This window comes from Mesorhizobium sp. WSM4871 (genome assembly GCF_055811295.1).
Genome location: NZ_JBVVPU010000008.1, coordinates 166,024 through 220,470 on the forward strand (window position 1 = coordinate 166,024; position 54,447 = coordinate 220,470).

A 54,447-nucleotide genomic window follows, 5' to 3' on the forward strand; every position below is an offset into this window, starting at 1 on the left:
CGATCGCGGCGCCTACGACCAGAAGGACGCCGAAGGCTTCATCCGCCTCAATGCGCTCCGGCTGAGGACGCTGGCGGCGCGCAATCGCAAGGGCTGAAATCGGAACGGCGCATGGCCGCGTTACCGGATCCCGTAAAGCTAAACGGTTCGAGAAACCCGGCGAAGACGCCGGGTTTTATTTGGTGTTTCTAATATAACGGAAGTTAATCACCTCAATGGAGTTTTGTTGACCTTTAGACGATTTCATCTAAGTTCCCTCTGCGGAACGGGGGACTTTCTACAATGAAAAATGGACTTTTTATTTTGCTTGCAGCGGCCGCCGCCTTGACGATGTGCCAGTCGTCAGAGGCAAGCGCGAAACGCAACCCGAACGCGGACTTGAGCGGATGTATCGCCTCCGTCAACGCATGGAGCATCACGCTCAAGCACGATATCGCTTCTTTCATGGGCGTCTCGCAGAAGCGCATGCCGGCCCTGTTCTGCCAGCGTCTTGCCGAAGGGGTGCGCACCGGACGCATCAGCTACTCCGACATAAACAGCCTGCAGCTAGACCAGCCGACCGAAATCTGGATGGTCATTAAAGGCAAGTCAAAGGCGGCTACGCAAACCCCGGCGCCTCGGAACTCCAAGTTCCGTACCTGCAACGGTATTGACGGCACCTTCCAGATCCCCAGTTCCCGGAAATGCCCGTTGAGCGGCTACGCGCATTATTAAGGAGTGGCGATGAGATCGAACTTGATCTTACCGAGTGATTGGGTTTGACCTTGCTCCATCAACAAGAAAGCCCGACACATGGCCGGGCCCTCCATTAATTAATCTGGATAACTTCATCAGTCGGCATCGATCGCCGTGGCGATGCGGGCGATGGCCTGTTGATAGACGCTCGCCGAATTCCAGCCAGCGATTGCGCCCATGTTCTCCTGCGCGCTCGCGCCCGCCCGCCAGCCATGACCCTTGAGAAAGTTGGCGGTGGACGCCAACGCAGTGCTCTTGTCGCGCAGGTTTCTGCTGCCGACGCCATACTTCATGACATTGCCGGGCAGGAACTGCGTGTGGCCGATCTCGCCATGCATGGCGCCGACCGACGAGGCGCTCAACGCTCCGCGATCGACCAGCTTCAATGCCGCAATGGCGTGCGGATAGAAGAATGCCGGGCGGCGGCAATCATAGGCAAGCGTCACAATGGCGGACACCGTGTTCTGGTTGCCCATGGAGGACCCGAAGCCGGTCTCCATGCCCCAGATGGCGAGCAACACACCCGGCGACACGCCGTAGGTCCGTTCGATCTTGTCGAACAGCGCTGCGTTCGACTTCTTCAACGCCCGGCCCTTGGCAATGATCGCGGCTCCGCCACGGCGCTTCATGAAGGCTTCCACCGAGCCGCTGAAAGCCTTGTGGATGGCGCGGTCGGCGGCGATCGTCCTTGTTGCGTAATTCGCATTGGCCAGAGCGGCCAGACCCTTCGCGCCTACACCATTGGCCCTGGCCTCCGCCGCAAACTCCGGCTTCCATGCATCGAAGCCGGCACCGCTCTTGCCACAGCTGGCTGCCTGCGCGCCTGTAGCCGCGGCGACCACCATCAATGCCGCCGCCGCGTAAATCTTTCCCTTGGCAAGAAATGCCATGCTTTTCTCCTGATTGCCTGGATCACGTCCCGGTTGCGAATTTGCCAGCGAAACGTGCGTTTGTCACTGCTGGTACATTCGTACGCACGAAGTACGCTCCAACACTTTTGAACCCGCTTATCATGCTTTCCGAAAGTCGACTCCGGTTTTCGGGCAGATACGGTAAGAAGTCGTTTACGCGTTTCCCGGTACCGCGCTGGCGAATGCCGCAGAACTTGCCTACGATCAAGCAATTATTGTGGCGGGGCAGAATATTCATGGAAGACGTTGACGTCGTGATCGTTGGCGCCGGTTCGGCGGGGCTTGCCGCCGCCAGGACCCTTGGCGCAGCCGGCCTTTCCTTCAAGCTGTTCGAGGCGATGAACCGCATCGGCGGCCGCGCCTGGACCAGCGACCAGCATTTCGGCGTGCCATTCGACATTGGCTGCGCCTGGCTGCACGCGGCCGACCGCAATCCCTATTTTCCCGAGGCCCAGGCCGCCGGCTGGACGCTTCACCATCACGACATGAACGTCGATCATCTCTACTATCTCCAGCGCAAGGCGAGCGAGGCCGAGGAGGCGGCGATGAAGGCCGCCGACGCCAAGCTGTTCGAGCTTTTGGCGGCGCATGAGGTCGGCGATGGCGACGACGACCGGCTTTCGGCGCTGCTCGCCAGGGGACAGGCGCCGCGTGCGGCCGCCACCTTTGCCGGGCCGATGGATTTCGGCGCCGACGAGGACGAGATCTCAATCCGCGACTTCCAGGCCGCCGCCGATCTCGATCCGAACTACTTCTCCAAGGAAGGATTCGGCGCACTGGTCGCCCGTTTCGGGGCCGAGGTGCCGGTCGAACTGTCGACGCCGGTGCGCAAGATCCTCTGGGAGGTGCCTGGCGTTGCCTGCGTCACCGATCGCGGCACCATCCGCGCCAAGGCAGCCATCGTCACGGCTTCACCGGCGGTGCTCGCCTTCGAGGAGATCGAATTCTCGCCGGCGCTGCCCGACACGCATTTCGGCGCATTCTTCGACCTGCCGATGGGCATGCTGACCAAGCTGCCGGTGGAAATCCGGGGCACAAGGCTCGGGCTGGCGCCGTTCGACGACCTGCTGATCGAGCGGATGGCCAGGCACGATATCTATTTCCTCTGCTTTCCCTTCGACCTCGACCTGATGGTCGGTTTCGTCGGCGGCGATTTCGCCTGGGAGATGTCGGCGGCGGGCGAGGCGGCTGGCGTCGATTTCGTCGTCGACCGGCTATGCGGCATCTTCGGCACGGATGTGCGAAAACATGTCGGACGCGCCATGATGACCAATTGGGGCGGCGAGCGCTTCGTGCGCGGCGCTTATGCGGCGGCCCGCCCCGGCCGTTCGGAGGCGCGCGCCACGCTGATGCAGCCGGTGGCGGAGAAGATCTTCTTCGCCGGCGAGCACCTGGCCGGTCCGCTGATGCAGACCTGCGGCGGCGCGCGGCTGTCCGGCGAGGCGGTGGCGCGGCAGGTCGTCGCCCAGCTTGCGGCAAAATAGCATCGCCAGGAACACACGCCGATGGCGGGCGTTTGGGCAACGGATCGCCCCGCACTATATCCGTCATCTTGTCCGGGGTGCGGACCCCCCTGATGATTTGAGACCGACATGAAGCTTTTCGACTGCCCGCATTGCGGCCACCGCCTCTATTTCGAGAATGCCCAGTGCCTCAACTGCGCCAGCCTTGTGCTTTACGATCCGGGGCAGGCGCGCTTCGCGCTGTCAGGCGCCGATGGCGTTTTCCAGTGCACCAATGCCGACGAGTGCGCCTGCAACTGGCGGGCGGAGCCGGGCCATGCCTTCTGCCGCGCCTGTATGCTGAACCAGCTGATCCCCGACCTTTCGGTCGCTGGCAACCGCCAGCACTGGATCCGCGTCGAGGCGGCGAAGAAACGCGCCATCTATTCCCTGCTCGCCTTCGGCCTGCCCGTCGCGCCCAAGACCGGCCCCCACGACGAGGCCGGTCTGGCTTTCGATTTCCTCGCCGATCCGATGGGCGGCGGACCGGGCGGCGAACGCATCCTGACCGGCCACGACAACGGACTGATCACGCTCAACGTCGCCGAGGCGGATTCAGCCGAGCGCGAGAGGCGGCGCATCCAGATGGGCGAGAACTACCGCACACTGCTCGGTCATTTCCGCCATGAGCTTGGTCACTACTACTGGGACCGCCTGATCCGCGACGATCCGCAGAGGCTTGCCGCCTTCCGCGCCTTGTTCGGCGACGAGCGCGCCGACTACGAGCAGGCGCTGAAGGCCTACTATGCCAATGGCGCGGCGCCCGATTGGCAGCAGAGCCATATCTCGGCCTATGCCACGTCCCATCCCTGGGAGGACTGGGCCGAGACATGGGCGCACCATCTGCACATCACCGATACGCTGGAAATGGTGCATGCGCTGAATTTTCCGCTCGGCCGGCTGGAAACCGTGGAAACCAACGCCCTGCCGCAAGGCGATACCGGCGGCAAGCTGCAGGCGGCACCGGCTGAACCCGCCGCCACGCCGGAACCCTTTGAAAAGATCCTGACCCGCTGGCTGGTGTTGTCTGAGGCGTCCAACTCTATCAACCGCTGCATGGGCCTGCCTGACCTCTATCCCTTCGTCATCTCGGATCGAACGGCACAAAAACTGGGCTTTATCCACGACCTTCTGACCGGGGTAACGAAAGAAACCGGAATAAATCGTGAGCCCGCCGGGGCATTTTAGCCGGAACGCATGAGCTTTTGCCTCGTTTCCGTTGCCGAGGGATTGTGAAAACGGAGCGAAACCATGAAACGCTTACTGTTTCCTGCCATAGCCGGCGCGCTTGCCGCCATGTCGGGGACGGCCTTGGCCGACACCGCCGTTTCGGCCATTGCCGATCTCAATGTGCGCGCCGGGCCGGGCCCGCAATATCCGGTCATCGGCGTGCTTACCGCAGGCCAGTCGGCGACGCTCGACGGCTGTATCGAAAACAGCAAATGGTGCACCATCGCCGAGGCAGGCGGCCAGGGTTGGATCTATTCCGACTATGTGACCGCTGATTTCGGTGGCGACCGGGTCGTGCTGACGCGGCGTCCGGCCGATGCCGACATCACCATCGTGACGCCGCCCGCCGACAGCAACGAGTATTCCGACACCTATACCGGTGCGATCGTTGCCGGCGAGCCGATCGAGCCCATCAGACGACCGCCGGCCGAGGTGCGCACCTATGTCGACACCAACAGGCTCGATCCGGTCTATCTCGATGGTGAGGTGGTTACCGGCGCAACCTTGCCCGAGAGCGTCGAATTGCGCGAGATTCCGGACTACGACTATCGCTATGTCTATGTGAACGGCCAGCCGGCGCTAGTCGATCCTGCCACGCGGCGCATCATGTACGTCGTGCGTCAATAACCAGCAGGAGCCACCGCCAAGTCGGCGGTTTCCGCAGCTTCAATTTGCGCATGACCCCGAAAATCGATTTTGATTTTCGGGGTCATGCGCTAGATCATGCGACCCGATGCGTTCGGCAAAGGAACCCGCGTGATATCAGACCCTGCCGCCTTCGAGCGCTATCGGCTTACCCCCAACGACAAGACGACCCTGCCGCGCCTGCTGCTCGGGTCGGCGATCGTCATCCTGTTCTGGGTCGCAACGACCATGGTCGTGCTGCTCGGCGGCGCCTATCTTTTCGCGCTGTGGCAGGCATCGGCGGGTACGCTGCAGGACTTCATGGCGTCGCCCGCCGGGATTCTTGCCGCGCTCGCCTCCTTCGCCGGCATCTGGATCGGCCTGTGGGTTGCCATGCGCTGGGTCCATCGCGAGCCGCTGACGGCGCTGCTCGGCGTGAGCCGCCATGTCTCGCGCGATGGCTTCCTCAAAGGGTTGGCCGCGGTGCTGATCACCTCGGCGCTGTCCGAAATCCTGCTCTATGTCCTGCAGCCCGATATTGCGCGCGGTGCGATCGACTTTTCGACCTGGCTTGTCTTCCTGGTCCCGATCATCGTGCTGACCCTGCTGCAGACCTCGTCCGAGGAGGTGCTGTTTCGCGGCTATCTCTTGAGGGGGCTGGCCAACCGGTTTCAAAACCCCTTCATCTGGGCGCTGCTGCCGGGGCTGCTGTTCACCTCGATGCATTGGAGCCCAGGCTCGAGCGCCGCCATCAACGCCTGCGTGCTCGCCTCGATCGCCGCCTTCGCACTGCTGCTGACGCTGGTGGTCCATGCCACCGGCAATCTCGGCGCCGCCTTCGGCGCCCATCTCGGCAACAACTTGACCGGGTTCCTGCTGATTTCGCATCAGCAGACCTACAATTCCTTCGCCCTGTTCAACGCAAAGCCGCTCGAAGGCCCCGGCTGGACGACGCTTGACGCGGTCCTCATCGCCGTGATCGGCATCGCCTGCAGCCTGCTGACGATCCTGCTGCTCCTGCATCCGCGCTCACCGCTGAAGATCGAGCCGGATGGACCGTGATCCGAAGAAGTGGAAACGGGTTTGTCTGGATGAGATCATGGTCAGCAAAAAACCGGCAGGGGCGGCTGATGCGCATCACACTGGCGGTGATCGGAACCATCCCTTCCAGGGGCTATGGCGGCACCCAGCGCCAGGTCAGCTGGCTGGGCATCGGAATTGGCCCGCCTTGGCCACCGCGTCGTGCCGATCGCGGATCCCGGCTCGACGGGGAGTTCGCCGCAGCGTTTGCCGCGGTTGGCGGCCTTTCGCCGCAGCGTCGCCGGGACTCTGCCGCCGAGCGGTTCCCGATCGCCCGCAGCGCTAAGGGTTATCTCGATCTCTATCAGCGGATTCTCGACGGCGAAACGCTGCCATGAGGGGAGATAGCGGGAGCGCCTATACACAAAACTGGCCCCTCATGTCGTGGCTGTGTTAGGTCGAACCACTCCCTGGAAGGACTGTCATGGCCGGCATATTGCGAAAATATCCCCTGTTGCGGCGCTCGCGGGCGATGTGGGGCTCCCGACGCGTCTGGCAGCCGCGGCTGGTGTTCTGGGCCGGCGCCATCACCATCGGATTGATCAGCGTGCTGTTCGCGATGCTGGCCGACCGCGCGCAGGAGCTGTTCCACATGATGACGGACCATGACGGCGGCTGGCGCAGCTATCTGCCGCTCGTCATCACGCCGCTTGGCTTCGTCGTTTGCGCCTGGCTGGCGCACGCCTTTTTTCCGGGTTCGCAAGGCAGCGGCATTCCGCAGGCGATCGCCGCCCGGCATCTGCGCGACGACGAGGATCGCAGCCACATTCTTTCACTGCGGCTGGTGGTGGGCAAGATCGCGCTGACCATTGTCGGCCTGTTCTGCGGCGCCTCCATCGGCCGCGAAGGCCCGACGGTGCAGGTCGGTGCGTCGCTGATGCTGCAAGTGGCGCGCTGGGGCGGCATGGCGCGGGCGCGCGGCCTGATCCTGGCCGGCTCGGCCGCCGGTATCGCGGCCGCCTTCAACACGCCGCTCGCCGGCATCGTCTTCGCCATTGAGGAGATGGGCCGCACCTACGAGGCGCGCACCAACGGGATGGTGCTGACGGCGGTGATCCTGGCGGGTCTGGCCTCGCTTGGGCTGCTCGGCAACTACACCTATTTCGGTGTCGCCAGGGAAACGATCTCATTTGCCGCCGGCTGGCCGCTGGTCATTGCCTGCGGCGTCATCGGTGGCGGTGTTGGCGCGCTGTTTTCGCTGCTGGCGCTGAAGGCGACACGGCGGATACGGCGCTGGAACAGCTTGCAGCCCTTGTGGCGCGCGCTGGCCGTGGCCGCCGTCTGCGGGCTGGGGGTGGCGGCGATCGGCGTCGCCTCGGGCGGACTGACCTTCGGCACCGGTTACGCGCAGGCGCGCAGCGCGGTGGAAGGCGCGCCGCTGCCATGGTTCTTCTTTGCCGAAAAATTCGCGGCAGGGCTGCTGTCGATGATTTCGGGCATTCCCGGCGGTATCTTCGCGCCGTCGCTGGCGGTTGGCGCCGGCCTCGGCAGTTCGCTCGGCATGGTCTTCGGAGCCAGCGCGGGTGCCGCCGCCCTGCTCGGCATGGCCGGTTATTTTGCCGGCGTGGTGCAGGCGCCGATGACCGCCTTCGTCATCATCCTCGAAATGACCGGCAATCACGACAATGTCATTGCGCTGATGTGCGCCTCGATGCTGGGCTACGGCACGGCGCGCCTGATCTCGCACGAACCGCTCTATCACGCGCTGTCGCGGGTCTTCATCGCCGAGGCGATCCGGCGGCGCCGGGCGGAAGCGGCGTAGGTATCCGCAGAAATGCGCGGAAAGGCGCGCAAAAAAGCCGGGCCGCGGCCCGGCCCTTCATCAAACCGGCTTGCCTACTTACACTTGGCGATCGACGCCAACGCCGCGGAAATGCCCTTCAGCGAAAAGACGTAGGTGGTGGTGTTGCCGCGGCCGGATTTCGCCGACACTTTCATGTCAGTGCCGGTCTTCATCGCCGCGATGAGCACCGGTTCCTCGGCGGCGTTCTCCACCCAGGCCGACTTGCCGCGGGTGAACATCGAGAAGCTCTTCTTGTCGATGGTGACGGTTGCCTTTGAGCCTTCCTGGAAATTGTAGCCGGCGATGAATTGCGGCTCGTAGGAGATCTGCTGTCCCGGCCGCTGGCTGACGAAGAAGAACATGTCGCCATGGTCGAGCGTCGGCGGCTGCTTGTCGGTTGGCACCGTCAAGACATAGCAGACCTTGCCGCCCGAAGCCTTGTAGCTGTAGGTGCCCCAGGCATTGTGCTGGCCGATCTTGGTCGCCGATTGCGCCAGGGCCGGCGCTGTCAAAGCCACCAGGACCAGGCTTGAAACTGTAGCAATCAATCCGCGCATCGTTTTTCCTGTATTCCAAATGGTGCGGAGGCAGATCCGCATAGCGTCCTGCCGTCGCTTCATTTTGATTTAATCTGGGTTACCAAACGGTGAACTTCCTTTGGGAAAAGGACCCTCACCCCAGGAAACCGCCGCCATTCCCGCGCCACCGCTGGAAAAGCGGTGGACATGGTGTCCCTGGGCCGACTTGGAGGCCACGAAAGCGGCAAGAGTTTGACTTTTCACACGGCCCGCCGGCGTTGTGCCGGCTCAGCTCTTGTCGGCCATCGCCTCCCTGGCGGCCAGCCGGTGCGCCGGCGTGATATGGGCGCTGACGGCGGTGATCGCGGCGGTCAGCACGGCGATGTCGTCGGTAAAGCCGAGCCCGAAGACGAAATCGGGGATCGCATCCACCGGCAGCACGAAGTAGCCGAGCGCGGCCAGCAATATGCCCTTGGCACGCAGCGGCGTCTTTCTGTCCATGGCGCAGTAGTAGGCGGCGACCACTTCTTCCATGAACGGGATATGGCGGGCGGCCTTCTTGGCGGTGCGCCAGAATTTGGCGCGCACTTCGCCCTCGTCGCCCAGCTTGCCGCCAAAGCCGAAGAAATCAAATCCGGATTTTTGCACCATCAACCTCTCCTTGCCGAACGCCACGTGGACATAACGGGCGACCGCGAGGGAAAATGTGGTGAAACCCGAACCCCGCTGCAAGATGCCGCTGCCGATTTGGGATACTCAGCCGTATTGCGGACATCGCAACACGCGGGTTCAGCCACCGAAATAGCGGTTCATCTTCCTGGCCAGCTCGATATCGAGCGCGGTGACCCCTCCGGCGTCATGCGTGTTCAGCGTGACATCGACGGTCTTGTAGACATTCGACCAGTCGGGATGATGGTCCATCTTCTCCGCCGCGAGCGCGACGCGAGTCATGAAGGCGAATGCCTCGGAAAAGTTCTTGAAGACGAAGCTGCGCCTGATCGAGCCGCCATTCCCAGCCAGTGCCCAGCCGTCGAGGCTGGCAAGCGCCTCGGCGATGGCTTCCTTGCCCAGTTTTTCCCTGGCCGTCATCGCATGATCCGCGAGGCGTCGGAGACGCTGGCCAGCCGGCTCGCGGCGCGCGCATCGGCGCTCGACAGCGGCCAGGCCTCCTCGACGATGTAGGGTCCGCCGCCGACCGAATCGCGCGACGACATCAGCACGAAGCGGCCGACGCGGAAGGGCAGCGTCGAAAAATTGCCGCGCGCCGACAGATATTGGGCGACGTCGAGCGGGCTCGAATTGCGCAGGCGCGCCAGCGTCACATGCGGCATGAATTTGCGCGGATCGGCGGGGATGCCGAGGCGCTGGCAGATGCGATCGATCTCGCCCTGGAGGGCGGAGAGGTCGGGCGAGGCGGAAACGCCGGCCCACACCGCATGCGGCTTCTTCTGGCCGAAGGCGCCGACGCCGGACAGCGTCAGGGCGAAAGAGGGGCGGTGGACACGGTCGAGCGCGTTGGCGATCTCGTCGGCGACATGGCCTTCGACATCGCCGATGAAGCGCAGCGTCAGATGGTAATTTTCAACGTCGATCCAGCGGGCCCCGGGCAGGCCGCCCCTGAGCAGGGACAGCGAAAGGGCGGCATCACGCGGAATTTCGAGGGCGGTAAAAAGACGTGGCATGATGAGCCTCCTGTCCTCGAATCGAACTCTGGTCCCTAGCGAATCACCGATATTCAAACGGAGCAAGCGGTTTGTTGGTCGCAGGCCCGCCTGAAAGTTTCCCTAACGGAATGCGGTGGCGTCATCGGAATTGCCCTTCAAGAAGCGCCCTGAGCCGTGGCGATGGCCTTTTCCACCGTCGGCAGGATGCGCTCGACCATGCGGTCGACACCCCTGGCGTTCGGGTGCAGACCATCGTCGAGCTGGAATGCGGGTTCGCCGGCGACGCCGTCGAGAAAGAACGGATAAAGCGGAACGCCATATTTTTCGGCCAGTTTCGGGAAGATCGCATCGAAGCTGTTCTGGTAATCGGCGCCGAGATTGGGCGCGGCGCGCATGCCGGCCAAAAGCACGGCAATCTTGCGCTGCTTGAGCTTGGCCAGCATGTCGTCCAGGTTCTTTTGCGTGATGGCGGTAGAGATGCCCCGCAGCATGTCGTTGGCGCCGAGTTCGAGGATGACGAGCTTGGTCCCGTCCGGCACCGACCAGTCGAGCCGCGACAGGCCGCCGCTCGACGTATCACCGGAAACCCCCGCATTGGCGACAGTCACATCATGGCCTTTGGCGCGAAGTGCCGCCTGCAATTTGTCGGTAAAGCCCTCGCCCGGGCCGAGGCTGAAACCCGCCATCAGGCTGTCGCCGAAGCCGACGATCTGCAAAGGCTCGGCGCGCGCCGACGAAATGACACCGCAAAACGCGAGGAAAACCATGAAGGCTGCGGCAAGGGAGTGTTTGAAAGCCATGCGGCAGGCCCCATATGACGAGGAACGGTCTTTCGACGAAGGCGATGCTCCAGCCTCCATTCTCCCATATAGGACGATTTAATTGTGACAGAAGCCGTCATCGCGCTGAAAGACGTATCGCTGACGCTCGGTGAAGGCGCGTCCTCCGTCCATGTGCTGAAAGGCGTCAGCCTCGATGTGGCAAGCGGCGAGGCAACCGGCATCGTCGGCCCATCGGGTTCGGGAAAGTCGACGCTGCTGATGGTGCTTGCAGGCCTGGAGAGGGTCGATTCGGGTACGGTACGAATCGCCGGTGAGCTGCTGAACGGCAAGAGCGAGGACCAGATCGCATCGTTTCGGGGGCGAAACATCGGTATCGTGTTCCAGTCTTTCCACCTCATCCCCAACATGACGGCGCTCGAAAATGTCGCGGTGCCGCTTGAGTTGGCCGGCCATGCCGATCCATTTGGCGTGGCGGCGCGAGAGCTGGCGGCCGTCGGCCTGAGCGACCGCGTCACCCATTACCCCGGCGAATTGTCGGGCGGCGAGCAGCAGCGCGTGGCGATCGCCCGTGCGCTGGCGCCGTCGCCGCGTATCCTGATCGCCGACGAGCCGACCGGCAATCTCGACCAGTCGACGGGGCGGCAGGTCGCCGATCTGCTGTTCGCCAAGGCAGCCGAGCGCGGCATGACGCTGGTGCTGGTCACGCATGACCCGGCGTTGGCCGCGCGCTGCTCGCGCCAGGTTTCGATGCGCTCGGGCCGGATCGAGGACGCAGCCGTGCCGTCGCCAACCGCCGGCAAGGTGCCGGCCTGATGTCGCTATCGCGCACGCTGAAACTCGCTTTCCGGTTTTCGCTGCGAGAGATGCGTGGTGGTCTGTCCGGCTTTCTGATCTTCCTCGCCTGTATCGCGCTTGGCGTGGCGGCGATCGGCGGCGTCAATTCGGTGGCGCGCGCCATTACCGCCGGCGTCGCCAACCAGGGCCAGACGCTGCTTGGCGGCGACCTGCGTTTCCAGATCAACCAGCGCGCCGCGACGCAAATCGAGCAGGCTTTTCTCGATGGGCTGGGCACGGTCTCGCACAGCGCCAATATGCGCTCGATGGCGCGGCTCGAGGACGGATCCGACCAGGCGCTGGTCGAGGCCAAGGCGGTCGACCAGGCCTATCCGCTGTATGGCGCGCTGGAAACCGAGCCGGCAGTGTCCAGGCAAGATCTGTTCGGCGAACGGTCCGGCGTTTTCGGCGCCGCAGCACCCGATCTGCTGTTCGAGCGACTGCATCTTGCGATCGGCGACCGGCTGAAACTCGGCAGCGCCACCTTCGAACTGCGCGCCAGGCTGGTCAGCGAGCCGGACGCCGTGTCCGACGGCTTCGGCTTTGCGCCGCGGCTGATGGTCTCGACCGACGGGCTTGCCGCGTCCGGCCTGATCCAGCCGGGCAGCCTCGTCGAAAATGCCTACAAGATCCGGCTGCCCAGTGGCGCCAGCGAAGCTGATATCAAGGCCATACAGGACCAGGCCGCCAAGGAATTTCCCGAGGCTGGCTGGTCGATTCGCACGCGCAGCAATGCCGCGCCGGCGCTGTCCTCCAATATCGAGCGCTTCTCGCAGTTCCTGACCCTGGTCGGGCTGACGGCGCTGGTGGTCGGCGGCGTTGGCGTCGCCAATGCGGTGCGCGCCTATCTCGACGGCAAGCGTGGCGTCATCGCCACCTTCAAGAGCCTGGGGGCTTCGGGCGGTTTCGTCTTTGCCGTCTATCTCGTGCAGATCCTGATGATCGCCGGCCTCGGCATCGCGCTTGGCCTGGTGCTCGGGGCGCTGATGCCGTTCGCGGCGAGCGCTGCGCTGCAATCCGTCATTCCGGTGCCGGCGGAAGGCGGCTTCTATCCCGGCGCGCTCGGCATGGCGGCGCTGTTCGGGTTGCTGGTGACGCTGGCCTTCGCGCTGCTTCCACTCGGCCGCGCGCGTGACGTGCCGGCGACGGCGCTGTTTCGCGAAATGGGCTTCGAAGGCCGCGGTTTTCCGCGCCTGATCTATGTCGCCGCCGCGCTCGGCATCGCGCTCGCTCTGGCGGCGCTGGCCATTCTGTTTTCCGGCGACCGCCGCATCGCCTCGATCTTCGTCGGCGCCACCGTCTTTGCCTTCCTGGTGCTGCGCGTCGTCGGCGTGCTGGTGCAGTCGGCCGCCAGGAAGAGCCCGCGCGTCCGCTCGACGGCGCTCAGGCTCGCCATCGGCAACATCCATCGGCCGGGCGCACTGACGCCGTCGGTGGTGCTGTCGCTCGGGCTCGGGCTGACGCTGCTGGTGACGCTGGCGCTGATCGACGGCAATCTGCGGCGGCAGATCTCCGGCAGCCTGCCGGAGCGGGCGCCGAACTTCTTCTTCGTCGACATCCAGAACAGCGACGTCGATGCGTTTTCCACGCTGGTCGGCAAGGAGGCTCCGGCGGGAACGCTGGTCAAGGTGCCGATGCTGCGCGGCCGGGTGATGGCGCTGAACGGGGTCGATGTCGGCAAGGTCAAGGTGCCGGCGGAAGGCGCCTGGGTGCTGCGCGGCGATCGCGGGCTGACCTACGACGCCAGGTTGCCCGCCAATGCGACGCTGACCGATGGGACATGGTGGCCGGACAATTATACCGGCGAGCCGCTGGTTTCGTTCTCCGCCGAGGAAGGCAAGGAGATCGGGCTGAAGCTCGGCGACACCGTCACCGTCAATGTGCTCGGCCGCAATGTGACGGCCAGGATCGCCAATTTCCGCCAGGTCGAGTGGGAAACGATGGGCATCAATTTCGTCATGGTGTTCTCGCCCAACACATTTGCCGGCGCGCCGCACGGCTGGCTGGCGACGCTGACCGAGAAGAACGCCTCGGCGGCCGACGATGCCCGCCTGCTCAACGCGGTGACCCGGGCCTTTCCGGCGGTGACGACGGTCAGGGTCAAGGACGCGCTCGACATCGTCAACCGCCTGGTAGCGCAGCTTGGCACGGCCATCCGCGCCGCGGCCGGCGTGGCGCTGATCGCCTCGGTGCTGGTGCTGGCCGGCGCGCTCGCCGCCGGCAACCGGGCCCGCATCCATGACGCGGTGGTGCTGAAGACGCTGGGCGCCACCAGGAAGACGCTGATCGCGGCCTTTTCGCTGGAATACATGCTGATCGGGCTTGCCACGGCGATCTTCGCGCTGGCGGCGGGCGGGATCGCAGCGTGGTTCGTTGTCGCACGCATCATGACGCTGCCGTCGCATTTCATGCCTGAAGTGGCGGTGGCCACGATCGTTTTTGCGCTGGCGGTCACGGTCGGTATCGGCCTTGCCGGCACGTGGCGGGTGCTCGGCCACAAGGCGGCGCCGGTGCTGCGCAATCTGTGATTCGCAAGGGCCGACTGAGCGGTATTTGATTAAATCTCGTTCATGTAGCGCCATGAAAGCGAATAAATCCGGATTTTCGACGCCTCACGAAGCATTACACCCGGTTACGGTCTTGTTCTTGTCGTCAAGAACCATCATATTTCGCGGCAGGCATGCTGGAGCCCCGCCAGCGGCGCCTTGGTCCGAATTGACCTGACACCCGACGGGGCAGAAGCAATAGAGGACTACCATGGCTGAACCCATTCGTAATTATCAGACGCGCGCCGTGCCCGGCGCCGGCGTCGACGTCTCCATCGACCAGGGTCTGCGCGCCTATATGGTCAAGGTCTACAATCTGATGGGGCTTGGCCTGCTCATCACAGGCCTGGCTGCCGTCGGCACGATCATGCTGGCCACCACCAGCGATCCGGCTTCGGCTGTTGCGACGCTGCCGAGCGGCGAAATGCTTACCTCGTTCGGCTACGCGATCTTCGGCTCGCCGCTGCGCTGGGTGGTGATGCTGGCCCCGCTGGCCGCCGTGCTGTTCCTGTCGTTCCGCGTCCAGTCGATGAGCGTCTCGGCCGCGCAGACCACGTTCTGGGTCTACGCCGGCCTGGTCGGCCTGTCGCTGTCGTCGATCTTCCTGGTCTATACAACGGCCAGCATTTCGCAGACCTTCTTCGCCACCGCCGCGGCCTTCGGCGCGCTGTCGCTCTACGGTTATACGACCAAGCGCGACCTGACGGCGTTCGGCTCGTTCCTGGTGATGGGCGTATTCGGCCTGATCATCGCGATGGTGATCAACATCTTCCTGCAGTCGTCGGCTTTGTCCTTCGCCGTTTCGGCGCTGGGCGTGCTGATCTTTTCGGGCCTGACCGCCTATGACACGCAGAAGATCAAGGAGATGTATTTCGAGGGCGACGCCACCGATGTCGCCGGCCGCAAGGCGATCATGGGCGCGCTGACGCTCTATCTCGACTTCATCAACCTGTTCATGTTCCTGCTGCAGTTCATGGGCGACCGTCGTTAAAAGCGCAGGTCGGTCCACTGGACCAGTGAGTTTGGAAGGGGCGGCCCAACGGCCGCCCTTTCCTTTTGTGGCTGCCTTTGCTGTTATGAAAGGCAGATGAACGGCTTGCATAAATTATGAGCAGAATCACGATACGGCCCGCCAGATCAGCGGACCTCGACCGGATCACGGAAATCTATGCCGACGCGGTGGCTCATGGCACGGCGAGCTACGAGCTCGAGCCGCCGAGCCGCGCCGAGATGGGGAGCCGATTCGACAGCCTGAAGGCGGGCGGCTTTCCCTATCTGGTGGCGGAAAAGGACGGCGCCGTGCTCGGCTATGCCTATGCAGGCGCCTTCCGGCCACGCCCGGCATACCGCTTTGTCGTCGAGGATTCCGTTTATGTCGCGCCCGAAGCCAAGGGTAAGGGTGTCGGGCTCAAGCTGATGCAGGGGCTGATCGAAGCGGCCAAGGCGGCGGGCTTCCGCCAGGTCATCGCGGTGATCGGCGACGGCCGTCCGGACAGCGCCTCGGTGCGGCTGCATGAAAAGCTCGGCTTTCGCCATTCGGGTCGCCTGGAGGGCTCCGGCTACAAGCACGGGCGTTGGCTGGACACGGTGTTCATGCAACTGCCGATCAATGACGGGGCGCTGGCTCCGCCCGATCCAAACTCGCTGCCCGAGCAGAGATTTCTAAAACAGAAACAGTGATTTAAGCCTTGACCAGCTTCAGCTTGCCGTCGAAGACGCCAAGCACGCGGCCGAGCTCCTGGCCGCGCTTGAGGATGCGGCCGCCAGCGGCAATGACGGCGAAAGCGCCTTGCTTGCGGGCCAGCTTCGGATCCTTGACGATCTGGAACAAAGGCACCTCGCTGGCGCGGCGGAACACGGAAAACACAGCACGGTCGGCAAGATGATCGATGGCATAGTCGCGCCATTCATTGGCGGCGACCATGCGTCCGTAAAGCCTGAGAATCTGGTCCAGCTCGCGCCGTTCGAAGCGCACCGGCTGGTCGAGGCGTTCGCGTCTCGCCTCATGCAACGGGATCAATATTGCGGATGCGTCCCCATCCTCCGTCCCGCTGCCGCGATCAGTCATGCCTCGATCCTTCGAATGAATCTTTCGCCGGCCAAAGTTGACGCTTTCAGCATGGAATTGCAAGGCCCGGTCGGGCCATGGCAGCGTCGGGGCCGTTTCCAATGTGTCCAGTCACGTTTTGAAACGATCGTTGGAATTGGTGATGGTCCGCCACAATTCTGCCTTTTTTTATCCGCGCTCATGCCCCAATGTCCGACGAATTTACCGGCGTTGCCTGAGACGGTTCGGTCCGGCACCGGCTCGTAAACCCCAAGCCCCCCGCCCACGGGTCTGCGTCGGATCGAACCAACCTCGGTTTTCCCTTGGGGAAAATCAGGTGCGACGATCCCAAAACCTAAATGACCGGCGTCAGAAGCAAGCTGGCGCCGGTTTTTTATTGGGCCGGGTGGAGCGCTTTCCTTCTCCCACAAGTGGAGAAGGAAGAGGCTGTGGTTAAGGCTTGCGGATGAAGGCGGCGCCGAGGATGGGACCGGGCAGGCCGTCCTTGCCGACCGACTGCAGCAGCACGGCACAGCCGCCCTTCTTCTTGGAAATCTCGCTCAGCGGCAATTCGTAGCGCTGCGCCTTGCCGTGCCACATGCCGGCGGTCTGGATGCCGGAGACGGCGTTCCAGTAGGTCATGCTGCGGCCGGTATTCTCGCCCTTGGCGATCGTGACCGTCTGCGGCGGGTCGAAATAGACGATGACGACGTGGGCGTCGCTGGGGCCGGTTCCGGCATCGCCGGTATCGATCATGACGCGGTCGCTGGTGCGGCTGACCTTGATGCCGACCCGCATGCCTTCGCCTGATTTCTCCATGCGAGCGAGCGCGCCATCGACGTCCCTGCGGCTGGCGCCGTTGACATGGCTGCGGCCATTGATGACGGCCTGCGGCGTATAGACGGACCGGCTGCCGAAAGCGCGCATATAGTCATACTGCCGCTCGGTGTTCTCCTTGCGGCTCAGCGTGTCCTGCCAGCCGAGATAGTCCCAGTAGTCGACATGATAGGCGAGCGCGACGATGTCCCCCTTGGCGGCAAGCTCGGTAAAGAACTCGTCGGCCGGCGGGCAGGAATTGCAGCCCTGGCTGGTGAAAAGCTCGACCACGCCCAAGGGCCGGTCAGACTGGAGCTTGTCGGCCTCGCCGGCAAGACCATTGCCGGCAAGCACCGAGAAGGCCAGCGCAAAGGCCGCAAGCCGCAATGGTCTTCGAGATGTCATGGCCGTTCCAATTCCCGCCGGTGATGCCGGCCTTGTTCTGATTGCTGAAATATGTGGCAGAAGCGACAGTCAACGTGAAGTCACGTTGCGGTGAAATTTTGCCGTTGCAACCACCGGCAAAGCAGCCATAGGAAAGGCCTGCACTGTAAGGTAGTGACAGATTCGGGCGGCAATATCAGCATGTGGCAAACTTTCCTGACGCCGATCGACCTCTATTGCGAGCGGACCGGGCCGGAATTCTGGGCCGAACCGGTCAATGCCTTGACCAACCTTGCCTTCATCGCGGCCGGACTGTGGGGTGTTCGGGAAGTGCGGCGGCGCGGCACCGGCACCTTCGCCGAGGTGCTGGCCTGGTGGGTGGTGGCGATCGGCATCGGCTCGGCGCTGTTCCACACCTTTGCCAATCACGGTACGATCTGGGCCGACGTGCTGCCGATCGCCGGCTTCACGCTGGCCTACACGCTGTTCAACCTGCGCCGCTTCCTCGGCATGAAATGGGGCAAGGCGATTGTCGTCTTCGTCGCCTTCTATGCCGTCGCCGGGCTCATCACCTTCGCCGTGCCGGATTGGCTGCGCCAGGCCTCGAACGGCACGACCGGCTATCTGCCGCCGTTCCTGGCGCTTGCCTTCTTCGGCGCCTGGGTGGCGGCCAGCGGCAATCGCGCCGGCTGGTACAATCTGGCGGGCTCGGCGATCTTCGTCGTGTCGGTGATCTGCAGGATGGTCGATCCGCTGGTCTGCGGCAGCTTTCCGCTCGGCACGCATTTCCTGTGGCACATTTTCAATGCCGTGATGCTTGGCGTGCTTTTGGCGGCGACGGCGCGGTTTGGGAAGCAGTAGGGCAGTAGGGCAGTAGGGCAGTAGGGCAGTAGGGCAGTAGGGCAGTAGGGCAGTAGGGCAGTAGGGCATCCTTTTCCCTACTCCCTTACTCCCCTATTCCCTTGCTGCTTTAAGCCGCCAGATCGCGCAGCACGTACTGCAGAATGCCGCCGTTCTTGAAGTAGTCGAGCTCGTCCAGCGTATCGATGCGGCAGATGATCGGCACATTCTTCACCGTGCCGTCGCCATAGGTGATCCTGGCGACCATTTTCTGGCGTGGCTTGATGGCGTCCAGCCCGTCGATCTCGACCAGCTCGTCACCCTTGAGATTGAGCGAGGCCCAGGAAGTGCCTTCCTCGAAGACGAAGGGGATGACGCCCATGCCGACCAGGTTCGAGCGGTGGATGCGCTCGAAGGACTGGGCGATGACGGCGCGGACACCCAGAAGATTGGTGCCCTTGGCGGCCCAGTCACGCGACGAGCCGTTGCCATATTCGACGCCGGCGAAGATGACCAGCGGAACGCCTTCCTTCTTGTATTCCATGGCGGCGTCGTAGATCGACGTCTCTTCCTTCGACGGATAGTGGATGGTGTAGCCGCCTTCGCGGCCGTTCTCGCCCAGCATGTGGTTGCGGATGCGGATGTTGGCGAAGGTGCCGCGCATCATCACCTCATGATTGCCGCGGCGCGTGCCGTACTGGTTGAAGTCGGCTACGCCGACGCCATGGTCGGTGAGGTATTTGCCGGCCGGCGACGCCGCCTTGATGGAGCCCGCCGGCGAGATGTGGTCGGTGGTTATCTTGTCGCCGAAGAGACCGAGAACGCGGGCGCCCTTGATGTCGCCGATCTTGCCGAAGCCCGAGGTCATGCCGGCGAAATAGGGCGGGTTCTGCACATAGGTCGAATTGTCGTCCCAGGCATAGGTCTGGCCTTCCGGCGCCTTGACCTTCTGCCAGTGCTCGTCACCCTTGAAGACGTCGGCATATTTGCGGGCGAACAGTTCGCGGGTGACGTTCTTCTCGATGAATTCCTGGATCTCGGCCGAGCTAGGCCAGATATCCCTAAGGTAGACCGGATTGCCGTTCTTGTCCTCGCCGAGCGGCTCGGTGGTCAGGTCCCTGGTCACGGTTCCGGCCAGCGCGTGAGCGACGACCAGCGGCGGCGAGGCCAGGTAGTTGGCCTGCACGTCGGGCGAGACGCGGCCTTCGAAATTGCGGTTGCCGGACAGCACAGCGGCAGCGATCAAACCCTTGTCGTTGATGGTCTTGGAGATCGGCGCCGGCAGCGGGCCGGAATTGCCGATGCAGGTGGTGCAGCCGAAGCCGACCAGGTTGAAGCCGATCTGGTCGAGCTCCTTCTGCAGGCCGGATTTCTCCAGATATTCGGCCACCACCTGGCTGCCCGGCGCCAGCGAGGTCTTGACCCACGGCTTCTGCTTGAGGCCGAGGCGGTTGGCGTTGCGCGCCAAGAGGCCGGCGCCGATCAGCACGCTCGGGTTCGAGGTGTTGGTGCAGGAGGTGATGGCGGCGATGACGACATCGCCATGGCCGAGATCGTGCGAGGTGCCTTCGACGGCGTAGCGCTTGTCGATTTCGGCGGCCTTCCTGTATTCGGTCTCCATCGCCTTGGCGAAGCCGGCCGGGATGCCTTCCAGCGCAACGCGGCCTTCCGGTCGCTTGGGGCCGGCCATCGAAGGCACGACATCGCCGAGCTCGAGCTCGAGCAGGTCGGTGAAGACCGGGTCGGCCGAGCCGGTGTCGCGCCACATGCCTTGCGCCTTCGCATAGGCCTCGACCAGGGCGATGCGGTTTTCGTCGCGGCCGGACATGGTGAGATAGCGGATGGTTTCTGAGTCGACCGGGAAGAAGCCGCAGGTGGCGCCATATTCGGGCGCCATGTTGCCGATGGTGGCGCGGTCGGCCAACGTCATGTTGGACAGACCCGGACCGAAGAATTCGACGAACTTGCCGACGACGCCCTTCTTGCGCAGCATCTGGGTGACGGTCAGCACGAGGTCGGTGGCGGTGACGCCCTCCTTCAGCCTGCCGGTGAGGCGGAAGCCGATGACTTCGGGCAACAGCATGGAGACGGGCTGGCCGAGCATGGCGGCCTCGGCCTCGATGCCGCCGACGCCCCAGCCGAGCACGCCGAGGCCGTTGATCATGGTGGTGTGCGAATCGGTGCCGACGCAGGTGTCGGGATAGGCGGTGGTTTCGCCGTCCTCGCTATTGGTCCACACGACCTGGCCGAGATATTCGAGATTGACCTGATGGCAGATGCCGGTGCCGGGCGGCACGACGCGGAAGTTGCGGAAGGCCTGCTGGCCCCATTTCAGGAATTTGTAGCGCTCCTCGTTGCGCTCATATTCAAGCTCGACATTGCGGGCGAAAGCCATCGGCGTGCCGAATTCGTCGACAATGACGGAGTGGTCGATGACCAGGTCGACGGGCACCAGCGGATTGATCTTCTGCGGGTCGCCGCCGAGCGAGGCCATGGCGTCACGCATGGCGGCGAGATCGACAACGGCGGGAACGCCGGTGAAATCCTGCATCAGCACGCGGGCCGGGCGATAGGCGATCTCGACGCCGGCGGTGCCCTTGTCTGTCAGCCAGCCGGCGACCGCCTGGATGCTTTCCTTGGTGACGGAACGGCCGTCCTCGTTGCGCAAGAGGTTCTCCAGCAGCACCTTCATCGAATAGGGCAGCTGGGCGATGCCGGTCAGGCCGTTCTTCTCGGCCTCGATGAGGTCGAAATAGGCATAGTCGGCACCACCCGCGGTCAGGGTGCGGCGGCAATTGAAACTGTCGAGGGATTTTGACACGTGCGATCCGTCCTTGTCTGTTCAGCCTGAAAGGGAACGGACGCCGATGGCATGCAATCACGCGCAAAGGTGCGGGTACGGCCATTTCCGCTGTCCGTTCCCAAGCAACCCGAGCCGTTCAAGGCGGCGCGTGCGCTGGTTCGGCGCAAATTCTGTTCCCGTGCCGACCGCTGGCACGGATGCCACGCATATAGAGAATTTCCTGGAATAGTTCTAGACAGTCGAAAGGCTATTTTGTGCGATGCGGTACCTGCCGCGGCGCCGTGTTTTCGGGACGGGCAAGGAATGCGGCTGATCGCCGAAAATCTGGGCGGCGAACGGGGTGGCGAAACGGTGTTTTCCGGCATCGGGTTTGCTCTCGAGAAAGGCCAGGCGCTTGTCGTCACCGGGCCGAACGGCGTGGGCAAATCGACGCTGCTCAGGGTCATCGCCGGACTGCTGCCGGCGGCGGAAGGTCGGGTGCGGATCGAGGGCGGAGCGGCGGACTTTCCGTCGGTCGCCTCGGCCTGCCACTATCTCGGCCATCAGAACGCGATGAAGCCAGCGCTCAGCGTAGCGGAAAACCTGCGCTTCTGGCGCGATTTTTCGGGCGAGCCGGCGCTGAGCGTCGAAGAGGCGCTGGACACGGTCGGGCTTGATGGCATCGGCCATCTGCCGTTCGGGTATCTGTCGACGGGGCAGCGCCGCCGCACCGCCATCGCGAAACTGCTGGTCAGCCGGCGGCCGCTGTGGCTTCTCGACGAGCCGACGGGGGGGCTGGACAAGGCTTCGGAAGGACGGTTCGGCGGGGTGATGACGAAGCACTGTCGGGACGGAGGGATGATTGTCGCAGCGACGCATCTGCCGCTGGGGATTGAAGGGGCGAGGGAATTGAGGATGACCGGGTAATGTCGGCGATCCTTCGCGCCCCCCTCTGTCCTGCCGGACATCTCCCCCTCAAGGGGGGAGATTGGCTGTCACAACTGCTTTCGCCAATTTCGTTCGTTGAAAGTTGGGCGCAGCAACGAAGCTGCCAATCTCCCCCCTTGAGGGGGAGATGTCCGGCAGGACAGAGGGGGGTGTTCAAGCGCGAGCATCTCAAAACATGCTAGCCCTCTTCCTGCGCGACATCCGCCTCTCCATCCGCGCCGGCGGCGGCGCATTGACCGGCGTCATTTTCTTCCTGGCGGTGATTGTCACCATCCCCTTCGGCGTCGGGCCGGATCTCAACCTGCTGGCCCGCATCGGTCCGGCAATTCTCTGGATTTCCGCCCTGCTCGCCTGCCTTCTCGGCCTCGACCGGCTGTTTCAGGCCGACCGCGAGGACGGCTCGCTCGATCTCCTGGTGCTCGGCAACGACCGGCACATGCTGGCGCTGACAGTGCTGGTGAAATGCCTGGCGCATTGGGCAGGCAGCGTGCTGCCGCTGGTGATAGCGGCGCCCTTGCTCGGCCTGTTCATGAACATGGCGCCGGTCGGCATCGGCGCCACGGCGCTGACGCTCCTGGTCGGCACGCCGGCGATCACCTTCATCGGCGCGGCCGGCGCGGCGGTGGCGGTGGCGTTGCCACGCGGCGGGCTCTTGATCTCGGTGCTGGTGCTGCCGCTGATCATCCCGGTGCTGATCTTCGGCGTCTCGGCAAGCTATGGCGCGGTCGCGGATCCCGACCCGTTCCTGCAGCCCTTCCTCATTCTTGCCGCGCTGACCCTGTTTCTTGCCGTACTGGGGCCGGTGGCGGCGGCGCTGGCACTGCGGCATGGGACGGATTAGGGCAATGGCTGCGTCGCTGCGGTCGATTGCGAAGCCGATGGCGCAAGGTTAAGGGATAAGCATGTTCGAACGCGGCGAAATGCTCGGGCTGGAAAGTGGTACGCTCGCGGAGCGGCAGGCATGAGCGTGCATGCGCTCTATGTGGCGGCCGCCTATGCCATCACGGCCGTGGTGCTGGCCGGGCTGATCGGCTGGATCCTCATCGACCAGCGGGCGCGCAAACGCGATCTCGCCGAACTGGAAGCATCCGGCGTGCGACGCCGCTCCGACAAGGCCGGGAAATCATGAATACGCAAACAGAAGCGCCGGCGCGCCGGCGCCTGATCGTGCTGTTGCCGCTACTGGTCTTCATGGCGCTGGCGGGGCTGTTCCTGTTGCAGCTTTTGTCCGGACGCGACGTTTCGGAAGTGCCGTCGGCGCTGATCGGGCTGCCGGCGCCGCCGACAAATCTGCCGGCGCTGGAGGGTGTGAACCTGCCCGGTCTCGATTCGAAAGCCTTTATCGGCAAGGTCACGCTGGTCAATGTCTTTGCGTCATGGTGCGCGCCGTGCCGGGAAGAACATCCGGTGCTGCTGGCGCTGTCGCAGGACAAGCGCTTCAGCATGGCGGCGCTGAACTACAAGGACCAGCCGGAAAATGCCCGCCGCTTCCTTGGCGATCTCGGCAATCCGTTCCAGGCGATCGGTGTCGACGAAGCGGGGCGCGCGGCGATCGACTGGGGCGTCTACGGCGTGCCGGAAACCTTCGTCATCGGCAAGGACGGCAAGATCGCCTACAAACATGTCGGCCCGCTGACGCCAGAGACGGCGAGAGATCTTTTGCTGCCGCAGATCGAGAAGGCGCTGGCCGCATCAGGGTGATGCGGCGTTGCCTTCGGTCGACCGAACTCAGCCGTAGATCTGCTTGTGGACCTGGTAGAGCATTTCCGAGCGATCGGCGCGCATGTCGGCCAGATCGCGGCTGGAAAAGCTGTCGATTTCGGCGACGAGGCGGTTGTAGTGGCGGCGCTTGGCGATGCTTGCGCGAGCGCGGCTCATGAGGCTGTCGAGGATCATAGCAAGGTTCCTTCTGTGCCGCATTCTCGCGGCCGGTTGTTCCTCCCTTGATCGATACGGAGCATGACATAGTAATGGTGCGTTGCAAAAAGAAGATGTTGCAATGCACCATTGCGCTGCACGCATAGCGGGTTAACATCGCGGGCCGCGGTTTCAACGAAGCCTCATGCCCACCGCCGCCGCGTATCAAGCTTTTTTGTCCTACAAATGCGAAGCTGCGACGCGATCGAATCTTGCCATATCGATCGCCGGCTGGCTTGATCGCGCGGCATTTTGGATTGGATGACTGGAGGAAACATGCCCGCCGAAGACTATGAAATTCTCGATCCGCGTTTCGCGCGGCTGTTCAACGGCAATGCGAATGTCGACAGACTGTACACCGGGTGCCGATGGGCCGAAGGGCCGGCATGGTTCGCGGCCGGCCGCTATGTGGTCTGGTCCGACATCCCCAACAACCGCATGCTGCGCTACGACGAGACCGACGGCAGCGTCGGCGTGTTCCGCCAGCCGTCCGGCAATTCCAACGGCAACACCGTCGACCGGCAGGGCCGGCTGGTCACCTGCGAGCATTCAGGACGGCGCGTCAGCCGCACCGAGTATGACGGGTCGATCACCACCATCGCCGCCAAATGGCGCGGCAAGCGGCTCAACTCGCCAAACGACGCGGTGGTGAAATCCGACGGCTCGATCTGGTTCACCGACCCGACCTACGGCATCGATACGGATTATGAGGGCGACAAGGCCGAGAGCGAGATCGGCGCCTGCCATGTCTACCGGGTCGATCCGGGCACCGGCGACGTCGAGGCGGTCATCACCGACATGGTCAGGCCCAACGGGCTCGCTTTCTCGCTCGACGAAAGCAAGCTCTATGTCGCCGACACCGGCCGCACGCACGGTGCTCAAAACCCGGCGCATATACGGGTGTTCAATGTCGGCAAGGGCGGCAAGAAGGTTTCGGGCGAAAAGATCTTCGCCGACTGCACGGCCGGCCTGTTCGACGGTTTCCGGCTCGACGCGGACGGGCGCATCTGGACCAGTGCGGCCGACGGCATCCACTGCTACGATCCGGACGGCACGCTGATCGGCAAGGTCAAGGTGCCGGAGGTGACCGCCAACTGCGTCTTCGGCGGCAACAAGCTGAACTGCCTCTACATCGCCGGCACGACCTCGCTTTACATGGTCCGGCTGATGGTCAACGGGGCCAAGACTTATTGAGGCTGCTCGAAACTCTTTTCTGGCGGCCTTTGACGGCGTTTCTGCGCTTACCCGCAGTGCCCGCTGCACTGCGGTTTCCGGTGCCACCACCCGGTTCGCCAGAGCGAATTTCGAGTCCGCTTGCTGACGGCAGCCAACAAAGTTCAAAGGGAGAAAATCATGCCATTCGTCAACATCCGCATCGTCAAGGAAGTCATCGCCGCCGATCCCGCCGGCAAGAAGGCTGATATCGCCAAAAAGGTCACGGCGGCCATCATGGACGCCACCGGGTTGAACAATGAAGACGTCTGGGTGGTCTTCGAGGAAGTCAATGCGCGCGACTGGTACGTCGGCAAGACCGATGTCGAGACGCTGAGGAAGGGGTAGCGCGCCTGCAACGTAGGGTACGGGCGCGCCCTTTCATTCGTCATCCTCGGGCTTGACCCGAGGATCCATGCCGTGACCTTTGACATAGAGTGCTGCAGTGCAGAATTCTGTAAGCGCCGCAGCGCCTTGATGTAACGGCATGGATCCTAGGGTCTGCGCCGCGTCGCTTCGCTCCTTGCTCCGCCCTAGGATGACGAGACTATGTTTGCCTGCGGATGAAGTCGGCGAAGGCCAAGAGCGCATTGCGCATCGCAAGCACATTCGTCGGTTCTGCCAGGGTCTTCTCCACCTCCGGCGGTTTCTTGCCGAGCAATGCGATTTCCAGCGGCGTGCCGTCATAAAGTGCGAAAGACATCGTGCGCATGATCTCGGTCAGGGCGGCGCGGGCGAACAGCGAGCGCGGCGAGGCGTGCACCAGCGTGGCCGGCTTGCCGACGGCTGCATCGCGCGAGACCAGCCAGTCGAGTGCGTTCTTCAACCCGCCCGGCACGCCATGGGCATATTCCGGGCCGGAGACGATGACGCCGTCGGCTTTGTTGACCGCATCGATCAGCATCGTGGCCTTGGCCGGCGTCCGTTCGCCCTCGTCGTCCGGATTGAAGATCGGCAATCGGCCGAGTCCGTCATAGACGGTGACACGGCAGCCGGGCGGTGCGTTTTGCGCCAGAGCCGCGATCAAGGCCGAATTGGTGGAGGCGGTCCGCAGGCTGCCGGAGATGGCGAGGATGTTCAGCAAGGGTGCGCTCTGACGTATCGTGGCCTGCGCGGACTACCACATCGTGTGTTTGTATTCCTCGTCCAGCCAGCGATCGGTTGCCTCCGCGGAATCGGCGACCGCGAGCTGGTCGCGCAGTATCTGGCCGAGCGTCGGCAGCGTCGCGCGGTCGTACCAGGTCTCCGGCTTCCACAGGTCGGAGCGCATGAAGGCCTTGGCGCAATGCATGTAGGCGGCCTTGACCGTCACCACGACGATGCTCTGCGGCTGCTTGCCGTCGACGGCGAGGCGCTCGCGCAAGCCGGCATCGACGGTGATGCGGGCATCGCCATTGACGCGCAGCGTTTCGTTCATGCCCGGAATGAGGAATAGCAGTCCGATCGACGGGTTGAGAAGGATGTTCTCCAGCGTGTCCAGCCGGTTGTTGCCGGGGCGATCGGGGATGGCGATGGTCCTCTCGTCGAGCACGGCGGCAAAGCCCGGCCTGTCGCCTTTCGGCGTCACGTCGGCATTGCCGGCGCCGTCGGATGAGCCGATCAGCACGAAGGGGCTCTTGCCGATGAAGGAGCGGCAATGGCCGTCCAGCGCCCGCAACTCCTTGCGGATCGAACCGTCGGTCGGTCGCGGCGTCTTGTAGACCGTCCTCAGCTCGTCGCGCGTGGTGATGAACTCCATTCCCGTCTCCTCCGTTCGGTCCGAATGGACAACCTATCGACCCAGGGAAAGCGCTCCGCGCTTTTCCTGGGAATTGCTCTATTTGCCGGCCCTTTCCGCCTTCTCGGTCTTGTCCTCAAGCGAATGGCGCAGGATCAGCGGCATCTGGCTGAAGGTGAACAGAAGCGTGATCGGCATGATGCCCCAGACCTTGAAGGTAACCCATGCATCGGTGGAAAAATTCCGCCAAACCACTTCGTTGACAAGGGCCAGGAACAGGAAGAACAGGCCCCAGCGGAAGGTGAGCTTCCTCCACCCTTCGGCATCGAGATTGAAGGCCGAATTGAAGACGTAGCCGAGCAGCGATTTGCCGAAGAACAGGCCGCCAAGCAGCACGCCGCCGAACAGCGTGTTGACGATGGTCGGCTTCATCTTGATGAAGATGTCGTCCTGCAGGTAGAGCGTCAGCGCGCCGAAGACGAAAACGACGACGCCCGACACCATCGGCATGATCGGCAGCGTGCGGGTGAGCAGCCAGGACGCGATCAGCGCGATCGCGGTCGCGGCCATGAACAGGCCGGTGGCAACGAAGATCGGCCCGCCGAATTCGGCAAGAGCGGGAAATCTCTGCGTCAGCCACTCGCCGCGCGCATTGGCGAAGAAGAACACCATCAACGGGCCGAGCTCCAGCACCAGCTTGAGCAGCGGATTGACGGCTTCCTTCTTCTGCTTTTGCGGGTCTGACGGGTCGCGTTCGAGAATGGGCGGGTTCATGGTTTCCTTCTTACGCATGATCTTGTCCAAAAAGCCTGCAACTTTTTGAGGGTCATGCTTTTTTAGGCCACTCCAGCGATCGCCCTGGCGAATTCGCTTGCCGAGAACGGTTCGAGGTCGTCGACCTGTTCGCCGACGCCGATGAAGTAGACCGGCAATTTGTGCTTTGCCGCGATCGCCACCAGAATACCGCCGCGCGCCGTGCCGTCCAGCTTGGTCATCACCAGGCCATTGACGCCGGCGACATTGCGGAAGATCTCGACCTGGTTGAGCGCGTTCTGGCCGGTGGTGGCGTCGACCGTCTGCAGCACGGTGTGCGGCGCTTCCGGGTCAAGCTTGCCCAGCACGCGCACGATCTTCTCCAGCTCGGCCATCAGCTCGGTCTTGTTCTGCAGGCGGCCGGCGGTGTCGATGATCAGCACGTCGGAGCCGGCCTCCCTGGCCCGCTCGAAGGCGTCGTAGGCAAGGCCCGCGGCGTCGGCCCCGAGTTTCGAGGCAATGACCGGCGATTTCGTGCGCTCGCCCCAGATCTTCAGCTGCTCGATCGCCGCGGCGCGGAACGTGTCGCCGGCGGCGAGCATCACCGACAGGCCGCCATCGGTGAGCTTGGCCGCCAGCTTGCCGATGGTCGTGGTCTTGCCGGTGCCGTTGACGCCGACGACCAGGATGACATGCGGCTTGTGCGAGAGGTCGAGCTCCAGCGGCATGGCGACATGGGTCAGCACCTTCTCCACCTCGGCCGCCATGATGGCGCGCACTTCGGTGTCGGAGACATCCTTGCCGTAGCGGCTGGCGGCCAGCGCATCGGTGACGCGCAGGGCGGTTTCCATGCCGAGGTCGGCGCGGATCAGCACGTCCTCCAGATCCTGCAACGTGTCCTCGTCGAGCTTCCTCTTGGTGAAGACGCCGGCGATGTTGCCGGTGAGCTCGCGGGACGAACGGGCAAGCCCGTCCTTCATGCGCTGGAACCACGAGCGCCGAGGCGCCGGTTCCGGCGCCTTTTGCGGTTCCGCCTTCTGCTCGACTTTCCTGGTGACGGTCACCTTGCCAGGGACGGGAGCAGGTTTTGGTTGCGGAATGGCCTCCGGCTCGGGCGCGATTTCGGCGAGGATCGGCTCCGGTTCGATCGGGGCAGGCTGGCGAATGGGGGGCAGGATTTCAGCGGTCTGGATCTCAGGCAGTGGCGATGTGGACCGAACCTCGGCACGCGGCGCCGAATCCTGCGCAGGTTCGCGCCGCCCCTCACCCTTACCCTCTCCCCGTATGGAGACGGGGAGAGGGGGATCGCTAACGTTGCGGCCAGCCTCCTTCTCCCCGTCGCTATACGGGGAGAAGGTGCCGGCAGGCGGATGAGGGGCAGCAGCGACGTCTGAAGCTAGCTGCGCAGGCGACGAGGTCGGTGGTGGCACCTCGATCGGCGCCGGCGTCTCCGCCGGAACCTCAGCAGGCGGCGTCGGCACTTCGACGGGTGCAGGTTCGGGCTGCGTCTCAGGGCGTGGCGGTGCGATCTCCGGCTCGGCCGGCGCGGGAGGTACTTCCTGCGGCTGCGGTTCGGGGGCAGGCTCGGGAACCGCGGGCGGTGTTGGAATTTCCTCGGGCGCTGGCGTCTCGGGAGCGGGTTCGGGCTCCTCTATCGGCTCGGGCTCCGGCAGAGGTTCCGGTTCGGACGGAACGACCGGCTCTGGTGCTGGCGGAATGGTCGGGGTCGGTTCGGGCTTTGGCTCCTCGGGTACCGGTTGGGGTGCCGGCGCGGCTTCGACGACAGGAGGCGAGATTGGCTCAACCGGAGACTGGGCCTCCGGCGCCGGCTCAGGCTCCTCGCGCTTCAAAAACTCCGGAACGGTCTGCTCGGCCGCCGGCTTGAGCGCCTCCAGCGCGTCCCATTTGATCGGCGGCAGGGGGGCGGTCTCGTCGATGCGCTCCTCGACGACTTCCTTCTTGCCGAACGAAAATATCTTCTTGAAAAAACCGGCCATGCTTCAATCGTCTCAGGCGGCGCGGGCAGCGAGCGGCGCCGCGATGAGGCGAGCGCCGTCATGGCCGGCGATATCGGCCTCGACGATCTCGCCCGGCGCGCCAGCCGCGATCGCGGCTAGCGTAAACCCTTCGGTGCGGCCGAGGCCGTCGCGCTCGACCAGGATCGACTGGCGGCTGCCGGCGAGCGACGACAAATGGCTGCTGTAGGCAGCTTCACCGGCCTGGCGCAGCCGGGCGGCGCGCTGCTTGACCACTTCGCGACGGACCTGCGGCATGCGCGCGGCCGGCGTGCCTTCGCGCGGGCTGAATGGGAAGACGTGCAGATGCGTCAGGCCGCATTCCTCGACAATCTTTTCGGAATTCTCGAACATCGCCTCGGTCTCGGTCGGGAAACCGGCGATGATGTCGGCGCCGAAGACGATGCCGGGGCGCAGTTTCCTGACATCCTCGCAGAAGCGGATCGACTGGTCTCGGCTGTGCCGGCGCTTCATCCGCTTCAGGATCATGTCGTCGCCGGATTGCAGCGACAGATGCAGATGCGGCATCAGCCGTGGCTCGGTGGCGATCGCGTCGAGCAGATCCTCGTCGGCCTCGATCGAATCGATGGAGGAAAGCCGCAGGCGCTTTACGCCTTGCACCTGCTTCAGGATAGTCTTGACCAGTTTGCCAAGCTTCGGTGCGCCGGGCAGGTCGGCGCCGAAGCTTGTCATGTCGACCCCGGTCAGAACGATCTCGGCATAGCCATTGTCGCTGAGCCGCTTGACCTGCTCGACCACGGCGCCCATCGGCACCGAGCGCGAATTGCCGCGGCCGTAGGGGATGATGCAGAAGGTGCAGCGGTGGTCGCAACCGTTCTGCACCTGCACGAAGGCGCGCGCCCGGCCCTCGATGGCGTCGACCATATGGCCGGCCGTCTCGCGCACCGAAAAGATGTCGTTGACGCGCGCCTTCTCGGTGTCGTTGACGCCGAAATCGGGCAGCGCGCGATAGGAATGCGCCTTGAGCTTCTCCTCATTGCCGAGGACGAGATCGACCTCGTCCATTGCGGTGAAATTCCGCGGCTCGGTCTGCGCGGCGCAGCCGGTGACGATGATGCGGGCGGCCGGATTCTCGCGGCGGGCTTTTCTGATCGACTGCCTGGCCTGGCGCACCGCTTCGCTGGTGACGGCGCAGGTGTTGAAGATGATGGCGCCGCCTTCCAGCGCGCCGAGGCCGGCGCTTTCGGCCTGGCTGCGCATCACTTCGGATTCATAGGTGTTCAGCCGGCAGCCAAAAGTGACGACCTCGATACCCTTGTTGGAGACAGCGCCCATCAGGCGGCGCTTTCGGTGTCGCGGGCCCATACGCCGGTCGACGGGTCGAAGCTGCCGGAAAATTCCCATTCGGCGGCACCGGTCAGTATGACGTGGTCGTCGTCGCGCCATTCGACATGTAGTTCGCCGCCGCCGGGCGTCACCAGCGTGACACTGCGTCCAGTGCGCTTGGTGCGGGCGGCAGCGACGACGGCGGCACAGGCGGCTGAGCCGCAGGCCTTGGTCAGGCCGGCGCCGCGCTCCCAGGTGCGGATGACCATGGTCTCGGGCGAAGTGACCTGCGCAATCGTGATGTTGGCGCGCTCGGGGAAGATCGGATGGTTTTCCAGCAGTGGGCCGAAGCGGTCGAGCTCGTAAGACCAGACATCGTTGTCGACCCAGAAGATGGCGTGCGGGTTGCCCATCGAAACGACCGAGGGCGAATGCAGCACCGGCGCATCTATTGGGCCGATCTGCAACTCGATCATCCGGGTGTCGCGGAACTCCTCGGCCAGCGGGATGTCCTGCCAACCAAAACGCGGCGTGCCCATGTCGACCGAGATCGATCCGTCGGCATGTTCCCTGGCGTTGAGGATGCCGGCAACGGTCTCGAAGGTGAACGTCTTCTGGCCGGTCTCGGCGGCGAGCGCCTGGACAACGCAGCGCATGCCGTTGCCGCAGGCCTGAGCGCCGGTTCCATCGGAATTCAATATGTCGATGAAGAAGGCGGTGTCCGGGGTCCTGGCGTCGTGGATCGCCATGATCTGATCGAACTTGGTCGCGGCATCGGCGTTCAGCGCAATGGCGGCAGCCGCGGTTACCCGATCGGCACGACCGCGCATATCGGCAACGATGATCTCGTTGCCGATGCCGTTCATCCTGGCGAAGGGGGCCGTGCCTGCCATTGCTCCGGTGGTTCCGCGTCGGTTAGCCGTGTCCGTTTGGCGCTATATGGCGGAAACGGGCCGGAATTACCAGTGCGGCGCGTTATCGGCGGACGTTCTCACGTCACCGCAAAAACGCCAAGCACGATCAGCAGGAAGATGAGGAGAACGATGCCGATGAGAATTCGGGCGCCGGTCGCGGCAGCCCCTGCCAGTGCCGGCATGCCGAGCAGGCTTGCCGCGGCAGCGACGATCAGAAGAATGATGATCCATTTGATCATGGAAAGGCTCCAAAATTGTGTCGGCGAAACAACGCGTTTCGGCGATTTGGGTTCCTTCCTAGACCGCCGGCACGTCCCAGACTTCGCCGGGCCGCAAGGCGCGAAAGCAGTCCTGCGGCAGGCCTTCGGCGTCCAGCGCCTCGGCCAGTTTCCGGGCCGGCTCGTCGATCGGCTCGTTGGTGAGCTGGAACGTGCCCCAGTGGCAGCCGGCGGCATGGGTAGCGTTGCAAAGCTTCATGCCTTGCACCGCCTCCTCCGGGTTCTGGTGCTGCGGCGCCATGAACCAGCGCGGCTCGTAGGCGCCGATCGGCAGGATGGCGAGGCGCAAGCCGCCATGTTTCTCGGCCATCAGCCGGTAATTTGCGCCGTCATGAAAGCCGGTGTCGCCGGCGAAATAGATCTTTCCGGCCGGAGCCTCGACGACGAAGCCGGCCCACAGCGCCATGCGCCGGTCGCGCGCGCCGCGCGCCGACCAGTGATGCACCGGCTCGACATGGATGGCGACATCGTTTGCGATATCGGCCCGGTCGCCCCAGTCATGCACCGACAGCCGCATGCCAGGCACGGCCTGATCGATGACGGCGTCGTTGCCGAGCGGCGTCAGCACCAGTGGGTCGTGCCTGGCCTTCAGGCGCCTGAGCGTGGCGAGGTCGAGATGGTCGTAATGATTGTGGCTGACCAGCACGAGGTCGATCGGCGGCAAATGGGAAAAGGCAATGCCTGGCGGATTGACCCGTTTCGGCCCGGCAAAGGAGAGCGGTGAGACACGCGGCGACCAGACCGGGTCGGTGAGAATGTTCAGCCCGGCGGTCTGGATGAGCAGCGAGGAGTGGCCGACCATGGTCAGCCGCAGCCCGGCGCCATCGACGCGCTCGGCCGGCCTCGCCTGATGAAACGGGCTTGGCTGCGCTGCCGGCCATTTCGAGCGGTCGCCGCCCAGCTGCCATTTCAGCAGGTCGGAAAAACGGGCGGGCGGCTTGCCGTTGGGATTGAAGAACAAGGTGCCGTCGAAATGATCGCTGGGCGGGCCGCTGTAGTAGCGATTGGCGGCTCTCTTTCTCGCGGCCAAGGGTTCGGCTCCGGCAGGTTCGATTTTAGCAGAGATAGTGCCGAAGCCGCTTGGCGCAAGCATTTGCCGCGAGAGCCGAAACTCGACGCTCGCGACGAACGGATTGGCTCTTTGCCAGTGCCGAGCGTCTCAATCGTGATAATTTAGCAACAAATCTTGCTGCAAACTGTATTTTAACCATATCGGGTTGAAATTTCGCCACCTTCTCCGTCTTGTTGCGGGGTGGAATTTGTGCGGACGGCAGCCCGGCCGGACCCGACGGAGGTTGGAATGAATTTTTCGAAGGCAGGCCTCCTGGCCGTATCGCTTGCCGCTCTCGTTGCGAGCGGCTGCACGACCTCGCGTTTCTCATCGATGGACGAGCAGCAGCCGGCGCCGCTGGAAGCCGCGCCCGCCGGCAAGGTGACCGCGAACCAGTTGCCGCCGCCGGCATCGCCCGGCACCGCCGATCCGTCGAAATTTCCGACCGCGCCGACGGCGCCAAACACCCAGGTCGCCTCGCTGCCGGCGGATGGAACGGCGCCGGCCGGAGCTCCGGATCTGACCGCGGCCAGCGTCGCCGGCGTCTGGAACGCCAGCGTGTCCGGCCAGAGCTGCAAGGTGGCGACGCCACAGACCAAATTCGGTTCCGGCTATCGCGCCGGACCCTTGCATTGCCCGGCGCCGATCGACGGCATCAAATCCTGGAGCGTCGCCGGCAAGCAGCTGACGCTTTACGATGAAAGCGGCGGCACGCTGGCACGACTCTATTCCTCGGGTGGAGAGAAATTCGACGGCCAGACTTCCAACGGTTTGCCGATCTCGCTTACAAGGTAAAGCAGACCCGCTCCTTTTCCTGGAATTCTTCCAGAACGACGTGACCGATGCATCTGCGTGACGGCCTCCAGACCCATGCGACCGTCCGGCAGCGCTACGACCATCTGGTCGTATCAGGCGCGATCGAGCGCGATCCGGCGCAGGAGCGGATCACAGCCGCGCTCGACCGGCTGATCGACGAGATCTCGGCCAAGCGGCTGGCGCACAAGTCGAGCGCGCTGGGCTGGCTGTTCGCCCGCAAGCGCGAGACGCATGAGGCGGTCAAGGGCCTCTACATCCATGGCGGCGTCGGCCGCGGCAAGACCATGCTGATGGACATGTTTTTCGAACTGGTGCCGGTCCGACGCAAGCGCCGCGTGCATTTCAACGACTTCATGGCCGATGTGCAGGATCGCATCCAGAAGCACCGGCAGGCGCGCAAGAATGGCGACGTCAAGGAGGACGACCCGATCCCGCCGGTGGCCCGCAAGTTGGCCGAGGAAGCCTGGGTGCTGTGCTTCGACGAATTCTCCGTCACCGACATCGCCGACGCGATGATCCTGTCCAGGCTGTTCTCGGCGCTGTTTGCCAATGGCGTGGTGCTGGTCGCCACCTCCAATGTCGCGCCCCACGATCTCTATCGCGATGGGCTGAACCGCCAGCTTTTCCTGCCGTTCATCGGCATGCTGGAACGGCACGCGCATGTGCTGGCGCTGGACGCCGACAAGGACTACCGGCTGGACAAGCTCAGCCGCATGCCGGTCTACATCACTCCCGCGGATGCCACCGCCGATGCCGCGCTCGACGCGGCCTGGGAGGCGATGACGCGTGGCAGGCCGACGGCCGGGACGACGCTGACGGTGAAGGGCCGGCAGGTGGTGGTGCCCGCCGCCGCCGGCGAGGCAGCGCGCTTCTCCTTCGCCGATCTCTGCGAAAAGCCGCTCGGCGCCCGCGATTATCTCGCCTTCGCAGCTCGCTTCTCGACCATCTTCATCGATCATGTGCCGGTGCTTGGCGAAGGCCGACGCAACGAAGCGAAACGTTTCATCCTGTTGATCGACACGCTCTACGATCATCATGCGCGGCTGGTGGTGAGTGCCGAAGCTGCGCCGCCTGAGCTCTATACCGCCAAGCGCGGCAATGAAGTGTTCGAGTTCGAGCGTACGGCGTCGCGGCTGATCGAGATGCAGAGCCGCGATTGGCTGGAGGACTGGGCGGAGCGGCAGAAGGCGCGGACGCCGCCGGCGGAAACGCGGCAGGCACAGGCTTGAGCCTCCCTATGCGGTTCCGCCCGCTTCCCGCATCACAAGGGCGTCATCACCCGGAAACCGCCTTCTGATTTTCATGATCATTGTGTAAAACTTCTCAAGTCGGCTTACGAATTTTGACGTTTACGTAATTCCCATTGTTTCTAACCGATTGAAATTATTCACTCGAAAATAATCGATTGAATATTTTCCGAGCCGGAGCTATTGGGTGCGGCTAATTCTCGCGGGTTCTCCGCTGCATACCGGCCTCTTCCTCACGCCGTCATCAAGTCGTTAAGATTTGGGCGCAGTCACAGACAAAGGGAAAACATCCTGACATGGCACGCAACAAGATAGCCCTCATCGGCTCGGGCATGATCGGTGGCACGCTCGCTCACATGATCGGCCTCAAGGATCTCGGCGACGTGGTGCTGTTCGATATCGCCGAGGGCATTCCGCAGGGCAAGGGGCTCGATATCGCGCAGTCGTCGCCGGTCGATGGGTTCGACTCTAGGCTGACCGGCGTCAACGACTATGCCGGCATCGAGGGCGCAGACGTGTGCATCGTCACCGCCGGCGTGCCGCGCAAGCCCGGCATGAGCCGCGACGACCTCCTGGGCATCAACCTGAAGGTCATGGAACAGGTCGGCGCCGGTCTCAAGAAATACGCGCCAAAAGCTTTTGTCATCTGCATCACCAATCCGCTCGACGCCATGGTGTGGGCGCTGCAGAAATTCTCCGGTCTGCCGAAGACGCATGTGGTCGGCATGGCCGGCGTGCTCGACAGTTCGCGCTTCCGCTATTTCCTGGCCGAGGAATTCAAGGTCTCGGTCGAGGACGTCACCGCCTTCGTGCTCGGCGGCCATGGCGATTCCATGGTGCCGATGATCCGCTATTCGACGGTTGCCGGCATTCCGCTGCCCGACCTCGTCAAGATGGGCTGGACCTCGAAGGAAAAGCTCGACCAGATCGTGCAGCGCACCCGCGACGGCGGCGCCGAGATCGTCGGCCTGCTCAAGACCGGCTCGGCCTATTACGCGCCGGCCGCCTCGGCGATCTCGATGGCCGAAGCCTATCTCAAGGACAAGAAGCGTGTGCTGCCGTGCGCGGCGCATCTCTCCGGCCAGTACGGCGTGAAAAACACCTATGTCGGCGTTCCCGTGGTGATCGGCGCCGGCGGTGTCGAGCGCATCATCGAGATCGAGCTTTCGAAGAGCGAGCAGAAGATGTTCGACAGTTCGGTAGCGGCGGTGCAGGGCCTGACCGAGGCCTGCGTCAACATCGCCCCACATCTTTCCACAAAGTGAGATCTCGCCTCGAAGTAACCCGGAGATAGTAAGCCATGAACATCCATGAGTATCAGGGCAAGGCGCTGCTGAAGGGTTTTGGCGCACCGGTGGCCGACGGCGTGCCGGTGTTCGAGGCGAGCGAGGCAGAAGCCGCCGCCAAGGCGCTGCCCGGCCCGCTCTATGTGGTGAAGAGCCAGATCCATGCCGGCGGCCGCGGCAAGGGCAAGTTCAAGGAACTGCCCGCCGATGCCAAGGGCGGGGTGCGGCTGGCGAAGTCGGTGGCCGAGGTCGTTGCCAACGCCAAGGAGATGCTTGGGCATACGCTGGTCACCAAGCAGACCGGCCCGGCCGGCAAGCAGGTCAACCGCCTCTATATCGAGGACGGCGCCGATATCGAGCGCGAGCTTTATCTGTCGCTGCTGGTCGACCGTTCGGTCGGCCGTATCGCGTTCGTCGTCTCGACCGAAGGCGGCATGGACATCGAGGGCGTCGCTCATGACACGCCGGAAAAGATCATCACGCTGGCAATAGATCCCGAAAAAGGCGTCACCGCCGGCGACGTGAAAAAGATCAACGCAGCCTATCACCTGGACGGCGACGCGGCCAAGGACGGCGAGACGCTGTTTCCGCTGCTCTACAAGGCCTTCGTCGAGAAAGACATGAGTCTGCTCGAGGTCAACCCGCTGATCGTCATGAAGAACGGGCATTTGCGCGTGCTCGACGCCAAAGTGTCATTCGACAACAATGCACTCTTCCGCCACCCCGACGTGCTGGAACTGCGCGACACCACCGAAGAGGACGAGAAGGAGATCGAGGCGTCGAAATACGACCTCGCCTATGTCGCGCTCGACGGCAATATCGGCTGCATGGTCAACGGCGCCGGCCTCGCCATGGCGACGATGGACATCATCAAGCTCTATGGCGCCGAACCCGCCAATTTCCTCGATGTCGGCGGCGGCGCGTCGAAGGAGAAGGTGACGGCGGCGTTCAAGATCATCACCCGGGATCCGGCGGTCGAGGGCATATTGATCAACATCTTCGGCGGCATCATGAAGTGCGACGTCATCGCCGAAGGCGTGATCGCCGCGGTCAAGGAAGTCGGCCTGAAAGTGCCGCTGGTGGTGCGGCTTGAAGGCACCAATGCCGAGCTCGGCAAGAAGATCATCAACGACAGCGGGCTGAACGTCGTTTCGGCCGACGATCTTGATGACGCGGCCAAGAAGATCGTGGCGGCGGTGAAGGGCTGAGGCGGTCGATGATCTCGCTCCGGCTTCTGTGTGCAATCGGATTTGGCTGTCTGGCCGTTCCATCGCATGCCGAAGTGATTTCAGATGCTTTTGTCCTTTATAAGAAAGTATGCGTTGCGTCCGATGGAGATTTGGCAAAAAGCGAATTATTGGCTCTTGAGAACGGGCTTTCGATGCGCTCCCATGGTCATAACAGGAAAACGTTTGATCGCGCCTCGCCCACACCTTTCACGGCCCCATTTGTTGTCTTGAGTCCTGCCGATCCAGACCGAAATAAGCCTATGAATCTTTGCGTAGTTTCTGGCGAAACGGCTCACATGTCGGAATTCGACAGCTTCGTTCAATCGCAAAGTCTTGTCGAAGTGGAGAAGGAGGTCGGCGCGGCGAGTAAGTTCTATCTGCATGGCTTCGCTACTAGTGAGGAATGCCTGGCTTCCGACTACAAGCTTGCGAATTGCCGTCTTGTCATGGTCATCGGTAAGCCACGGGTGAATGAGGAATTCAGCGGAGAATTTCGGCTCTATGTCACTGCTCCCAACCATCTGGCTGGTCCGCAATGATCGTCGCAGCGCTATCGCTCGTCTCGGGCCATCAATCCCGACGCATGAGGCTAAGGGCCGATCGGTCGGCGCTGTCGTTCACGGGAGAAACGCAATGCCCAGCCTGAATCCGCAAGTGGCTAAAGGTCGATAGAAGATGCCTCCGCGCAAGATAAACCTCGTCGAGGCGGCGGACGCGAAGATCAAGAAGGTCTTCGATCCGCATATCGCCGGCGACGTGAATGACAGCCAGGCGAAGGTCGCCAAGTTCGGCGAGATCTTCGACTGGCACGCGCATGACAATGAGGACGAGGCCTTCCTCGTGCTGCGGGGGCGCATCGCCATCGATTTCCGCGACGGTCCGGTCGAGCTGGGCGAGGGCGATTTCATCGTCGTTCCGCGCGGCGTCGAGCACCGGCCGCGCTCGCTCACCGAACAGCCGGTCGTGCTGATGTTCGAGCCGGCGACGACGCTGAACACCGGCAATGCCAAGAGCGACCTCACCGTCGCCGAACTGAAGCGGCTCTGACCATGACCGCGCAGCCTTCTTCGATCAACGGTTTGTAAAAAGGACCACCATGTCCATTCTCGTCAACAAGAACACCAAGGTGCTGGTGCAGGGCCTGACCGGCAAGACCGGCACATTCCACACGGAACAGGCGCTGGCCTATCACGGCACGAAAATGGTCGGCGGCATCCATCCCAAGAAGGGTGGCGAGACCTGGACCGGTGCCAAGGGCGAGAACCTGCCGATCTTCGCCACCGTGGCCGAAGGCAAGGCCAAGACGGGCGCCAACGCTTCGGTCGTCTATGTGCCGCCGGCGGGTGCGGCCGAAGCGATCCTGGAGGCGATCGAGGCCGAGATCCCGCTGATCGTCTGCATCACCGAAGGCATTCCGGTGATGGACATGGTCAAGGTCAAGGCAAGGCTCGACCGCTCCAAATCGCGGCTGATCGGCCCCAACTGCCCGGGCGTGCTGACGCCCGACGAATGCAAGATCGGCATCATGCCGGGCAACATCTTCCGCAAGGGCTCGGTGGGCGTTGTTTCGCGCTCGGGAACGCTTACCTATGAAGCTGTGTTCCAGACCACCAATGTCGGGCTCGGCCAGACCACCGCCGTCGGCATTGGCGGCGATCCGGTCAAAGGCACGGAGTTCATCGACGTGCTGGAGATGTTCCTCGCCGACGACGAGACCAAGTCGATCATCATGATCGGCGAGATCGGCGGCTCGGCAGAAGAAGACGCCGCGCAATTCCTCAAGGACGAGGCCAAACGCGGCCGCAGCAAGCCGATGGCCGGCTTCATTGCCGGCCGCACGGCGCCGGCCGGCCGCACCATGGGCCATGCGGGCGCGGTCATCTCCGGCGGCAAGGGCGGCGCCGAGGACAAGATCGCGGCAATGGAATCGGCCGGGATCAAGGTTTCGCCGTCGCCGGCAAGGCTCGGCACAACCCTGGTCGAGGCGATCAAGGGTTAGTGAATAGTGAATGGTGAATAGTGAATGGCAAGAACGGGTGAGTAGCGATGCGAAGCGAAGGGAGTTCCCAAATTTCGGCTGACTATTCACCATTCACTATTCACTATTCACCCTGAAAAGGAGACGGAGCCAGGCTCCGCAGACAAAATGGCAAGACAAGATCAGGCCAACGACCAGTTTTCGCTTACCTCTTTCCTGTATGGCGGCAATGCCGACTATATCGAGGCGCTGCATGCGGCCTATGAGGACGATCCCGAATCGGTAAACCCCGAATGGCAGGATTTCTTCGCGGCGCTGAAGGACGATGCCGGCGATGTCCGCAAGAACGCCGAGGGTGCCTCCTGGGCCAGGCCGTCCTGGCCGATGCAGGCCAATGGCGAGCTGGTGTCGGCGCTCGACGGCAATTGGGGCCTGGTCGAAAAGCACCTGGAGAAGAAGGTCAAGGAGAAGGCGGTCGTCAACGGCGCCGTGCTTTCCGATGCCGACGTGCACCAGGCGACGCGCGATTCGGTGCGCGCCATCATGATGATCCGCGCCTATCGCATGCGCGGCCATCTGCACGCCAATCTCGACCCGCTCGGCATCGCCAAGCCGCTCGAGGACTATAACGAGCTGTCGCCGGAGAATTACGGCTTCACATCAGCCGACTACGACCGGCCTATCTTCCTCGACAATGTGCTCGGGCTCGAATTCGGCACCATCCGGCAGATGCTGGACATCCTGACCCGCACCTATTGCTCGACGCTCGGCGTCGAGTTCATGCATATTTCCGATCCCGAGGAAAAGGCCTGGATCCAGGCGCGCATCGAGGGCGCCGACAAGGAGATCACCTTCACCGCCACCGGCAAGAAGGCGATCCTGCAGAAGCTGGTCGAGGCCGAAGGGTTCGAGCAGTTCGCCGACGTCAAGTTCAAGGGCACCAAGCGCTTCGGCCTTGATGGCAGCGAAGGGCTGATCCCGGCGCTGGAACAGATCATCAAGCGCGGCGGCCAGCTCGGCATGAAGGAGATCGTGCTCGGCATGGCGCATCGCGGCCGGCTGAACGTGCTCTCCCAGGTGATGGCCAAGCCTCACCGCGCCATCTTCCACGAATTCAAGGGCGGCTCGGCCGCCCCCGACGAGGTCGAGGGCTCGGGCGACGTGAAGTACCATCTCGGCGCTTCGTCGGACCGCGAGTTCGACGGCAACAAGGTGCATTTGTCGCTGACCGCCAATCCCTCGCATCTGGAAATCGTCGATCCGGTGGTGATGGGCAAGGCGCGGGCCAAGCAGGACTATCTGTTCGGCCGCAGCCGCGAGGAGATCGTGCCGCTGGAAGAGCGCGCCAAGGTGCTGCCGCTGCTGCTGCATGGCGACGCCGCCTTTGCCGGCCAGGGCGTGATCGCGGAAATCCTCGGCCTGTCGGGCCTGCGCGGTCACCGGGTCGCCGGTACGCTGCATTTCATCATCAACAACCAGATCGGCTTCACCACCAATCCGCGCTTCTCGCGCTCCTCGCCCTATCCATCGGATGTGGCCAAGATGATCGAGGCGCCGATCTTCCACGTCAATGGCGACGACCCGGAAGCCACGGTCCACGCCGCCAAGGTGGCGATCGAGTTCCGCATGAAGTTCCACAAGCCTGTCGTGGTGGACATGTTCTGCTATCGCCGCTTCGGCCATAATGAGGGCGACGAGCCGGCCTTCACCCAGCCGATCATGTACGCCAACATCCGCAAGCATAAGACGACGGTGCAAATCTATGCCGACCGGCTGATCGCCGAAGGTCACATCACCCAGGCCGAATTCGACAAGATGAAGGCCGACTGGCGGGCGCATCTCGAGTCCGAATGGGAGGTCGGCCAGCACTACAAGCCGAACAAGGCCGATTGGCTTGACGGCGCATGGTCGGGCCTGCGCTCGGCCGATAACCAGGACGAGCAGCGGCGCGGCAAGACCGCCGTGCCGGTCAAGACCTTGAAGGAGATCGGCAAGAAGCTGACCGAGGTGCCGAAGGATTTCGAGGCGCACAAGACGATCCTGCGCTTCCTCGAGAACCGCCGCCAGGCGATCGAGTCGGGCGAAGGCATCGACTGGTCGACGGCCGAGGCGCTGGCCTTCGGCGCCATCCTGCTCGACGGCAACCCGATCCGGCTGTCCGGGCAGGATTCGGAGCGCGGCACTTTCTCGCAACGCCATTCCGTGCTCTACGACCAGCGCGACGAGACCCGCTACATCCCGCTCAACAATCTGTCGGCCGCGCAGGCCGGCTTCGAAGTCATCAACTCGATGCTGTCGGAAGAGGCCGTGCTCGGCTTCGAATATGGCTACAGCCTGGCCGAGCCGAAGGCGCTGACGCTGTGGGAAGCGCAGTTCGGCGATTTCGCCAATGGCGCCCAGGTGGTGTTCGACCAGTTCATCTCGTCGGGCGAGCGCAAGTGGCTGAGAATGTCGGGCCTCGTCTGCCTGCTGCCGCATGGCTATGAAGGCCAGGGTCCCGAACATTCCTCGGCCCGCCTCGAGCGCTTCCTGCAGCTTTGCGCCGAAGACAATATGCAGGTGGCCAATTGCACGACGCCGGCTAATTATTTCCATATCCTGCGCCGGCAATTGAAGCGGGATTTCCGCAAGCCGCTGATCCTGATGACGCCGAAGTCGCTGCTGCGCCACAAGCGGGCGGTGTCGACGCTGCCGGAGATATCGGGCGAAAGCGCGTTTCACCGGCTGTTGTGGGACGATGCCCAGCTGCTGTCCGGCCAGGCGATCAAGCTCGTCAAGGATTCGAAGATCCGCCGTGTCGTGCTGTGCTCGGGCAAGGTCTATTACGACCTCTACGAGGAGCGCGAGAAGCGCGGCATTAACGACATCTACCTGTTGCGCGTCGAACAGCTCTATCCGTTCCCGGCCAAGGCGCTGATCACCGAGCTGTCGCGCTTCCGCAATGCGGAGATGGTGTGGTGCCAGGAGGAGCCCAAGAACATGGGCGCCTGGTCGTTCATCGATCCGTATCTGGAATGGGTGCTGGCGCATATCGACGCCAAGCATCAGCGGGTGCGCTATACCGGCCGGCCGGCCGCGGCGTCGCCGGCGACCGGATTGATGTCGAAGCATCTTGCCCAGCTTGCCGCCTTGCTCGAAGACGCGCTCGGTGAATAGAACAGAATTGGGCGAATAGAACCTCAAACGAGACAGAACGGACAGGCACAATGGCTACCGAAATCCGCGTTCCCACTCTCGGCGAATCCGTCACCGAGGCGACCATCGGCAAATGGTTCAAGAAGGTGGGCGACGCGATCGCCGCCGACGAGCCGCTGGTCGAACTCGAAACCGACAAGGTGACGGTGGAAGTGCCGGCGTCCGGCGCGGGAACGCTGAGCGAGATCGCCGCCAAGGAAGGCGAAACGGTCGAGGTCGGTGCGCTGCTCGGCATGATTTCGGCGGGCGACGGCGCCAAGGCGGCGGCACCCGAAGCCAAGGCCGCTCCAGAGAAGCAGCAGGCTGTGTCGCAGGCCTCGTCGCCGAATGCCGCGTCCACTGTCAAGCAGGCAGCGGCCGAGACCGCCAGGATCGCCGGTGACGCCGGCCCGATCGAGGCGCGCACCATGCCGCCGGCGCCGTCGGCCGCCAAGCTGTTGGCCGAGAACAATCTCGCGGTCGATCAGGTCCCGGGTTCCGGCAAGCGCGGCCAGGTGCTGAAAGGCGATGTGCTCGACGCGATCGCCAGGGGCGCGCCGTCGCAACCGGCCGAGATGCCAAAGGCGGCCCCTGTCGCTGCGCGCGCGCCGACCTCGGGTGACGATGCTGCCCGCGAGGAGCGCGTGCGCATGACCAAGCTGCGCCAGACCATCGCGCGGCGGCTCAAGGAAGCGCAGTCGACCGCCGCCATGCTGACCACCTTCAACGAGGTCGACATGTCAGCGGTGATGGCGCTGCGGACCAAGTACAAGGACGTGTTCGAAAAGAAGCACGGGGTGAAGCTCGGCTTCATGGGCTTCTTCACCAAGGCCGTCACCCATGCGCTGAAGGAAATCCCCTCCGTCAACGCCGAGATCGACGGCACCGACATCATCTTCAAGAACTATGCCCATATCGGCGTTGCCGTCGGCACCGACAAAGGCCTCGTCGTGCCGGTCGTGCGCGACGCCGACCTGATGTCGATCGCCGAGATCGAGAAGGACATCGGCCGGCTGGGCCTCGCCGCGCGCGACGGCAAGCTCTCGGTTGCGGACATGCAAGGCGGCACGTTTACGATTTCCAACGGTGGCGTTTACGGCTCGCTGATGTCGACGCCGATCCTCAATGCGCCGCAGTCGGGCATTCTGGGCATGCACAAGATCCAGGAGCGGCCGGTGGTGGTCGGCGGCCAGATCGTGATCCGGCCGATGATGTATCTGGCGCTCTCCTACGATCACCGCATCGTCGACGGCAAGGAAGCGGTGACCTTCCTGGTCCGCGTCAAGGAAAGCTTGGAGGATCCAGAGCGCCTGGTGCTCGATTTGTGAGCGGAGCTGATCCGCAATGAGCGGTTGGCCGGATACCTTACGCCGATTGTTTCGACGTGGACGCGTCTGGCTTTTCTCCGATTTACCTCCGGTCGCTTCGACCGCCGATTGGGATGTCTCCGACCTTAGCAGCAATCTCGGCATCTTCGCTCTCAGCGATGCCGAGATGGCGGAACGGAAGATCACCGTCACCACGATCGGTGAGCTTGAGTTGCCGACTGGCGAAATAGTCGCCTGCGATCCGCTGATTACCGGGCTGGGACGGCCTGCGTTCAGCCGCAAGGTTAAGCCGGGACGCTATCCGCTCATGCTGCTTCAGGCTCAGGGCCGCATTGCCGCGGCGGTCCTGCGATTCAGTCCCGGCTTGCCGGTGCACTGGGAGTTGGCCACCTTCGATCGCGACCGCCCATCGGCTTTCGAATTTAAATTTATTGTCGATGATGCGGTTGCGTCATTCATGGACAAGTCGGTCCTGACCCTAATGTCTGACCCGGAGGAACTCGACAACTATCTTGCGAACGTTGTGTACTCTCTCGACCGGTTTGGCATGGATAATCCGATTGATGGGAACCCACTTAATGTGGCCATGTTCGACACTGGGTGGGGCGATGGGGCTTATCAGTCCTTCTGGGGATTGGGCGCGTCCGGCGAGCCGCTAGTCTTGATGACCGATTTCGAGGTACTCGAAAACGCCGATGGCCGAGTGGGCGACGGGGCAAACAAATGACAAACGTCGCCTCGCCGTTGATCGGATTTATGGCCGGTTCGTTGACTTTTTTCGCAGCGGGTTGCGAGGCGTTAGCCGCCTGCCCGCTCGAACTCGCCGTCTATGGCGATGCCGAAAGCGAAGCCGGCATCGATTTCAGGCCGACGGGAGAATCGGCCGTCGTCACCAACACGTTCAAGATGGTGCTCGACAACAGCGTCGTGCTCGACGGCATCGTCATGTGGACGGAAGGTGTGGCGCGGCCGCATGGCTCGCTGATGTACAAATGCCCGACCGGCGACGTCACCGGCGACGAGCTCGCCGCCTGCACGGTGTGGGAGGGCGTCATCTACAGTTCTAATGAGCAGGGCAAGATCGCCTTGCTGCCGGCTGAAGGCGTCGACGCGCCGAAGACGCTGATCTTTCCCGACCTCGGGCCGTCGCTGCAAATGTCGGCCGCCTATGGTGAGAACGGGTTTTCGAAAGTCCCGTGGGATGTCTTTGAGCTGAAGGGTTGCCAGGAATGAGCGCTGCGCAAAAGGTGCTGCTGATCACCGGCGGCAGCCGCGGCATTGGCGCCGCCATCTCCCGGCTGGCGGCTGCGACCGGCTACCGTGTGGCGGTCAATTACGCGTCGAACGAAGCAGCCGCCAAGGCGCTGGTCGCGGAGATCAAGGCTGCTGGCGGCGAGGCGATCGCGGTCAAGGGCGATGTCGGCGTTGAAGCCGATGTCATTGCCATGTTCGAGACGGTAGACCACGTCTGGGGCCGGCTCGACGCCCTCGTCAACAATGCCGGCATCGTCGACGTCAAGGCGCGTGTCGACGAGATGAGTGCGGCGCGGCTGGAGCGCATGATGCGCATCAATGTCGTCGGGCCGTTTCTCTGTGCGCGCGAAGCGGTCAGGCGCATGTCGACCCGCCATGGCGGCAAGGGTGGCGCGATCGTCAACATCTCGTCGGCCGCATCGGTACACGGCTCGGCGGGCGAATATGTCGACTATGCCGCGTCGAAGGGCGCGATCGACACGTTCACCGTCGGGCTGGCCCGCGAGGTGGCGACCGAGGGCGTGCGCGTCAATGCGGTGCGACCGGGCATCATCGACACCGAAATCCATGCGTCGGGCGGCCAGCCGGACCGGATCGCGCGGATGAAGGACATGCTGCCGATGAAAAGGGCGGGCACGGCGGATGAAGTGGCGCATGCGGTTCTCTATCTATTGTCGGACGAAGCGTCCTATACGACGGGCGCGATCCTGAATGTGAGCGGCGGCCGCTAGAGCGCTAGCGCGAATCCGAAAGGCGAGAAGGACACCATCATGGCTTATGACGTCGTTATCATCGGCTCCGGACCCGGCGGCTATGTCTGCGCCATCAAAGCGGCGCAACTCGGCCTGAAGACGGCGGTGGTCGAGAAGGACGCGACCTTCGGCGGCACCTGCCTCAACATCGGCTGCATTCCGTCCAAGGCATTACTTTACGCCTCGGAGATGTTCGCCGAGGCCGGCCATTCCTTCGATACGCTGGGCGTCGAGATATCGGCGCCGAAGCTAAACCTGAAGAAGATGATGGCGCACAAGGACGCGACCGTGGCGGCCAACGTCAACGGCGTCGCCTTCCTGTTCAAGAAGAACAAGATCGACAGCTTCCGCGGCACCGGCAAGGTCGTTGCCGCCGGCAAGGTGTCGGTGACCGGCGAGGACGGCAGGGTCGAGGAGATCGAGACCAGGAACATCGTCATCGCCACCGGCTCCGACGTCGCCGGCATTCCGGGCGTCAAGGTCGACATAGACGAGAAGGTGATCATGTCCTCGACCGGCGCCTTGGCGCTGGACAAGGTGCCTGGCCATATGGTGGTGGTCGGCGGCGGCGTCATCGGGCTCGAGCTCGGCTCGGTGTGGGCGCGGCTCGGCGCCAAGGTCACCGTCGTCGAATTCCTCGACACCATTTTGGGCGGCATGGACGGCGAGGTCTCCAAGCAGTTCCAGCGCATGCTGGCCAAGCAAGGCTTCGAGTTCAAGCTGGGCGCCAAGGTCACCGGTGTCGCCAAGGCCAAGAAGGGCGCGACCGTCACTTTCGAGCCGGTCAAGGGCGGCGCCGCCGAGACGATCGAGACGGATGCGGTGCTGATCGCGACGGGACGCCGGGCCTATGCCGACAGCCTCGGGCTGAGGGACGCTGGCGTCGAGGTCGACGAGCGTGGCCGGGTCAAGACTGACGGCCATCTCAGGACCAACGTCCCCGGCGTCTACGCCATCGGCGACGTCATCGCCGGGCCGATGCTTGCCCACAAGGCCGAGGACGAAGGCGTGGCGGTGGCCGAGACCATTGCCGGCCAGGCCGGCCATGTGAACTATGACGTCATCCCGAGCGTCGTCTACACCAGCCCGGAAATCGCTTCCGTCGGCAAGACCGAGGAAGAGCTGAAGAAGGCCGGCGTCGACTATAAGATCGGCAAGTTCCCATTCACTGCCAATGGCCGGGCGCGCGCCATGCTGCACACCGACGGTTTCGTCAAGATCCTGGCCGACAAGGCCAGCGACCGCGTGCTCGGCGTCCATATCGTCGGCTTCGGCGCCGGCGAGATGATCCACGAGGCGGCGGTGCTGATGGAGTTCGGCGGCTCATCGGAAGACCTTGCCCGCACCTGCCATGCGCACCCGACGATGTCGGAAGCGGTGAAGGAAGCGGCGCTGGCCACCTTCTTCAAGGCTATTCATATCTAAAGTCGGTAAGGGCCGACGCCCGCGACGTGTGGAGGTCTGCGGCCAATCGCCAGCGTTGCCGCTTGACGATGACCTCTCTCGATTTCGCAGCCCGAAAAACAAAACGGCCCGCCTTTCGGCGGGCCGCTCGTCGTTGAGATCAGCAACCTGATTACTGAGCCGGCGCAGGTGCAGGCGCTGGCGCAGGAGCCGGTGCGGGCGCCGGGGCCGGTTCGGCCGGGGCTGGCGCGGGTTCGGCGGGGGCAGGCGCTGCGGGAGCCGGTGCAGGGGCCGGTTCGGCGGGCTTCATGGGCTCAGCCGGTGCCGGGGCAGGCGCCGGTGTGCTGGCGGCCGGCGGTTCGGCAGGCGCTGGTGCCTCACCACTTCTTCCAAAAACATAATAGGCGACAATGGCCAGGATAAGAACGACAAGGGCAATCAGCCAGCCGCTGCCGCCGCCGCCCGCTTTGGGCGTGGGGCTCGGGGTGGTGAACGGGTCGTTGGGATTCGCCATAAAAGTGTCCTCCGTGGATGAAAGATATCAATCAACACACATCAACGCGCAATCGTTGAACGGGTTTCACATAGCGCCCGAAAACGCCGAAAGCAGGGCAATTTGCGCCTCAAAGCGTTTATCTGCAAGCATTTAACCGGCAAATCCCCCGGAGATCGCGCAAACCCGAGCCCTTCGACCTTCCTTGAGCGATACGGGCCGACCCCTGTACGCTGGCGATTCGCGCAAGCCTTGCGGAAGGCATCGGTGATTCGGCCTGCAACCCAGCCGTGCAGATCAGCCGGCGATGATGACGGCAGCGCCCGCCGGAGCATGCGTCTGCGGGACAGACAGCGTGTTGGTGCCGGTCCGAACCGGGATTTCGGTCTGCAGTCTGCCAGCGGCAAGCAGTGCGATGACGAGGAAAGACAGGAAAAACAGGACGTTGAGCGCGACAAGCAGTTTCAGCGACCCGAGAGCCGCGCGATCAGCAATGGCGATGGCATACTTCATGGTACCTATCCCTTGACCATGATCTTTTTCCGAAAACCGGATCCCACTTTTCGGGATCATGGTTTTAGGCGCAAAAATGCAGCGAAACAGTTAACCGGCGTGGCGAAATTGAATGCGTTTCCACAGCGCGCGATGTTGCTGCCTCGCTTACGCCCGTGGATGGGATGCTTCGTAGATTTCGAGCAGCCTTGCGGTGTCGACGCCGGTGTAGACCTGGGTGGTCGACAGGCTGGCATGGCCAAGCAGTTCCTGGATGGTGCGCAGGTCGCCGCCGCGCCCGAGCAGATGCGTGGCGAAGGAATGGCGCAAGGCATGCGGTGTCGCTGTATCGGGCAGGTTGAGGGCCGAGCGCAGTTTCGCCATGTCGCGCTGGACGATGGCCGGGTTGAGCGGGCCGCCTCGGGCGCCGCGAAACAAAAGACCCTTGGGATCGATGTTGAAGGGACAGAGCCGGCGGTATTCGGCGATGGCGCGCAACGCCACCGGCAGTACCGGCACCAGTCGCGTCTTGCCGCCCTTGCCGGTGATGCGCAGCACCGTGTCGCTGGGCAGGGCCAGTTCGGCGCCCGACAGGCCGAGCGCCTCGGAAATGCGCAGGCCCGAACCATAGAGCAGCGTCAGCACGGCGGCGTTGCGGGCAGCAATCCAGGGTTCGTCGGCCAGTTGGCCTTCCACCGAAACGACATTGATGGCATCGCTTGCCGTCAGCGGCTTGGGCAGCGATTTCGGCTGGCGTGGCGCGCGCAATGCTGCCGCGCCCGCCGCATTGACGAGGCCGCGCCGTTCCAGAAAGCGCAGCAGCGAGCGGATGCCGGCCAGGCTGCGTCCGAGCGTGCGGGCGCCGGCTCCAGCGTTGCGGCGAGCGGCGAGGAAGCCACGCAGGTCGGCCGGACGCAGATTGGCGATGTCGGAAATGCCCGGCGAACCGCCGCAATGGCCGGTCAGGAAGTGCAGGAATTGGCGCGTGTCGCGCTCATAAGCTTCAACCGTTTCGGGCGACAGCCGGCGCTCGCGCGCCAGCATCTTCAGCCAACTTTCGCGGGCCGCCTGGAGGTCCGGCTTCGCCGGGATGAGGAATTCCTGCATGATTTTCTTCCAACTCCGGATCATTTTCCGGCAGCCGGGTTAGGAAGCGGTGAAGAGCCATCATTGAAACGACAGCGGGCGATCATTGAAATGACGCCGGGCTGGGGTTAGGAGAGTCGTCGGATTGGTGGCAAGCTACAAACCTTGGTGATTGGCTGAAACGCAAGGTCCCTTCGTCATCCACGGGCGGAGCAGGAGCGAAGCTCCGTCGCGGAGACCCGAGGATCCATGCCGTGACCTGCGAGCGCTGCTGCGTTACAAGTCCGATAACTTTGCAGTGGAGACCATGCGGAATGTCCGAAAGTAGAGAGTTGGCAGGGACGAGACGCGTGATCCTTTCTGAACTGCCGTGCTTTTTGGTCGCCGTAACGGAATGGATCCTCGGGTCTGCGCAGCCGCTTCGCGCCTGCTCCGCCCGTGGATGACGAAGGTAAAGGTGCCATGAGCAAGCCGCAAAACCCCGTCCAGATGGCCGTGATCGGCGCCGCCCACGGCATCAAGGGCGAATTGCGCGTCAAGACCTTCACCGGCGAGCCGCTGGCGCTGGCCGATTACGGGCCGCTCTACGCCAGGGACGGGCGCGCCTTCCAGATCATCGACATCAGGCCCGCCAACACCGTCGTCGTGGTGCGCTTCAAGGGCGTGAATGACCGCAATGCCGCCGAGGCACTCGCCGGCACGGAACTGTTCGTCGACCGCTCGATGCTGCCCGACGATGGCGAGGAAGATGAGTTCTACCACGCCGACCTTGTCGGGCTCGAGGTGAGGGACGATACCGGTGTCATCGGCAAGGTCGTGGCCGTGCACAATTTCGGCGGTGGCGACATTCTCGACGTGACGCTGGCGGGACGCAAAGGCGTGCTGATCCCGTTCACGCAGGCCGCCGTGCCCGATGTGTCGATCGCCGAGGGTTTTATCCAAGTCGATCCGGCAGCCGCCGGCCTCCTGGACGATGAGGATGGCGAGACTCCCGGCGGCGAGGGCTTCGACCCGAAGGGCAGGCCGCGCGGACCACGCGACGCCGGGGGCAACCGGTGAGCTTTGTCGCCTCGGTGCTGACGCTTTATCCCGAGATGTTTCCAGGTGGGCTCGGCGTGTCGCTGGCTGGCAGAGCCCTGGAGACCGGCACCTGGTCGCTTGAGACAGTTCAGATCCGCGATTTCGCCAGCGACCGCCACCGCACCGTGGACGATACGCCAGCCGGCGGTGGCGCCGGCATGGTGATGCGCGCCGACGTTCTGGCCAAGGCGATCGACCACGCCTCGCCGCCAGGCGATCCGCGGCCGCGGCTGCTGATGAGCCCGCGTGGAAAGCCGCTGACGCAGGCCCGCGTGCGCCAACTGGCTGCCGGGCCGGGCGCCGTCATCGTCTGCGGCCGCTTCGAAGGCGTAGACCAGCGGGTGATCGAGGCGCGTGGGCTGGAAGAGGTTTCCGTCGGCGACTTCATCCTCTCCGGGGGTGAGCCGGCAGCGCTTGTGCTGCTTGACGCCGTGGTGCGGCTGTTGCCCGGCGTCATGGGCAACGCGGTATCGGGCGAGGAAGAAAGCTTTGAGAACGGCCTGCTCGAACATCCGCATTACACAAGACCGCAAGAGTTCGAGGGCCGGCAAATCCCCGAGGTTCTCACCTCCGGCAATCACAAGAAGATCGCGGCGTGGCGGCGTGCCGAGGCGGAGAAGCTGACGCAGGAGCGGCGCCCGGACCTGTCGGGCGCTTTGCCTCAGCCCTTGGTGAAGTAATAGAAGGCGAGAAAGAGGCCGACCCCAACGACGAAGCCGCGCACGGCAATTTGCGGCACGCGCTTGGCGATCCAGACGCCGGCATAGCCACCCAGCGCTCCGCCCGGGATCATGACGATCGCCTGCGGCCAGGCGACCACGCCACCCGAGACGAAGACCAGGATGGCTATCGCCGCGATGACCACGGCCAGCATGTTCTTCAGCGCGTTCAGCCGGTGATAGTCGCCGGGCTGGGTGAGGCCGAGCGTCGCCAGCATCATGACGCCCATGCCGGCGCCGAAGAAGCCGCCATAGATGGCGGTCGCAAATTGAGCGAGCGAGCCGACGAGCGAACCCACCGACGCTTCATGCCCGGGCTTCGGCGCCGGCTTCAACCATGGCCCGGCGCCGAAAAGCGCGGTCGCCGCCAGCAGCAGCCAGGGCACCAGGGCGCGAAACGACGGATTGTCGAGCGCCAGAAGGATGAGCGCGCCGGCCAGTGCGCCGAAAGCCGAGATCACACTGAGCAGCAACGCGCCGCGCCAGAAATGCTTGATGTCGGCCCAGTATGCGAGCGTCGAGGTGATATAGCCGGGAAACTGTGTCACCGACGAGGTGGCGTTGGCGACGATCGGCGGCAAGCCGACCAGCGTCATGGCGCCAAAGGTGATGAACGTGCCGCCGCCGGCGACCGCATTGACGGCGCCTGAAGTAAAACCCGCGAGAAAAAGCAGGACCGCGTCGAAAACAGACATTGGGATGCCGCCGGAAAAAACTAAAGCGCGTCGCGCTTAAGGTTGTTGGTTTTATGCATGTCGTTATCGCAAAACCGCTTCACACTTTTGCGCGACATGCATTTGGCTTTGCCCGGCTTAGGAAGGTTGAAGGGCGGGCGCAACCCGCAATGGACGATTGCGATGATGCCATGTGACCAAAAAAGACACGGCCAAGACGTGACAAAGCGTCGAAATAGCTGTATGTGCCCGCCCGTACCGGCAAGAACAATCTGCCGGACCCGTCAACAATGACGGTGTAGTCGCCCCTGCCCGATGTCTCCCGATACAATGTCTTGGGACAAAGGGCATAGCCGAGCGGTCAATGGAACTGCAAGGCGAGTGTCGGACGCTCTGACTGTCGGAAGAACAAGAAGTGGACTATTTGAGATGGATATCCTCCGTCAGCTCGAGGCCGAACAGGCCGCCAAGATCGAAGCCAAGCGCAAGCTTCCCGAATTCCAGCCCGGCGACACCGTGCGCGTCCAGGTCCGCGTGACCGAAGGCACCCGCACCCGTGTGCAGGCCTATGAAGGCGTTGTCATCGCCCGCTCCGGCGCCGGCTTCCAGGAAAATTTCACCGTCCGCAAGATCTCCTACGGCGAAGGCGTGGAACGCGTGTTCCCGGTCTACTCGCCGATGCTCGAGGGCGTCGAGATCGTGCGCCGCGGCAAGGTGCGCCGCGCCAAGCTCTATTATCTGCGTGATCGCCGCGGCAAGTCGGCCCGCATTTCGGAAAACACCGGCGTGCGCGCCCGCAAGCTGAACGACGAGGAGCGCGATGCGCTGAACGCCGAGAAGGCGCGCATCGAGGCCGAGAAGGTGGCCGCCGCGCAGGCGCTGGCCGCCGAGAAGGCAGCGCAGGACGCCGCCGAGAAGAAGGCCGCCGAAGAAGCTGCCAAGGCAGCCGACGAGGCCGCCAAGGCCGCGGAAGCGACCCCGGCCGAATAATTTTTCGCCACGCATGGTTTTGGAAAGGCGGCTTCGGCCGCCTTTTTCGTTTCGGGCGGAACAGCCAACGCTTCCAGCCAAGAATCGCTCAGATCCTTGCCAGCCGGATACTGCTCACGTTGGCAGGTCGCACACCTTGGAGATTGGCCGCAACACCTATCCCGGATCGCTGCGGGATCTTCTGGTCGAGAGGGCATGGGAATCCGCTTTCCCGACACGCAGCGCAACGGGCCAGCTTGCAAGGCGCTTGCGGAAAGCTAAAGTCGGCGCTTCCTGCAAGCCCCGGCTATGCCGGGGCGTTTCATCTCCTGGGGGTGTGTCATGACCAAATCGAAACTGCTGCTGGCCGGCCTGCTGGCCTTCATTCTGGCGCCTGTCGCCGCCTTCGCGCAGACACTGCCGGACCTCGGCGGCAGACAAGTGGTGGTGGTGACGGAAAACGCCTATCCGCCGCTGCAGTTCATCGACGCCAAGACCGGCAAGCAGATCGGCTGGGAATATGACGCGATGAACGAGATCGCCAAGCGGCTGAATTTCAAGGTCGAGTACCAGAATACCTCCTGGGACGCGATGATCCAGGCGGTTTCCGACAACCAGTACAACATCGGCATGACCGGCATCACCATCAAGGACGACCGCAAGCAGAAGGTCGACTTCTCCGACCCCTATATGCGCTCGGAACAGTTCATGCTGGTGCGCGGCGACGAGAAGCGCTTCACCGACGCCAAGACGTTCGGCGCCTTCAAGGAGGGGCTGATCGGCGCGCAGGCCGGCACCACGCCATTCTACACCGCCGTCTACAGCGTGCTCGACGGCAACGAGCAGAACCCGCGCATCAAACTGTTCGAGACGTTCGGCGCGACGGTGCAGGCGCTGAAGTCGGGCGACGTCGATGTGGTGCTCACCGACGGCACCGCTGGCAAAGGCTATGTCGACGCCTCCAATGGCGGGCTGAAGCTGATCGGCGGGCCGCTCGGCACCGAGGATTTCGGCTTCATCTTCCCCAAGGGCTCAGATCTGGTGAAGCCGGTCAACGCCGCGATCGCGGCACTCAAGGCCGATGGCACGCTCGAGGCGCTCAACAAGAAATGGTTCCTTGATTACAAGATGGGGCAGTAGTTCGTCTTGGTGCAGGTGTGGGGTGATGTACAGAAACTCGCGCTGACTCTGCGCTTGAACACCCCCCTCTGTCCTGCCGGACATCTCCCCCTCAAGGGGGGAGATCGGATGTCGCCTTGGCTTTCGCCGATTTTCAGCACCGAAAAATGGGCGGCG

Annotated in this window: 57 protein-coding genes (1 of these 57 only partly in view); 36 read left to right on the forward strand and 21 right to left on the reverse strand. The window is 63.5% G+C overall.

All coding sequences use genetic code 11. The features are described 5' to 3' along the window. Together AC0L2H_RS17935 and AC0L2H_RS17940 are read left to right on the forward strand one after the other, a co-directional pair. A protein-coding gene (locus tag AC0L2H_RS17935; RefSeq protein WP_473591444.1) for an argininosuccinate synthase crosses the window boundary here: on the forward strand, positions 1-97 show its 3' portion. Its footprint begins 1,133 nt before the window's first position; the window shows 97 of its 1,230 coding nt (coding positions 1,134-1,230); its start codon lies beyond the left edge, outside the window; it ends in the stop codon at positions 95-97. Positions 98-282: 185 nt separating this feature from the next. Continuing rightward, the gene (locus tag AC0L2H_RS17940) at positions 283-714 is read left to right on the forward strand and encodes a hypothetical protein (protein WP_473591445.1); all 432 of its coding nucleotides are present in this window, start codon (positions 283-285) and stop codon (positions 712-714) included. A gap of 116 nt (positions 715-830) precedes the next feature. Here the strand turns inward: AC0L2H_RS17940 and AC0L2H_RS17945 are convergent, their stop codons facing one another. Continuing rightward, on the reverse strand, positions 831-1,625 hold the full coding sequence (locus AC0L2H_RS17945; RefSeq protein WP_473591446.1) for a lytic murein transglycosylase: 795 nt from the start codon (positions 1,623-1,625) through the stop codon (positions 831-833). Positions 1,626-1,882: 257 nt separating this feature from the next. Between AC0L2H_RS17945 and AC0L2H_RS17950 the strand changes: the two genes are divergently transcribed. The 6 genes from AC0L2H_RS17950 to AC0L2H_RS17975 all read left to right on the forward strand — a co-directional run bounded on the left by AC0L2H_RS17950 (position 1,883) and on the right by AC0L2H_RS17975 (position 7,844). Then, the gene (locus tag AC0L2H_RS17950; protein WP_473591447.1) at positions 1,883-3,130 is read left to right on the forward strand and encodes a flavin monoamine oxidase family protein; all 1,248 of its coding nucleotides are present in this window, start codon (positions 1,883-1,885) and stop codon (positions 3,128-3,130) included. A 108-nt stretch (positions 3,131-3,238) separates the two neighbouring features. Then, positions 3,239-4,336 carry a zinc-binding metallopeptidase family protein gene (locus AC0L2H_RS17955; protein WP_473591448.1) on the forward strand — a complete coding sequence of 366 codons (1,098 nt, stop codon included), beginning with the start codon at positions 3,239-3,241 and terminating at the stop codon, positions 4,334-4,336. Between the two features lie 63 nt (positions 4,337-4,399). After that, on the forward strand, positions 4,400-5,005 hold the full coding sequence (locus AC0L2H_RS17960; protein WP_473591449.1) for a DUF1236 domain-containing protein: 606 nt from the start codon (positions 4,400-4,402) through the stop codon (positions 5,003-5,005). Positions 5,006-5,134: 129 nt separating this feature from the next. Then, positions 5,135-6,064, forward strand: a complete 930-nt coding sequence (locus AC0L2H_RS17965; RefSeq protein ID WP_473591450.1) for a lysostaphin resistance A-like protein — start codon at positions 5,135-5,137, stop codon at positions 6,062-6,064. A 68-nt stretch (positions 6,065-6,132) separates the two neighbouring features. Continuing rightward, positions 6,133-6,420, forward strand: a complete 288-nt coding sequence (locus AC0L2H_RS17970; RefSeq protein WP_473591451.1) for a hypothetical protein — start codon at positions 6,133-6,135, stop codon at positions 6,418-6,420. An 86-nt stretch (positions 6,421-6,506) separates the two neighbouring features. Next, positions 6,507-7,844 carry a chloride channel protein gene (locus AC0L2H_RS17975; RefSeq protein ID WP_473591452.1) on the forward strand — a complete coding sequence of 446 codons (1,338 nt, stop codon included), beginning with the start codon at positions 6,507-6,509 and terminating at the stop codon, positions 7,842-7,844. A gap of 74 nt (positions 7,845-7,918) precedes the next feature. Here the strand turns inward: AC0L2H_RS17975 and AC0L2H_RS17980 are convergent, their stop codons facing one another. From AC0L2H_RS17980 to AC0L2H_RS18000, 5 genes are all read right to left on the reverse strand, one after another. Further along, positions 7,919-8,422 carry an invasion associated locus B family protein gene (locus AC0L2H_RS17980; RefSeq protein ID WP_107651953.1) on the reverse strand — a complete coding sequence of 168 codons (504 nt, stop codon included), beginning with the start codon at positions 8,420-8,422 and terminating at the stop codon, positions 7,919-7,921. 249 nt (positions 8,423-8,671) lie between these two features. Next, positions 8,672-9,034 carry a YkvA family protein gene (locus tag AC0L2H_RS17985; protein ID WP_473591453.1) on the reverse strand — a complete coding sequence of 121 codons (363 nt, stop codon included), beginning with the start codon at positions 9,032-9,034 and terminating at the stop codon, positions 8,672-8,674. A 138-nt stretch (positions 9,035-9,172) separates the two neighbouring features. Continuing rightward, a complete protein-coding gene (locus AC0L2H_RS17990) occupies positions 9,173-9,472 on the reverse strand; it encodes a 4a-hydroxytetrahydrobiopterin dehydratase (RefSeq protein WP_473591454.1) in 300 nt (99 codons plus the stop codon). Continuing rightward, on the reverse strand, positions 9,469-10,065 hold the full coding sequence (gene thpR, locus AC0L2H_RS17995; protein WP_473591455.1) for an RNA 2',3'-cyclic phosphodiesterase: 597 nt from the start codon (positions 10,063-10,065) through the stop codon (positions 9,469-9,471). The genes AC0L2H_RS17990 and thpR overlap by 4 nt, the downstream gene beginning before the upstream one ends. Positions 10,066-10,202: 137 nt before the next feature. Beyond that, on the reverse strand, positions 10,203-10,847 hold the full coding sequence (locus AC0L2H_RS18000; RefSeq protein WP_473591456.1) for an arylesterase: 645 nt from the start codon (positions 10,845-10,847) through the stop codon (positions 10,203-10,205). 84 nt (positions 10,848-10,931) lie between these two features. Between AC0L2H_RS18000 and AC0L2H_RS18005 the strand changes: the two genes are divergently transcribed. The 4 genes from AC0L2H_RS18005 (at position 10,932) to AC0L2H_RS18020 (ending at position 15,889) form a co-directional block, all read left to right on the forward strand. Further along, positions 10,932-11,642 carry an ABC transporter ATP-binding protein gene (locus tag AC0L2H_RS18005; RefSeq protein ID WP_473591458.1) on the forward strand — a complete coding sequence of 237 codons (711 nt, stop codon included), beginning with the start codon at positions 10,932-10,934 and terminating at the stop codon, positions 11,640-11,642. Then, positions 11,642-14,191 carry an ABC transporter permease gene (locus tag AC0L2H_RS18010; protein ID WP_473591459.1) on the forward strand — a complete coding sequence of 850 codons (2,550 nt, stop codon included), beginning with the start codon at positions 11,642-11,644 and terminating at the stop codon, positions 14,189-14,191. The genes AC0L2H_RS18005 and AC0L2H_RS18010 overlap by 1 nt, the downstream gene beginning before the upstream one ends. A gap of 229 nt (positions 14,192-14,420) precedes the next feature. After that, positions 14,421-15,200, forward strand: a complete 780-nt coding sequence (locus tag AC0L2H_RS18015; RefSeq protein ID WP_473591460.1) for a Bax inhibitor-1/YccA family protein — start codon at positions 14,421-14,423, stop codon at positions 15,198-15,200. Between the two features lie 116 nt (positions 15,201-15,316). Further along, positions 15,317-15,889: a GNAT family N-acetyltransferase gene (locus AC0L2H_RS18020; protein ID WP_473591461.1), complete on the forward strand. Its 573-nt coding sequence runs from the start codon at positions 15,317-15,319 to the stop codon at positions 15,887-15,889. Position 15,890: 1 nt separating this feature from the next. On the opposite strand, the gene AC0L2H_RS18025 is transcribed toward AC0L2H_RS18020, so the two are convergent. Further along, on the reverse strand, positions 15,891-16,277 hold the full coding sequence (locus AC0L2H_RS18025) for a DUF2794 domain-containing protein (protein ID WP_473591462.1): 387 nt from the start codon (positions 16,275-16,277) through the stop codon (positions 15,891-15,893). 432 nt (positions 16,278-16,709) lie between these two features. Further along, positions 16,710-17,477, reverse strand: a complete 768-nt coding sequence (locus AC0L2H_RS18030) for a DUF1223 domain-containing protein (protein WP_473591463.1) — start codon at positions 17,475-17,477, stop codon at positions 16,710-16,712. A 180-nt stretch (positions 17,478-17,657) separates the two neighbouring features. Between AC0L2H_RS18030 and AC0L2H_RS18035 the strand changes: the two genes are divergently transcribed. Then, positions 17,658-18,317 carry a ceramidase domain-containing protein gene (locus AC0L2H_RS18035; RefSeq protein ID WP_473591464.1) on the forward strand — a complete coding sequence of 220 codons (660 nt, stop codon included), beginning with the start codon at positions 17,658-17,660 and terminating at the stop codon, positions 18,315-18,317. A gap of 109 nt (positions 18,318-18,426) precedes the next feature. Here the strand turns inward: AC0L2H_RS18035 and acnA are convergent, their stop codons facing one another. Then, positions 18,427-21,117 carry an aconitate hydratase AcnA gene (acnA, locus tag AC0L2H_RS18040; RefSeq protein WP_473591465.1) on the reverse strand — a complete coding sequence of 897 codons (2,691 nt, stop codon included), beginning with the start codon at positions 21,115-21,117 and terminating at the stop codon, positions 18,427-18,429. Positions 21,118-21,402: 285 nt separating this feature from the next. Here acnA and ccmA point away from each other — a divergent pair, with 285 nt between their 5' ends. The 4 genes from ccmA to AC0L2H_RS18060 all read left to right on the forward strand — a co-directional run bounded on the left by ccmA (position 21,403) and on the right by AC0L2H_RS18060 (position 23,727). Further along, on the forward strand, positions 21,403-22,005 hold the full coding sequence (ccmA, locus tag AC0L2H_RS18045) for a heme ABC exporter ATP-binding protein CcmA (RefSeq protein ID WP_473591466.1): 603 nt from the start codon (positions 21,403-21,405) through the stop codon (positions 22,003-22,005). 196 nt (positions 22,006-22,201) lie between these two features. Continuing rightward, entirely contained in the window at positions 22,202-22,867 is a 666-nt protein-coding gene (gene ccmB, locus AC0L2H_RS18050) for a heme exporter protein CcmB (RefSeq protein ID WP_263792158.1), read from the forward strand. Between the two features lie 120 nt (positions 22,868-22,987). Continuing rightward, positions 22,988-23,155, forward strand: a complete 168-nt coding sequence (gene ccmD, locus AC0L2H_RS18055; RefSeq protein ID WP_473591467.1) for a heme exporter protein CcmD — start codon at positions 22,988-22,990, stop codon at positions 23,153-23,155. Next, complete coding sequence (locus AC0L2H_RS18060; protein ID WP_473591468.1) at positions 23,152-23,727, forward strand: DsbE family thiol:disulfide interchange protein; 576 nt, start codon at positions 23,152-23,154, stop codon at positions 23,725-23,727. The genes ccmD and AC0L2H_RS18060 overlap by 4 nt, the downstream gene beginning before the upstream one ends. Positions 23,728-23,754: 27 nt before the next feature. Here AC0L2H_RS18060 and AC0L2H_RS18065 read toward each other — a convergent pair whose 3' ends face one another. Next, positions 23,755-23,922: a hypothetical protein gene (locus AC0L2H_RS18065; RefSeq protein WP_008873374.1), complete on the reverse strand. Its 168-nt coding sequence runs from the start codon at positions 23,920-23,922 to the stop codon at positions 23,755-23,757. A 297-nt stretch (positions 23,923-24,219) separates the two neighbouring features. Between AC0L2H_RS18065 and AC0L2H_RS18070 the strand changes: the two genes are divergently transcribed. Both AC0L2H_RS18070 and AC0L2H_RS18075 read left to right on the forward strand, forming a co-directional pair. After that, positions 24,220-25,137: an SMP-30/gluconolactonase/LRE family protein gene (locus AC0L2H_RS18070; RefSeq protein ID WP_473591469.1), complete on the forward strand. Its 918-nt coding sequence runs from the start codon at positions 24,220-24,222 to the stop codon at positions 25,135-25,137. Positions 25,138-25,296: 159 nt separating this feature from the next. After that, the gene (locus tag AC0L2H_RS18075) at positions 25,297-25,503 is read left to right on the forward strand and encodes a tautomerase family protein (protein WP_473591470.1); all 207 of its coding nucleotides are present in this window, start codon (positions 25,297-25,299) and stop codon (positions 25,501-25,503) included. A 199-nt stretch (positions 25,504-25,702) separates the two neighbouring features. Here the strand turns inward: AC0L2H_RS18075 and AC0L2H_RS18080 are convergent, their stop codons facing one another. From AC0L2H_RS18080 to AC0L2H_RS18115, 8 genes are all read right to left on the reverse strand, one after another. Further along, positions 25,703-26,239, reverse strand: coding sequence for an NADPH-dependent FMN reductase (locus AC0L2H_RS18080; RefSeq protein WP_473591471.1), 537 nt, complete (start codon positions 26,237-26,239; stop codon positions 25,703-25,705). A gap of 33 nt (positions 26,240-26,272) precedes the next feature. Next, positions 26,273-26,893 (reverse strand): pyridoxamine 5'-phosphate oxidase family protein, encoded by a 621-nt coding sequence (locus AC0L2H_RS18085; RefSeq protein WP_473591472.1) that lies wholly within the window; start codon positions 26,891-26,893, stop codon positions 26,273-26,275. Positions 26,894-26,971: 78 nt separating this feature from the next. Beyond that, complete coding sequence (locus tag AC0L2H_RS18090) at positions 26,972-27,646, reverse strand: septation protein A (protein ID WP_473591616.1); 675 nt, start codon at positions 27,644-27,646, stop codon at positions 26,972-26,974. 62 nt (positions 27,647-27,708) lie between these two features. After that, positions 27,709-29,622, reverse strand: coding sequence for a signal recognition particle-docking protein FtsY (gene ftsY / locus AC0L2H_RS18095; RefSeq protein ID WP_473591473.1), 1,914 nt, complete (start codon positions 29,620-29,622; stop codon positions 27,709-27,711). 12 nt (positions 29,623-29,634) lie between these two features. Further along, positions 29,635-30,936, reverse strand: coding sequence for a tRNA (N(6)-L-threonylcarbamoyladenosine(37)-C(2))-methylthiotransferase MtaB (gene mtaB, locus AC0L2H_RS18100; RefSeq protein WP_473591474.1), 1,302 nt, complete (start codon positions 30,934-30,936; stop codon positions 29,635-29,637). Further along, positions 30,936-31,820 (reverse strand): diaminopimelate epimerase, encoded by an 885-nt coding sequence (gene dapF / locus AC0L2H_RS18105; RefSeq protein ID WP_473591475.1) that lies wholly within the window; start codon positions 31,818-31,820, stop codon positions 30,936-30,938. The genes mtaB and dapF overlap by 1 nt, the downstream gene beginning before the upstream one ends. 98 nt (positions 31,821-31,918) lie before the next feature. Further along, positions 31,919-32,080 (reverse strand): DUF1328 family protein, encoded by a 162-nt coding sequence (locus tag AC0L2H_RS18110; RefSeq protein ID WP_006327034.1) that lies wholly within the window; start codon positions 32,078-32,080, stop codon positions 31,919-31,921. 58 nt (positions 32,081-32,138) lie between these two features. Further along, entirely contained in the window at positions 32,139-33,149 is a 1,011-nt protein-coding gene (locus tag AC0L2H_RS18115; protein ID WP_473591476.1) for an MBL fold metallo-hydrolase, read from the reverse strand. A gap of 270 nt (positions 33,150-33,419) precedes the next feature. Between AC0L2H_RS18115 and AC0L2H_RS18120 the strand changes: the two genes are divergently transcribed. From AC0L2H_RS18120 to lpdA, 13 genes are all read left to right on the forward strand, one after another. Next, positions 33,420-33,965 (forward strand): protease inhibitor Inh/omp19 family protein, encoded by a 546-nt coding sequence (locus AC0L2H_RS18120; protein WP_473591477.1) that lies wholly within the window; start codon positions 33,420-33,422, stop codon positions 33,963-33,965. 47 nt (positions 33,966-34,012) lie between these two features. Then, positions 34,013-35,215, forward strand: a complete 1,203-nt coding sequence (gene zapE / locus AC0L2H_RS18125) for a cell division protein ZapE (protein WP_473591478.1) — start codon at positions 34,013-34,015, stop codon at positions 35,213-35,215. Between the two features lie 314 nt (positions 35,216-35,529). Next, positions 35,530-36,498 (forward strand): malate dehydrogenase, encoded by a 969-nt coding sequence (gene mdh, locus AC0L2H_RS18130; protein WP_097575642.1) that lies wholly within the window; start codon positions 35,530-35,532, stop codon positions 36,496-36,498. A gap of 35 nt (positions 36,499-36,533) precedes the next feature. Further along, positions 36,534-37,727 carry an ADP-forming succinate--CoA ligase subunit beta gene (gene sucC, locus AC0L2H_RS18135; RefSeq protein ID WP_473591479.1) on the forward strand — a complete coding sequence of 398 codons (1,194 nt, stop codon included), beginning with the start codon at positions 36,534-36,536 and terminating at the stop codon, positions 37,725-37,727. An 8-nt stretch (positions 37,728-37,735) separates the two neighbouring features. Then, complete coding sequence (locus AC0L2H_RS18140; RefSeq protein ID WP_473591480.1) at positions 37,736-38,287, forward strand: hypothetical protein; 552 nt, start codon at positions 37,736-37,738, stop codon at positions 38,285-38,287. 136 nt (positions 38,288-38,423) lie between these two features. Beyond that, positions 38,424-38,795, forward strand: coding sequence for a cupin domain-containing protein (locus AC0L2H_RS18145; RefSeq protein ID WP_473591481.1), 372 nt, complete (start codon positions 38,424-38,426; stop codon positions 38,793-38,795). A gap of 49 nt (positions 38,796-38,844) precedes the next feature. Beyond that, a complete protein-coding gene (gene sucD / locus AC0L2H_RS18150) occupies positions 38,845-39,747 on the forward strand; it encodes a succinate--CoA ligase subunit alpha (protein ID WP_473591482.1) in 903 nt (300 codons plus the stop codon). A 147-nt stretch (positions 39,748-39,894) separates the two neighbouring features. After that, complete coding sequence (locus tag AC0L2H_RS18155; protein ID WP_473591483.1) at positions 39,895-42,882, forward strand: 2-oxoglutarate dehydrogenase E1 component; 2,988 nt, start codon at positions 39,895-39,897, stop codon at positions 42,880-42,882. A gap of 50 nt (positions 42,883-42,932) precedes the next feature. Continuing rightward, entirely contained in the window at positions 42,933-44,228 is a 1,296-nt protein-coding gene (odhB, locus tag AC0L2H_RS18160) for a 2-oxoglutarate dehydrogenase complex dihydrolipoyllysine-residue succinyltransferase (RefSeq protein WP_473591484.1), read from the forward strand. 16 nt (positions 44,229-44,244) lie between these two features. Further along, positions 44,245-44,955, forward strand: coding sequence for a DUF4241 domain-containing protein (locus tag AC0L2H_RS18165; RefSeq protein ID WP_473591485.1), 711 nt, complete (start codon positions 44,245-44,247; stop codon positions 44,953-44,955). Further along, a complete protein-coding gene (locus AC0L2H_RS18170; protein ID WP_473591486.1) occupies positions 44,952-45,461 on the forward strand; it encodes a hypothetical protein in 510 nt (169 codons plus the stop codon). Before AC0L2H_RS18165 ends, AC0L2H_RS18170 begins: the two co-directional genes overlap by 4 nt. Beyond that, on the forward strand, positions 45,458-46,213 hold the full coding sequence (locus AC0L2H_RS18175) for an SDR family oxidoreductase (protein ID WP_473591487.1): 756 nt from the start codon (positions 45,458-45,460) through the stop codon (positions 46,211-46,213). Before AC0L2H_RS18170 ends, AC0L2H_RS18175 begins: the two co-directional genes overlap by 4 nt. A 39-nt stretch (positions 46,214-46,252) precedes the next feature. Beyond that, positions 46,253-47,659 (forward strand): dihydrolipoyl dehydrogenase, encoded by a 1,407-nt coding sequence (gene lpdA, locus AC0L2H_RS18180; RefSeq protein WP_473591488.1) that lies wholly within the window; start codon positions 46,253-46,255, stop codon positions 47,657-47,659. A gap of 769 nt (positions 47,660-48,428) precedes the next feature. Here lpdA and AC0L2H_RS18185 read toward each other — a convergent pair. Next, positions 48,429-48,644 (reverse strand): hypothetical protein, encoded by a 216-nt coding sequence (locus AC0L2H_RS18185; RefSeq protein WP_473591489.1) that lies wholly within the window; start codon positions 48,642-48,644, stop codon positions 48,429-48,431. Between the two features lie 147 nt (positions 48,645-48,791). Continuing rightward, the gene (locus AC0L2H_RS18190; RefSeq protein ID WP_473591490.1) at positions 48,792-49,730 is read right to left on the reverse strand and encodes a tyrosine recombinase XerC; all 939 of its coding nucleotides are present in this window, start codon (positions 49,728-49,730) and stop codon (positions 48,792-48,794) included. A 441-nt stretch (positions 49,731-50,171) separates the two neighbouring features. Between AC0L2H_RS18190 and rimM the strand changes: the two genes are divergently transcribed. After that, a complete protein-coding gene (gene rimM / locus AC0L2H_RS18195) occupies positions 50,172-50,768 on the forward strand; it encodes a ribosome maturation factor RimM (protein ID WP_473591491.1) in 597 nt (198 codons plus the stop codon). Continuing rightward, positions 50,765-51,469 carry a tRNA (guanosine(37)-N1)-methyltransferase TrmD gene (trmD, locus tag AC0L2H_RS18200; RefSeq protein WP_473591492.1) on the forward strand — a complete coding sequence of 235 codons (705 nt, stop codon included), beginning with the start codon at positions 50,765-50,767 and terminating at the stop codon, positions 51,467-51,469. Before rimM ends, trmD begins: the two co-directional genes overlap by 4 nt. Here trmD and AC0L2H_RS18205 read toward each other — a convergent pair. Then, positions 51,451-52,203, reverse strand: coding sequence for a sulfite exporter TauE/SafE family protein (locus AC0L2H_RS18205; protein WP_473591493.1), 753 nt, complete (start codon positions 52,201-52,203; stop codon positions 51,451-51,453). The two genes, trmD and AC0L2H_RS18205, sit on opposite strands and share 19 nt — an antisense overlap. Positions 52,204-52,611: 408 nt before the next feature. Here AC0L2H_RS18205 and rplS point away from each other — a divergent pair, with 408 nt between their 5' ends. Continuing rightward, entirely contained in the window at positions 52,612-53,172 is a 561-nt protein-coding gene (gene rplS / locus AC0L2H_RS18210; protein ID WP_107651538.1) for a 50S ribosomal protein L19, read from the forward strand. Between the two features lie 321 nt (positions 53,173-53,493). Next, positions 53,494-54,291 carry a transporter substrate-binding domain-containing protein gene (locus tag AC0L2H_RS18215; protein WP_473591494.1) on the forward strand — a complete coding sequence of 266 codons (798 nt, stop codon included), beginning with the start codon at positions 53,494-53,496 and terminating at the stop codon, positions 54,289-54,291. Positions 54,292-54,447 lie beyond the last annotated feature (156 nt).

What these genes read in the sequence shown, in the direction of transcription:
- AC0L2H_RS18090 (WP_473591616.1), bottom strand. Translation starts at nt 27,646, where the DNA reads ATGAACCCGCCCATTCTCGAACGCGACCCGTCAGACCCGCAAAAGCAG.
- AC0L2H_RS18215 (WP_473591494.1), top strand. Translation starts at nt 53,494, where the DNA reads ATGACCAAATCGAAACTGCTGCTGGCCGGCCTGCTGGCCTTCATTCTG.
- AC0L2H_RS18175 (WP_473591487.1), top strand. Translation starts at nt 45,458, where the DNA reads ATGAGCGCTGCGCAAAAGGTGCTGCTGATCACCGGCGGCAGCCGCGGC.
- AC0L2H_RS18205 (WP_473591493.1), bottom strand. Translation starts at nt 52,203, where the DNA reads ATGTCTGTTTTCGACGCGGTCCTGCTTTTTCTCGCGGGTTTTACTTCA.
- AC0L2H_RS17980 (WP_107651953.1), bottom strand. Translation starts at nt 8,422, where the DNA reads ATGCGCGGATTGATTGCTACAGTTTCAAGCCTGGTCCTGGTGGCTTTG.
- AC0L2H_RS17940 (WP_473591445.1), top strand. Translation starts at nt 283, where the DNA reads ATGAAAAATGGACTTTTTATTTTGCTTGCAGCGGCCGCCGCCTTGACG.
- AC0L2H_RS17970 (WP_473591451.1), top strand. Translation starts at nt 6,133, where the DNA reads ATGCGCATCACACTGGCGGTGATCGGAACCATCCCTTCCAGGGGCTAT.
- rimM (WP_473591491.1), top strand. Translation starts at nt 50,172, where the DNA reads ATGAGCAAGCCGCAAAACCCCGTCCAGATGGCCGTGATCGGCGCCGCC.
- AC0L2H_RS17950 (WP_473591447.1), top strand. Translation starts at nt 1,883, where the DNA reads ATGGAAGACGTTGACGTCGTGATCGTTGGCGCCGGTTCGGCGGGGCTT.
- lpdA (WP_473591488.1), top strand. Translation starts at nt 46,253, where the DNA reads ATGGCTTATGACGTCGTTATCATCGGCTCCGGACCCGGCGGCTATGTC.
- AC0L2H_RS17975 (WP_473591452.1), top strand. Translation starts at nt 6,507, where the DNA reads ATGGCCGGCATATTGCGAAAATATCCCCTGTTGCGGCGCTCGCGGGCG.
- AC0L2H_RS18020 (WP_473591461.1), top strand. Translation starts at nt 15,317, where the DNA reads ATGAGCAGAATCACGATACGGCCCGCCAGATCAGCGGACCTCGACCGG.
- AC0L2H_RS17945 (WP_473591446.1), bottom strand. Translation starts at nt 1,625, where the DNA reads ATGGCATTTCTTGCCAAGGGAAAGATTTACGCGGCGGCGGCATTGATG.
- AC0L2H_RS18010 (WP_473591459.1), top strand. Translation starts at nt 11,642, where the DNA reads ATGTCGCTATCGCGCACGCTGAAACTCGCTTTCCGGTTTTCGCTGCGA.
- AC0L2H_RS18015 (WP_473591460.1), top strand. Translation starts at nt 14,421, where the DNA reads ATGGCTGAACCCATTCGTAATTATCAGACGCGCGCCGTGCCCGGCGCC.
- zapE (WP_473591478.1), top strand. Translation starts at nt 34,013, where the DNA reads ATGCATCTGCGTGACGGCCTCCAGACCCATGCGACCGTCCGGCAGCGC.
- AC0L2H_RS17990 (WP_473591454.1), bottom strand. Translation starts at nt 9,472, where the DNA reads ATGACGGCCAGGGAAAAACTGGGCAAGGAAGCCATCGCCGAGGCGCTT.
- AC0L2H_RS18035 (WP_473591464.1), top strand. Translation starts at nt 17,658, where the DNA reads ATGTGGCAAACTTTCCTGACGCCGATCGACCTCTATTGCGAGCGGACC.
- AC0L2H_RS17985 (WP_473591453.1), bottom strand. Translation starts at nt 9,034, where the DNA reads ATGGTGCAAAAATCCGGATTTGATTTCTTCGGCTTTGGCGGCAAGCTG.
- ccmB (WP_263792158.1), top strand. Translation starts at nt 22,202, where the DNA reads ATGCTAGCCCTCTTCCTGCGCGACATCCGCCTCTCCATCCGCGCCGGC.
- sucC (WP_473591479.1), top strand. Translation starts at nt 36,534, where the DNA reads ATGAACATCCATGAGTATCAGGGCAAGGCGCTGCTGAAGGGTTTTGGC.
- ftsY (WP_473591473.1), bottom strand. Translation starts at nt 29,622, where the DNA reads ATGGCCGGTTTTTTCAAGAAGATATTTTCGTTCGGCAAGAAGGAAGTC.
- mtaB (WP_473591474.1), bottom strand. Translation starts at nt 30,936, where the DNA reads ATGGGCGCTGTCTCCAACAAGGGTATCGAGGTCGTCACTTTTGGCTGC.
- mdh (WP_097575642.1), top strand. Translation starts at nt 35,530, where the DNA reads ATGGCACGCAACAAGATAGCCCTCATCGGCTCGGGCATGATCGGTGGC.
- AC0L2H_RS18110 (WP_006327034.1), bottom strand. Translation starts at nt 32,080, where the DNA reads ATGATCAAATGGATCATCATTCTTCTGATCGTCGCTGCCGCGGCAAGC.
- AC0L2H_RS18120 (WP_473591477.1), top strand. Translation starts at nt 33,420, where the DNA reads ATGAATTTTTCGAAGGCAGGCCTCCTGGCCGTATCGCTTGCCGCTCTC.
- AC0L2H_RS18155 (WP_473591483.1), top strand. Translation starts at nt 39,895, where the DNA reads ATGGCAAGACAAGATCAGGCCAACGACCAGTTTTCGCTTACCTCTTTC.
- AC0L2H_RS17960 (WP_473591449.1), top strand. Translation starts at nt 4,400, where the DNA reads ATGAAACGCTTACTGTTTCCTGCCATAGCCGGCGCGCTTGCCGCCATG.
- odhB (WP_473591484.1), top strand. Translation starts at nt 42,933, where the DNA reads ATGGCTACCGAAATCCGCGTTCCCACTCTCGGCGAATCCGTCACCGAG.
- thpR (WP_473591455.1), bottom strand. Translation starts at nt 10,065, where the DNA reads ATGCCACGTCTTTTTACCGCCCTCGAAATTCCGCGTGATGCCGCCCTT.
- AC0L2H_RS18065 (WP_008873374.1), bottom strand. Translation starts at nt 23,922, where the DNA reads ATGATCCTCGACAGCCTCATGAGCCGCGCTCGCGCAAGCATCGCCAAG.
- AC0L2H_RS18140 (WP_473591480.1), top strand. Translation starts at nt 37,736, where the DNA reads ATGATCTCGCTCCGGCTTCTGTGTGCAATCGGATTTGGCTGTCTGGCC.
- AC0L2H_RS18060 (WP_473591468.1), top strand. Translation starts at nt 23,152, where the DNA reads ATGAATACGCAAACAGAAGCGCCGGCGCGCCGGCGCCTGATCGTGCTG.
- dapF (WP_473591475.1), bottom strand. Translation starts at nt 31,820, where the DNA reads ATGGCAGGCACGGCCCCCTTCGCCAGGATGAACGGCATCGGCAACGAG.
- AC0L2H_RS18000 (WP_473591456.1), bottom strand. Translation starts at nt 10,847, where the DNA reads ATGGCTTTCAAACACTCCCTTGCCGCAGCCTTCATGGTTTTCCTCGCG.
- AC0L2H_RS17955 (WP_473591448.1), top strand. Translation starts at nt 3,239, where the DNA reads ATGAAGCTTTTCGACTGCCCGCATTGCGGCCACCGCCTCTATTTCGAG.
- AC0L2H_RS18165 (WP_473591485.1), top strand. Translation starts at nt 44,245, where the DNA reads ATGAGCGGTTGGCCGGATACCTTACGCCGATTGTTTCGACGTGGACGC.
- AC0L2H_RS18185 (WP_473591489.1), bottom strand. Translation starts at nt 48,644, where the DNA reads ATGAAGTATGCCATCGCCATTGCTGATCGCGCGGCTCTCGGGTCGCTG.
- ccmD (WP_473591467.1), top strand. Translation starts at nt 22,988, where the DNA reads ATGAGCGTGCATGCGCTCTATGTGGCGGCCGCCTATGCCATCACGGCC.
- rplS (WP_107651538.1), top strand. Translation starts at nt 52,612, where the DNA reads ATGGATATCCTCCGTCAGCTCGAGGCCGAACAGGCCGCCAAGATCGAA.
- AC0L2H_RS18085 (WP_473591472.1), bottom strand. Translation starts at nt 26,893, where the DNA reads ATGGAGTTCATCACCACGCGCGACGAGCTGAGGACGGTCTACAAGACG.
- AC0L2H_RS18070 (WP_473591469.1), top strand. Translation starts at nt 24,220, where the DNA reads ATGCCCGCCGAAGACTATGAAATTCTCGATCCGCGTTTCGCGCGGCTG.
- ccmA (WP_473591466.1), top strand. Translation starts at nt 21,403, where the DNA reads ATGCGGCTGATCGCCGAAAATCTGGGCGGCGAACGGGGTGGCGAAACG.
- AC0L2H_RS18145 (WP_473591481.1), top strand. Translation starts at nt 38,424, where the DNA reads ATGCCTCCGCGCAAGATAAACCTCGTCGAGGCGGCGGACGCGAAGATC.
- sucD (WP_473591482.1), top strand. Translation starts at nt 38,845, where the DNA reads ATGTCCATTCTCGTCAACAAGAACACCAAGGTGCTGGTGCAGGGCCTG.
- AC0L2H_RS18190 (WP_473591490.1), bottom strand. Translation starts at nt 49,730, where the DNA reads ATGCAGGAATTCCTCATCCCGGCGAAGCCGGACCTCCAGGCGGCCCGC.
- AC0L2H_RS18075 (WP_473591470.1), top strand. Translation starts at nt 25,297, where the DNA reads ATGCCATTCGTCAACATCCGCATCGTCAAGGAAGTCATCGCCGCCGAT.
- AC0L2H_RS18170 (WP_473591486.1), top strand. Translation starts at nt 44,952, where the DNA reads ATGACAAACGTCGCCTCGCCGTTGATCGGATTTATGGCCGGTTCGTTG.
- AC0L2H_RS18025 (WP_473591462.1), bottom strand. Translation starts at nt 16,277, where the DNA reads ATGACTGATCGCGGCAGCGGGACGGAGGATGGGGACGCATCCGCAATA.
- AC0L2H_RS18030 (WP_473591463.1), bottom strand. Translation starts at nt 17,477, where the DNA reads ATGACATCTCGAAGACCATTGCGGCTTGCGGCCTTTGCGCTGGCCTTC.